Genomic DNA, 57,671 nt, shown 5'->3' with positions numbered 1-57,671 from the left:
TCCTATGCCCTGCATACATGGTTCAATCAGGAGCTGGAAAAGATCCTTGCAAAGCATGGACGAAAAATGGTGGGTTGGGATGAGATCTATCATCCTTCCTTGCCTCGTTCGGTCGTTATCCAATCATGGCAAGGGCAGGATTCTCTGGGCAAAACCGCCTCTGATGGTTATCAGGGAATTTTGTCCACGGGTTTTTATCTCGACCAGCCTCAAAGTACCGCCTACCACTATCGTAATGAGGTACTGCCGCAAGCACTCGATATTGATGACAACCTGAAAGCAAATGAAACAGCCCAAAGCTGGTCATTTACGATGCCACGTTTAAAAGGCAGTCCTGTCACTGGCAGTTTTACCTTAATTGAGGATGAGAAAGGCAAATGGCGCGGTTTTATTGATTTTGCCGGAAAATCACGTCGTGCCGTTAATAAGATTATCTGGCAAGGAGATACGGTTAAATTTACTGTGGATAGCTGGATGGGAGAAACGACACCCGTTGTGAATCTCAATCAGAAACAAAAAACCGCGGACGGTTATATTTTATTAGGCAATGTGCGTTATCCGATCACCGGCGAAAAGCTCGCGACAATGCCTGACGGCAAGCAACCTGTCGTGCCTGCCAGTCAGCATCAGCAAAATATTTTAGGTGCTGAAGCAGCATTATGGTCAGAAAACGTCACGGCGGAAGTGCTGGATATTAAGCTCTGGCCACGAACTTTTGCCATCGCTGAACGGCTCTGGTCTGCCAAAGATGTGACGAATGAAAAACACATGTACCAGCGTTTACAAGCAATGGACACATGGACAACCGTGTCTGTCGGTTTGCAACAGCAGGCCAATGCACAGCGGTTAATGACCCGGCTGGCAAACAGTACGAATATTGAGCCATTGCAAATCCTGGCGGAAGCCGTGGAACCCGCCCAATATTACTCCCGCCATCATGCCAAGTTTCAAGCAGGTAATTACCATCAATTAGAACCGCTTTATCGTTTTGCCGATGCGCTGGAGCCGGAAAGCCAAGTTGTCAGAGAAATGGATGCGTTGGTTGATCGGCTACTCAAAAATAAGCGGGATTGGCAAGCGGAACAGGCATTACGTGATCGTCTGATACGCTGGCGCGATAATCATGATTCCGTGATGAAGATCGTCAAAGCAAATTATATGATGCGTAACCTTATTCCCGTTGCCAATGATGTGGGTGAAATTGCTGAACTCGGCTTGGTGATGCTGGATCACCTGAAAGCCGGGAAAACCTTTTCTCCGCAACAATGGCAGGATGCGCAAAAGCTACTGTCACAAGGGGCACAAATGCGGGATGAAGTTGTTATTCGGGCGGTATATCCACTGGAACGGATGCTTGATTATCTGAATAAATAAAGTGGGTTATTAAGAATAATCAGTAGGTAATGGCTTATTACATAAAAATAAGGCTGGGTATATGTTTCCAGCCTTTTATTATCAGAAAAAGAAAATAATGATTATTTCAGCTTATTATATTGTTCTGCCAAATTTTTCAGGAAGTCCAGTTGACCATTTATCAGGTTCGTCAAATCTTTCTGATCAACTTTATTACCGGACAAACTGTGTAATTGGGTCGCAAATTCGTTCCACGCTTTCTCTAGTTTAACTGCTTCTGAAAGAAGAACGGTGCGTTCTGCATCGATTTGTACCACATCTTTTAAGCCGGAAATCCGCTGTTCTGTTTCCTGTAATGTGGTTTTCAGGGCGTCAGTTTCTTTCATTACCTGATCGATTTGATCAGTGAGTTTCATTCTGGCATCCGCCAATTCTGAGTATTTCAATCCTTCAGAAATTTTGCCCAGTATTTTCCTGGCAATCTCAACACCTTGTTTAATCGCCTGTTTAATGGCTTCTTTTTTAGGTTGGGTAAAGTCTAAGCCATCAATATCACTGGCGCTGGGAATAAAATCTTTAAACATATCTGCGATATTATTCGCGCGAATAACATCCTGACTTTCGATGATTTTAGCCCGATCTTCATCCAGTTTTTTTCTTTTTTCTGCTTTATTCTCGATCTCACTCTGTAATTCTGCTTTTTTGGATTCTGTTTGCGCCACAAGATCGCCCAAGCGCTCTGCAATCACCATGTTGCTAATATCACTAATTTTTCCGGTCAGTTGGCTGGTTCTGCTGCTGAAATTGATAATCACATTATCGATATCTTTTGATAATTTCTCGATCAATTGATTACGTTCTTCCAGTAAGGCATTGCGATCATCGTCACTCAAATCAGGGGTTGCCAAAGCCTCATCAATTTGGCTAATCGTTTGGAAAGTCTCTCCCTCAGCAAACTGACTGAGTACTGGCGTTAATTGTGCCAGAGAATCACGAATCGATTCATTGAGATCACGGCTATAGAGCCTGACTCGCTCAACTTTTTCCCCAATAATTTCAATACCAGATGTTTGCCGCCCGGCCAAAAGCCAAATCGTATTTGCCGCTTGATTCAGAGCCTTGATATTGATTTCTGGATACAGGGTTTCTTTTTGTGAGGTATTCTTTTCAGACATTTTAATATTCCTTTTTATTTTATAAATTCTTTATTCAAGAAGAAATCAGCTATAGAGCTTTCTATATTCTGCCAATGCCTCATCGAAAATTTTAACCAATTGAGCAGCAGAACCTTGAACCTCTTTCCAAGGACTAATAACTTGCTTAAACGTCACTATAAAAGAAGTAAGTTTCAGCGCATCATTAATTTCGGCAAATTTTTCTTTTGAAGTCGTAATTTGTGTTAGCATGGTACTCCACATAAACTCCAAATTGTTTAGGGCCACTTCTGCATCCACCATACGAATACCAATATCACTAAAATTGAGGGATAAATCCTGAATCGCAGTCTGCAATGCACTTTTACCTTTAACTTGCTCTTGCAAACCTTTAACTTCCTCAATCAATTCATTTTTACGTTTACGGGCTTTTTCTGCTTTGTCACCAAAAATACCGCCAGTAATCGCCAAACCAATAATGCCTCCTACCATTCCCGAAAATGCCAGACCAACGTATTTATCGTAGTCTTTTTTGAGTTGTTCAATTTCACTGTTTTTACTGTCGATTTTCTTTTGCAGCTCTTTGATGGTGGTAGAAAGGTTATTCTTATCCATCAGATCTTTTTTGTGCTTGACCTGTGGCTCTAACCCTTCCGCTTGATTACCATTTGATAATTCCCCACCAATCAAGGTGATTTTAAAATCGGTTACCGCATTTTTAACTCGCTGAGTATTTTCCTGCTGTTTTTTAATATCCTTCTTCATGCTTTCAAGGATATTTCCTAATTCAACCGCAATTTCTTTATCATCATTGGTATAAGTGATTTCAGCGAGTTGTTTATCAGTTAAATCACCCAGTTTTGTCTTTACACGTTCAATAATCGGCATCTGATCAATAACGCTGATGATATCCCCGCCCGTTTCAGTAATTTGTCTGCCAGCATTTTCCAAATCGATACTTTGCTGTTGAACATTGCTTTCTACACCACTCCAGCTCAGCGTGTGGTCGTGAATGCCTTTAAACAAAGTCGTCATATTTGCGGGTTTTAAACCATCAATATCAATGTCGTTGTAACCGATATATTGCTTAACTCCTTCCAAAGTATAAGGAAGTGCCAAGCCCTGTTTAACATATAATTTAATACTAATGAGATCTTCTTTAGTAAAGATACCTCCCAGACGAGCAACACCTTCTACCTGACTGGTCAATATTTTTAAGGTAACTGCGGGAACTTCTGATACAGGGATCTTATTTTCTGCCAAATTGTTATTTAATGACATATCGTTCTCCATTACTGTCGCTGGTTTAATTTAACGTTAATTAAACTTCGCATTTATCCATCTGAAAACATTTTTATTTCAGTATCTTTTCAATATGTGCAATTAAATTATCCTTAATGTGAAAGGACAATATTTTCATCTAATAATATATTTTTTATCCATTGTTTTATTTTGTTGATTTTTATTATTTGAGCATATTGACAAAACCAAAACTCAATTTATTTATCTTTTAAAAAATCCAAATTTACAGTTATTTCATCCATTATTAATATTTATTATTGATATATTACATAATGTGCTTTTTATCTTTTACACCCCCTATTCAGAAGATATTGTCACAATAAAACAAAATAGCAGAACAATAACTTTAACCAGCGTAAACATAAAAATGTGAATATCGGGCAATGAAGTAAAAACAATATTTATTGACTATTTTTAATACACAGAACTTCATTCAACTGAATGAAAACAAATAAAAAGTATAATGCCGATATAAAGGGTGTTATGGCTGATTTATAACCTATTTTAATCGGTTCTTACTCTTCATATTTCAAATTGCATTGAAGGTAACAAGGGGATTTATTTTGGGTATATCATCAACAGGAGAGACGACAGAAAGCTGAACTGCCCAATTAGCTATTTGGGCAGTTCATGTTTATCACGCTAAATCATCATTGGATCGCATGAATGAGGTTTATTGAGCAGCAACAGATTCCATTCCCACCAGCCCAACTTTGAGGTAGCCCGCCTTGCGCAGGGAATCCATCACACTCATCAATGTTTCATAATCCACAGATTTATCTGCCTGAAAGAAAATCGTGGTTTCTTTGTTGGATTGCGTAGTTTGATCCAATACCGAGGATAAGTTATCGTGATCAACCTGTTGCTCACCCACATAGAGCTGATGATCCGCTTTCACAGTCAAGAATACCGGTTTTTCTGGTCGGGGTTGTGGTTTAGCGGATGAAGCCGGCAAATTGACTTTGATATCTACCGTTGCCAGTGGCGCAGCTACCATGAAAATAATCAGCAGCACCAGCATCACGTCAATAAATGGCGTGACGTTAATTTCATGCAGTTCACCGCTATCGTCCAAATCTTCATTAAGACGTATTGCCATAGTTTATTACCTTGCTTCTGCTTTTTCTGCTTTGCTTTCAGCCAGATCAAGATCGCGGCCCAACAACAGGACTGCCTGAGCCGCCGTATCTCCCACTTGCCCACGGTATGAGGAAATAACACGGGCAAAAACGTTATAAATGACTACCGCAGGGATCGCCGCCACCAGACCTAAAGCTGTCGCCAGCAATGCTTCCGCAATACCCGGTGCAACAACCGCCAGGTTAGTGGTTTGTGAATGGGCAATCCCGATAAAGCTGTTCATGATCCCCCAAACAGTTCCGAACAACCCGACAAACGGCGAAATTGCGCCAATGGTCGCCAGATAGCCGTTACCACGCCCCATATGGCGACTGATTGCTGCAACGGCACGTTCCATACGGAATGCAGTTCGCTCTTTGGTTCCGGCCTTGTCAGCGCTTTCAGCAGACAGGGCACGCTCTGACTGTGCTTCGCTCAATAACAAACGGCTGATACTTTGCTTGCCAAAATCCGCTGCAATTTTCGCCGCCGCATCCAGATTGACGACGTCAGCCAAAGCCTGCTGTTCTTTGCGTAAACGACGGCGCGCCATTAATAGTTCCGTACCCTTGGAGAAAAACAGTGCCCATGTGATGATGGAGGCGATAACCAACCCCACCATGACCGTTTTTACGACCACATCCGCATTATTATACATGCCCCAAACAGACAGATCGGTTGCGAACCCACCGGATTGGCTGGCCGATTCTTCTGTAACTGGTTCAACAACAGCGTCGGTAGCCACAGTTTCGGTGACTCCAGTTTCTGCTGTATTCGGGGCTGTGGATTTCGTTTCTGTGGCTGATGGTGTTTCTGTGGTTGATGGTGTTTCTGTGGCTGATAATGCTTCAGTTTTCGGTTCAGTCACCTGTGGCACTGCGGAAGATGCTGGTGTTGCCGGAGCGGCTACCTGAGCAGCAGCCTGATTTTCTGGCGCGGCTGGCACTGTATCAGCCCATGCTGAGCTTGTTAATCCGAGTGCCAATAGAATAGAAGCTGTCAAATTACGCATCAGTTAGCCTTACTCTCTTTTTTATAGATTCTGTTACTTAGCAGTGAATCACGTTTACTCATCTTGCTAATCCTAATATGACCGGGGTCATGTTTTTTACTTTCTCACCTCAATAAACTCAAGAGGGAAAAAGTCCGCCGCAAATGATATCAGACATTGTACGATTTGATAGTAATTATCATTACTATTTAATAAAAAATTGCTAAAAAACGGTACACTTTTGTCCATTCCTCCTTATAACCTCTCAACAGATCACCTTGAATTTTCGTCAAGTTGCCTGAATCTCTTTGGCAAATCGATACCAAATCTTTTAACTTTCTAATCATTATTTGCACAGTTCTGTTTGAGCCGTTCTGTTTAGGCATGGGAAAGTAGGCCAAAAAAGCAGGCCAAAAATTAACTTGGGGGGGATGAGATCCATGACAGAAAAAAAACTAGAAACTTTATTGGTCAATGTAGGAAGGGAAAAAAAATATACGCAAGGTGCCGTTAATCCTCTTATTCAGCGTACATCATCTGTCATTTTCGATACTGTTGAACACATGCAACATGCTTTGAAGCACCACACTAAAGGCGAATTAATCTACGGACGCCGTGGCACGATGACGCATTTTGCCTTTCGGGATGCAATGTCTGAACTGGAAGGCGGTGCAGGCTGTGCTCTCTACCCTTCCGGTACGGCCGCTGTCACTAATTCGATTCTGGCTTTTGTAAAAACCGGCGATCATGTCCTGATGACGGGAAATGCTTATGAACCATCACAAGCTTTTTGCGATAAGGTTCTGAAGAAAATGGGTATCACTACTGATTATTTTGATCCGATGATTGGCAAGGACATTGCTTCTCTGATTAAGCCCAATACCACGGTGCTCTTTCTTGAGTCTCCCGGCTCTCTGACGATGGAAGTACAGGATGTCCCCGCTATCGTGCGTGCCGCCCGCAAGGTTAATCCTGAAATTGTGATTATTATCGACAATACATGGTCGGCCGGCATTCTGTTTAAGGCTCTGGAGTTTGGTGTCGATATTTCCGTTCAATCCGCCACAAAATATATCATCGGCCATTCCGATGGCATGCTAGGAACCGCAGTCGCCAATGCACGATGTTGGGAACAGCTCAGAGAGCGATCTTACCTACTGGGTCAGATTGCCGATCCCGATACCGTTTATATGGCAACACGTGGGCTGCATACGCTGGCTGTTCGCCTAAAACAACAGGAAAAAAACAGTATCAAAATTGCCAAGTGGCTCGCAAAACGGCCGGAAGTGGCTGAAGTTTATCATCCCGCTCTGCCTTCTTGCCCCGGGCACCGTTATTTTAAACGTGACTTCACCGGTTCTTGCGGGCTGTTTTCTTTTCTCCTGAACACTGAGCTTACACCTGAACAAGTCGCTGATTATCTTGATAATATGAAGCATTTTAAAATGGCGTTTTCATGGGGAGGATTTGAGTCATTGATTTTGGATAAGCAACCTGAATTGCTCCAAATGGTACGCCATTACAATCCACCGAAAAAAACCGGCACGTTATTCCGCCTTCACATCGGGCTGGAAGATCCACAAGATTTGATGGACGATCTGGAAGCGGGTTTTGCTCGCCTTGCAACTCGTTAATTGCCTGACAAAACGATGATCCAATCTCATGGCTGCCTTTCCATTGCAGGCAGCCGTGATGTGTTTTATTCCTTTCAATTCCGTATGCTGAATCAAATCAACCCCCATCCCTCTATTTTGCGGTACACTGGGATAGATCTGTTTATTAATCAGTTTACTTGCAAAAATCACAGGATAAACAATGGAAAAGTTAAGCGAGATCGTGTATGCACTCTGGCATCATGATTTTAACCAACTCGCCAATCCCGATGTCATCTGGATTATTTATGGTGTCCTCTTTATCACCCTTGTACTGGAAAACGGGCTATTACCCGCAGCCTTTTTACCCGGCGATACCTTATTGATACTTTCTGGCGCCTTAATTGCCAAAGGTGTCATGAGCTTCATCCCCACGGTGCTTCTGCTGACCATTGCCGCCAGTCTGGGATGTTGGTTAGGGTATTTGCAAGGACGTTGGCTAGGTCATACTCGTGTTGTCAAAGATTGGCTGGCTCAGCTTCCCCTACAGTATCGCCAACGCGCTAATGTCTTATTTACCAAACATGGTCTGTCGGCCCTGCTCATCGGGCGCTTTTTGGCGTTTGTTCGCACTCTCCTGCCAACATTTGCCGGTATTTCTGGTCTAAATAATAAACGCTTTCAATTTTTTAACTGGTTAAGTGGCTTTTTATGGGTCATTATTATCGTGGGTTTTGGCTATATCTTAAACCAGATCCCTTTTGTCAAAGCACATCAGGATCTGGTCATGAATATTCTGGTGATTTTGCCTGTCGTTCTGTTGATTAGTGGGCTGTCTGCTTCTCTGTTGATGTACTGGCGTCACAAGAGAGCATCATCAAAAAAAAATAAGTAAACACACTTACCGTTTTAACATTCTTGCGAAAAAACGCTATCTGACTGAAAACGAATATTTTTCTATTCATTAGCTTATCAACAAAAAAATTAAACACTTTCTGATTATCAGCTTGATGGAAGTTCTATTCCAGCCATGATCAAAAAAACTAGAACAACAAGGTTTGGTTGCCCTTGGAGAACATCAAGCTATTACGCTTGATGTCAGTAAGCGCATTTATAAGGCGTCCATCTGAAACACCAAATCTGAAGGAGGTTAGAATGGGTCAGCAAACAATTATTAAACTCGTCGATGAGAATCACATGCCACAACTGGGGCTTGGGGTTTGGAAAGCGAGTAATGAGCAGGTTGTTGGAGCTATCCACACCGCATTAGAAGTGGGCTATCGTTCTATTGATACAGCAGCAATTTATCATAATGAAGAAGGTGTCGGAAAAGCCTTGAAAGAAAGTGCCATTCCACGTGAAGAAGTTTTTATCACCACCAAACTTTGGAATGATCGTCATTTGGATGCCAGCACTGCATTACAGGAAAGTTTGGATAGATTACAGCTAGACTATGTTGATCTCTATCTCATTCATTGGCCTGTTCCCGAACAAAATCATTATGTGGATGCGTGGAGACAGCTTATTGAACTGAAAGAAGCCGGATTGACTCGCAGTATTGGTGTTTGTAATTTTCACATTGAACACTTACAGAAAATAATGTTGGAAACAGGTGTGGTGCCCACGATCAACCAAATTGAACTTCATCCCCTGATGCAACAGCGGCAACTCCATTCATGGAATGCCACCCACCATATTACCACTGAGTCCTGGAGCCCATTATCACGCGGTGGAAAAGATGTTTTTAACTCCCCATTGGTTGAACGATTAGCAATGAAGTACAGCAAAACACCAGCGCAAATCGTGATTCGCTGGCATCTCGAATGTGGCATGATTGTCATTCCTAAATCTGTGACACCTTCCCGTATCAAAGAAAATTTTGATGTATTTGATTTCAGATTGGAAAAAGAAGATCTGACAGCCATGGCCGAATTGGATATTGGTAAGCGAATAGGCCCAAATCCTGATGATTACAATCAACTTTAATGTATATCCACCGACCTAATCCAATCCCTTCCAATAGACCTGAATTCTGTTTTCCCACAGGGTTCAGGTCAGGGGCATGATCTGAACCGTCTCTCTTAAAACACCATAACTCATTAACAAAACCAATATTGCTAATAATAACTATGTTTACTATTTATGTATGATTGATGTCCTAGACTTACTTTGCAAAGTTAAATAATCGATCTATTAAATAGATAATTAACATTCACTGAATTTGTGACAGTTATTGATATATCTATTTTCATTAACCCCCTTAAATAATACTTAAGGAAATGATGATGATTTACATAGTTATTTCTTTATTCATGCTTATCCCTTTTTTCTTTGCCTTGAGGTGGTTCCTGTTATCACACCTGATCCATCACAATGCGGCAGGCATGATGCTGGCAATAGCAGCTATCGCTTTTCACATGTACATCTTCCGCTTCGACAAGTTACCGATTGTACATGTTGCCATGTCCCATAGACCGATCGTGTTCTATGGCGCAGTTCTCATTGCATTACTGCATGGTGTGATCTATTCCATTTGCTTTAAGCGGTACTATGGGAAGGAGACTTATTAACGGGAAGAGCCGTTCTCATCGTTTTCTTCATCCGTTGATTTGGTATTCGCAGTCAAAAGATAAGGAGACTGTTGCCAACGGCTGGGTGCAAGTTGTAGTAAATTATGGGCCAGAATAAAGCCGATCGCCAAAGCCAGCAGGAGCATGATCCGAAGTAAGTTAGTGGTGTTATCGACCTGCTTGGCTTCTGTTGCCAATCTATGGGTATCCAGTGTCAGGCGAAGAAAACCCTGTGGAGAATCTTTCCCCTGTATAGGGACAACGATTTGCTGGTTGAAATAGCTACTGGATTTTTTACCTTCCAACGCCAATCGTTCACGGACAGAAACTGGCTCACCACTGCGTGCGATCTGTGTTCCATTTTCCAGATAAACACTGGCATCCAGAATGCGGCTGTTGCTGGTCAAATAATCCAGATTAGCGACAATCTTTTTATTATTAAGATCTTTGCTACCATTCTCCATATAATCAGCCAAGCTGAATGCGACCTGTTTTGCCAATGTTTTCGCCAAATCCTCAAACTGGTCCATATGAGCCTGCTGTTGAGAGCGGCTGAAATAGGAAACACCCTGCATCAGCAGAACCAACAGTGCTATACATATTAAAATAATCGCCGTCTTGTGCAGCCGAAATTTTAGCTTTGCTTTAATCATCGTTATCCCATCCTATGATCGGAAAGCACATGTTGCCAGATGCTGTACTGATAGGATAGTTTGAAAAGCATTTTTCGCTTGCCAAAATTGCATGGAATTACAGGAGTCGAAGTTCATGTCTAATAATCTGGCCTATCGTTACTTACCGGATGAGATCCATAAATGGCCGGGATTACCGCTATCCCTTAGTGGTGATGAGGTTATGCCTCTGGATTACCGAGCAGGAGACAGCGGCTGGTTGCTGTATGGCCGAGGTTTGGATAAACAACGCATCAGCGATTTTCAGCACCGACTTGGGGTCGCTATTGTGGTGGTATCTTCATGGCGTATTGATGATTATCAAGTTGTTCGTATTGCCGGCAGTCTTTCACCTCGCATTAAACGATTGGCGGATGAGTGCCGCCTGGATGTTGTTCCGCTAGGGCAAATTCCTCGCCTGCGTTCACCCGGCTTATTGGTGATGGATATGGATTCGACCGCAATCCAAATCGAATGTATAGATGAAATTGCCCGTCTGGCGGGCGTTGGCGATAAAGTGGCGGCAATTACAGAACGGGCCATGCAGGGTGAGCTGGATTTTTCAGAAAGCCTGCGCGAGCGAGTCGCCCAACTGGCAGGAGCTGATGCGGCAATCTTACAGCAAGTGATGGACACACTTCCTCTTATGCCGGGGCTGACCAGCCTTGTCCGCAAGTTACAATCATTGGATTGGCATGTCGCTATTGCTTCCGGTGGTTTTACTTTCTTTGCCGATAACCTTCGCCAGCAACTTCGCCTGTTTGCCGCTGTCGCCAATCAACTTGAGATCAGAGATGGCAAACTGACCGGTAAAGTCAAAGGGCCGATTGTCGATGCAAAATACAAGGCAACTACTTTGATAAGGCTGGCAAAAGAGCTGGATATTCCCCTCAGTCAAACTGTCGCGATTGGGGATGGTGCCAATGATCTGAAAATGATCCGCAAAGCAGGATTAGGCATTGCCTATCATGCCAAACCTAAAGTGTATGCACAGGCTAAAGTTGCGATCCGCCATGCAGATTTGATGGGTGTTTTGTGTGTATTGAGTGGCGGCCTGAAGCACGAAGAACGCTAATATTAGCCGTCAGCAATCACCCCATTAACAATCATACTATTAATAATCACCCTATTAACAATCACCATATTAAGGGAGCATAGAGTGGCAAAAGCAGCAAAACGGGCATTTGTCTGTAACGAATGTGGCGCGGATTATCCCCGCTGGCAGGGACAATGTACCGCATGCCACGCATGGAATACGATTACGGAAGTGCGGTTAGCCGCAGCTTCCTCTTCCCGCACTGAACGTTTCAGTGGCTATGCCGGAGATGCGGGCATCAGTAAAGTTCAAAAACTTTCAGATATCAGTCTGGAAGAACTTCCCCGTTTCTCAACCGGATTTAAAGAATTTGATCGTGTTCTCGGCGGTGGCGTGGTCCCCGGCAGTGCTATTTTGATTGGTGGTAATCCCGGAGCGGGGAAAAGTACCCTGCTCTTACAAACCATGTGTCAATTATCAACACAGATGAAAACGTTGTATGTAACAGGGGAAGAATCATTACAACAGGTAGCAATGCGGGCACATCGTCTGGGATTGCCGACTGATAAACTGAACATGCTGTCAGAAACCAGCATTGAGCAGATTTGCCTGATCGCAGAACAAGAACAGCCCAAGCTCATGGTAATAGACTCAATTCAGGTTATGCACATGGCAGATATTCAATCTTCACCGGGTAGCGTAGCCCAAGTGAGGGAAACTGCGGCTTACCTGACCCGATTCGCTAAAACCCGTGGCGTTGCCATTATCATGGTTGGACATGTAACAAAAGATGGTTCTTTGGCTGGCCCCAAAGTACTTGAACACTGTATAGACTGTTCCGTTATGCTTGATGGCGAAGCAGATTCTCGTTTTCGTACCCTGCGAAGCCATAAAAACCGTTTTGGAGCCGTCAATGAACTGGGTGTGTTCGCGATGACCGAACAAGGGTTGCGGGAAGTGAACAACCCTTCCGCCATTTTCCTGAGTCGGGGCGATGAGATCACTTCAGGCAGTTCCGTCATGATTGTGTGGGAAGGTACCCGCCCTTTGCTGGTTGAAATTCAGGCGCTGGTAGACCACTCCATGATGTCAAACCCACGTCGAGTCGCAGTAGGGCTTGAGCAAAACAGGCTGGCTATTCTGCTGGCTGTCCTGCATCGGCACGGTGGTTTGCAAATGGCTGATCAGGATGTTTTTGTTAACGTCGTGGGCGGTGTGAAAGTGACGGAAACGAGTGCTGACCTTGCTTTACTGCTCTCTTTAGTGTCCAGTTTCCGTGATCGTCCTTTACCCCGTGATCTCGTGGTATTTGGCGAGGTTGGTCTGGCTGGTGAAATTCGTCCCGTTCCCAGTGGTCAGGAGCGGATTTCAGAGGCAGCCAAGCATGGATTTAAACGTGCAATTGTTCCCCACGCTAATATGCCGAAAAAGTCATTACCAGATATGAAAGTATTCGGTGTCAAAAAACTAGCCGATGCGTTATCAGTTTTAGATGATCTGGATAATTAAACAATCTCTCGTTCATTTTAGATCTAGGTATTTTTCCTAATTATCTATAATATATATTGCCTGCCGTCACATATTAAATAAAGCAGGCAATAAAATTAGCATTCTTTCCTCATCCATTTAAGTTTTTCGTATTTTAATACGAAACCCCAAAATTCAGATTATTCCTAATTAACATAAGCGAAATAACCAAATTTCAGAAGAAATTTTTATTCACTCTATTTAGATAAAAAATCAATTTATTGAAGACTATAGTATTTAACCCCTATACTTTTACTGAATATTGTGGTTTATTGTCCGTAAAAGCATGATGAAATTTGACTGACATACGGTTATATAAATTAATTTATAACGATTAGGAAAGTGACGAGTCCTATTCAATAAAAGTTCCACAATCCGTATTGCCACTGATTTTACGAATTAACTAATAAGTTAGTATTTGATTTTTTAATTTTATACCTATATTTGATTATCCAATTTTAAATACTTACAGTTGTTGAAATAGCAGCGTTTCATCCCAAAGCCTCGATAAACGACTCATTTTGTTTTTACCTTTCACGACGAGCATGCTATTTTGTTTAGTATACTAAACACAAAGGGAGGTTATATGAGACAATTTGACTACTTGAAAGAGGCTATTAAACAAGCTGGTTACACGTTACAGCAAGTTGCTGATGCCAGCGGTATGACAAAAGGCTACCTTAGCCAACTCATTAACGACAAAATAAAGAGTCCCAGCGCACAGAAACTGGCTTCTCTTCATCAATATCTAGGATTGGCGTACCCCATGGAAAAGAAAACGATCGGCGTCGTGTTTGGTAAATTTTACCCGTTACATACGGGACACATTTATCTGATTCAAAGAGCATCCAGTCAGGTTGATGAATTACACGTTGTGCTTTGCTATGACGAAGTGCGTGATCGTGAGCTATTCATCAACAGTTCGATGTCCCAGCAACCAACGGTCAGTGACCGTTTGAGATGGTTACTGCAAACATTCAAATACCAAAAGAATATTCATATTCACGCGTTTGATGAACAGGGCATGGAACCCTATCCAAATGGCTGGGAAACCTGGAGTAAGGGCGTGAAAGCATTCATGTCAGCAAAAGGGATCACGCCTGAATACATCTACTCCAGTGAAGCACAGGATGTTTCCCGTTATAAAGAACATTTCGGCATTGAAACCGTGCTGATCGACCCACAGCGCTCTTTTATGAATATCAGCGGCAGCCAAATTCGTCAGGCCCCTTTCCGCTATTGGGAGTACATTCCTACCGAAGTGAAGCCTTTCTTTGTACGTAAAGTTGCTATTCTTGGCGGTGAATCGAGCGGAAAGTCTACGTTGGTGAACAAACTTGCCAATATGTTTAACACCACCAGCGCATGGGAATATGGGCGAGAATATGTCTTTTCCCATCTGGGAGGCGACGAAATGGCCTTGCAATACTCAGATTACGACAAAATCGCTCTGGGCCATGCTCAATATATTGATTTTTCAGTTAAATATGCTAACAAGGCGGCTTTTATTGACACGGATTTCGTGACAACACAGGCATTTTGCAAACGTTATGAAGGAAAAGAACATCCTTTTGTTCAGGCAATGATTGATGAGTATCGTTTTGATTTAGTTATTCTTTTAGAGAACAACACGCCATGGGTAGCTGATGGCTTAAGAAGTTTAGGCAGTGAGCGGGATCGCAAGGAGTTTCAAGATCTACTTGAAAGTTTATTGAAGAAAAATAATATTGATTATGTTTGTGTCAATTCACCAGACTATGATCAACGTTTTCTACACTGTGTTGAGCTCGTTCAACAAATGTTAATGGAGTAACTAACCTTTATATATAAAATAGATTACACTTATATTATTATCACGATTAATTGATAGCCATTTATTATCCATTGTAACTTTTATTGTCTTATGTTTATTCTGTTTAAGCATTTAATTAAATGTTTACTGTAGTTATTTTTACAATGGTAATAAAATAAATTGTGATAATAATATTTTTTGATACTTTAATTTTACTGTTTTGACTTGAATTACAGAGAAATAAGTCATTTAATGAACAGACCTATTGATTTATTTATATAAAATTTATTAGGCAGCAATAATCCCACAAATATTCTGGGTGTTTTAAACAATAATGGAGGTAATACCAAGATAACATTAAAATATTAATGAAATATAAAATGACTTTTTTCCTTATTATCAAAATGGAATAAAGACAGAAGAATTTATGCTATTTTTATTTAGTTTGGTTTTTGTTTTTAGGCATAATTAATTAACATTCTTGATTTTTTATTCTAAGACTAAGAAATATCTCATTTATTAGATAGTCATTGTAAATAATAATTGACATAAGATGAGCATATCCGTAATGAAGATGTTTCACATATAGACTATTTTTATTCGTACAATACCAGATGGACATAGTGTTATTGCGAAGAAACTTAGACAGCATATGTTAAGGAAAAAGCTTTAATCTTTTAACCTAATTGTGTTGAGAATATGAACTTAAATCAATTTAAATCGATTGAGGTTATCAATATTTCATATGGTTTAACTGATACTACAGTTAATCATGAAATGATTTCAGATATCACATTTTCTATTATACCAGGTGAAATTACTTTGATAACAGGGCCGAGAGCATCGACTAACCGTACGATATTGTCGATTACTTCGGGTATGTTACAACCAGATCAAGGAGATGTATTAATTAATAATAACAAGTTGAAACTAATGGATGATATAGAATTAGGCAAATTTCATGCTGAAAATAGTGGTTTCATTTTCCAAGATTTCAATTTATTCAGTGAACTCACGCTGTTAGATAACTTGTTATTATCAACTTCTTATGGATTATCGCTTCCTCGTGAGCAAGCAGAAAACATCGCACAAAAATCGTTGGATATTGTGAAATTAGGCGATAAAAGCCGTTATTACCCAGGGGAACTGTCTGAAAACGAGAAACAACTGGCTGCAATGGCAAAAGCCATAGCCAGAAGACCGGAATATTTATTTGCCGATGATCCGACACGTAATCTAGATCATCAAGCATTTCAGACGTTCATTAACATCTTTAAGTTTATTGCACATGAACAGAAAGGCACGGTTGTAATCGCTTCACAGGATAGCCGCCTGATACGACATGCAGATAGCATTATCACGTTAGCCAGTGGAAAAGCGATTAAAACGTATGAGTCTATGCTGGATCAGCGTGTTCTAGTGCAGTAGTGAAATAGTTATACCCAATGGTTTTCAAAAGCGGCAACTTGAAAGACGACGGGTATATCAAAACGAGTCATGATTAGTAAAAAACGGCCTGATATCAGGCCGTTTTTTCTATCCAGCTTATTTGCTGATTTTCTTGTACTTAATGCGGTGAGGTTCCAGCGCTTCAGATCCCAGAGTCCGCTTCTTGTAATCTTCGTATTCGCTGAAGTTTCCTTCAAAGAAAGACACCTTACCTTCATCCTGATAGTCAATGATGTGCGTCGCGATACGGTCAAGGAACCAACGGTCATGGGAAATAACCATTGCGCAGCCCGGGAATTCCAACAAGGCGTTTTCCAATGCACGCAGGGTTTCAATATCCAAATCGTTGGTTGGTTCGTCCAGCAGTAACATGTTGCCGCCAACTTGTAGCAACTTGGATAAATGCAGACGACCACGCTCACCACCAGACAACTCACCGACGCGCTTGCCCTGATCTACCCCTTTGAAGTTAAAGCGCCCAACATACGCACGGCTTGGAATTTCAAAGTTGCCGATACGCATGATGTCCTGACCGCCAGAAACTTCTTCCCAAACGGTTTTGCTGTCATCCATGTTGTCACGGAACTGATCAACAGAAGCCAATTTAACGGTTTCACCCAGTGTAATTGAGCCAGAATCCGGCTGCTCCTGATTGGACAACATACGGAACAACGTTGATTTACCCGCGCCGTTCGGCCCGATAATTCCAACAATCGCCCCTTTTGGCAGGGAGAAACTTAAGTTATCGATCAGAACGCGATCACCATAAGATTTCGTTAGATTGGTGACTTCCAGTACCTTGTCACCCAAACGTGGGCCAGGTGGAATAAACAACTCACTGGTTTCATTACGTTTCTGGTATTCAACGTTATTAAGCTCTTCAAAGCGAGCCAGACGTGCCTTGCCTTTTGCCTGACGTCCTTTCGGATTTTGGCGAACCCACTCAAGTTCTTTCTCAATGGATTTGCGGCGAGCCGCTTCTGAAGCAGCTTCCTGTGCCAGACGCGCATCTTTTTGCTCCAGCCACGAAGAGTAGTTACCTTCCCATGGAATACCTTCACCACGGTCAAGTTCCAAGATCCAGCCCGCAACGTTATCAAGGAAGTAACGGTCATGGGTAATCGCAACCACTGTGCCTTCATAATCATGCAGGAAGCGCTCCAGCCACGCGACAGATTCAGCATCAAGGTGGTTAGTAGGTTCGTCGAGCAGCAGCATGTCTGGTTTTTCCAGCAGCAGGCGGCAGATAGCTACACGACGGCGTTCACCCCCGGACAGATGTTCAATCTTGGCATCCCATGCAGGCAAGCGCAGAGCATCAGCCGCTCGCTCAAGTTGGTTATCCAAGTTGTGTCCGTCATGAGATTGGATAATAGCTTCCAGCTCACCTTGCTCTTTTGCCAGCTTATCGAAATCCGCATCAGGATCAGCATAAGCCGCATAAACTTCATCAAGGCGTGTCAGTGCATTTTTAACTTCGCTAACGGCTTCTTCCACTGCTTCACGCACAGTATGCTCAGGATTGAGCTTAGGTTCCTGCGGCAAATACCCAATTTTAATACCAGGTTGTGGGCGAGCTTCGCCCTCAATATCTTTATCAATACCTGCCATGATGCGCAGCAAGGTTGACTTACCCGCACCATTAAGGCCAAGAACACCAATTTTTGCTCCGGGGAAAAAACTTAGAGAGATATTTTTCAGAATATGCCTTTTCGGGGGAACAATCTTACCAACCCTGTGCATACTATAAACATATTGAGCCAATGTATTTTACCTTTTAATTAACCAGGAAATTTTAAGATTCATTTGCGCTTATGCGGCTTGGAGAGCGTATTTTACCCTAAATTTTACGTATCGTGTTGTTACCTAATTAGGGTTAACCCAACATTCCCTTTCGCATTCATCAGTTGTAATAAATCACACCAATAATATGATTATAATTACACTATATTTTGGCAATGCGTTTAGGCATTGTGCATTTGAGCACTGATAGTAGTCTTCCAGAGGGGTATGTGGCAATGAGTAAGTGGCAGCATTTTACAATCGCTGTAAGTATGGTTTCTGTTGTTGCAGGAGCAGCACATGCTGACTCTCTGGATGCTCAGCGCCAACGCTATCAAGAAATAAAACAGGCATGGGATGACAAAAATATGGCTGAGGTTGCACGCCTGATGCCCACGCTGAAAGATTATCCACTATATCCCTATCTTGAATATCGCCAGTTAACTCAGGATTTGGCAATTGCGACTCCCCAGCAAGTTCAGCACTTTATTAATACCCATCCGACGCTGCCACCTGCACATTCACTGGCATCCAAATTTATTGATGTGCTGGCTAACAATGGTGATTGGGCCGGCATTTTAGCCTTCAGCCCCAATCCTCCAAGTTCGATTGCAGGACGCTGCGATTATTACTTCGCCCAATGGGCTACAGGCCACCAGCAAGTTGCATGGAATGGCGCCCAAAAGATTTGGCTGAATGGCAATTCATTGCCTGACAATTGCAATAAGCTGTTCGATGTTTGGGAGCGCGATGGATATCTCTCTGCAAATCTCATCTTGCAGCGTATTGAATTGGCAATGAAAGCAAATAACACCGCTCTCGTTATCTATCTTGCCAAACGCTTGCCATTAGACTATCAGGAATTAGGTTCCCGTTTGATCAAACTGCAACAAGATCCTGCATTGATTGAACAATTTGTCACAACCGTGGCACCGACAGATTTCACCCGTTCGGTTGTCATGACTGTCTTTTCGCGTTTCGCCCGCAAAGATGCTGAGCTTGCCAGAGTTAATATTCCTGCATTTGTTCGTGCACAGAAAATGAATGATACCGAGCGGCAGCAGTTAAAAGATATCGTAGCCTGGCAATTGATGGGAGATATCACGCCAGAACAGGCAAAATGGCGGGATGAGGTTATTCAGAATTCACAATCTGCTAAATTGCTTGAACGACGTGCCCGTTTGGCATTGCGAGATAATAATTATGCTGAGCTTGAGAAATGGCTTTTGTTGTTGCCAAAAACAAGTTTGCAGCAAGATGAGTGGCAATATTGGAGTGCCATGACCCTGCTCAGCCAAGGGATGAATAAGGAAGGAAATGCGATATTGCACAAACTGACTGAGCACCGTGGTTTTTATCCTATGGTAGCTGCCCAGAAATTACATATCTCCTATCCCTTGATGATCAATAAAGCAGAAAGACCTGATGCTTCCATTGCCAATATGCCTGCAATTAAGCGTATCCATGAATTACTGTATTGGAACATGGATGATTTGGCTCGCTCAGAATGGGTTCGCTTGGTTTCATCCCAAAATCGCTTGAAGCAGGAGCAATTAGCACGTTATGCGTTTGAACGGCATTGGCCAGGATTGAGTGTACAAGCCACCATTACGGGGAAAATGTGGGATCATCTTGAAGAACGTTTCCCGCTGGCATGGCAAAACGAATTTGCGAACTTTACGTCAGACAAAAATATTTCACAAAGTTATGCGATGGCGATTGCCCGTCAGGAAAGTGCCTGGAATCCACAAGCGCGTTCTTCTAAAGGAGCCAGTGGATTAATGCAAATCATGCCAAAAACCGCCGAACATACGGTGAAGAGTCAAAAAATTCAAGGCTATGCCAACAGCCGTCAATTAATGAATCCAGCCATGAATATTAAAATTGGCACCGCTTATTTGGACTCGGTTTACCAGCGTTTTGGCAATAACCGTATTCTTGCCAGTGCCGCCTATAATGCTGGCCCGACGAATGTTGATCGTTGGCTGGCGAATACTTCCGGACGCATTGATCCTATAGCCTTTATTGAGAGCATCCCTTTCTCTGAAACACGCGCTTATGTCAAAAATGTGCTTGCCTACGATCTGTTTTATCATAATTTTATGGGAAAAATGTCGAACGTGCTGACTGATGCTGAATGGCAAAAACGTTATTAATTTATGAAGTAATTTAAATATGATATGCTGCCGTACTAGTTAGATAGTATGGCAGTTAATTATGGCACAAAATCATTTGATTGATCCGGCTATTTCCCCGGAAGATGGCGATGACTGGCTCACTTTTGTGGGGTTGTTACAAACAGCATTTGAACAAAATTTGCAACATTCTATTTTACAACTATTATTGACCCCCGATGAGCGTACAGCTTTATCAACCCGGGTTCGGATTATTCAGGAATTGATGCGTGGGCAAATGAGTCAGCGTGAACTAAAAGACGAGCTCAGTGTTGGCATTGCCACCATTACGCGTGGTTCCAACAGCTTAAAAGCAGCGCCAGCCCATGTTAAAGAGTGGCTGGAAACGCAGTTGTTAAAATAACCACTATTAATTTATCAAAATAGCCAGTGTAAGATAACAGGACAAACGTTATTCGGGGTCATCCAGCCATGACCCCAAACAGCTTATTTCTTGGAAAGGCTATGTTTTTGAAAAAGCGATTTCTTAAAAAACCCTGTTCTTGAAAAAGCTACGTTCCTGAAAAAGCGATATTATTGGAAACAGTACTGTTAAATATAACGTACTGTTAAGATTAGTTATTTAACTCTTTGTAAGTTTCATGATGAATAGGTACAAGAGCCAGTATCAGAGCCTGGTGATACACACTGGTGCGAGTCAGAATACCGTTGGTGAAAAAGCCAATTGCACCACCTTTCTGCTTGATATTATCAATGCCTGCTACGTCAGCCATTTCGTGGCCAAGTTCGCGTCCCTCACGAATGCCTTCCAATACTTTTTCAGGCAGCATCAGACTGGCAGAACGCGATTCTCCCCGAATTTGTTTGTGCTCAACCACCATCCAGGCAAACGTCATGTCATCTTCAATTCCAGCTTCAACCCCAACCCAAAAATCAGCTTCAGGCCGAACCTGACGGGCGGCCATAACTCGATGACGGGCACCTGTGCGGGTTTCAGTATTGCCAATAGGTTGTTGAGGTACACTGCTGTCTACATTGACATCTTCTATACGGTAAGTACCTGGGCCAAAAACATCATCGAATGCAAGGCTAATCGCTTTTATTTTCGCAGGGTTAGTTGTTGCTGCAATAACGTGGTACATAATAAATAAATTATCCTTTGAATTATTTCATGATGCAGTATAACGGAAAATAACTATGTTACAGGTCTATCTTGTTCGTCATGGCGAAACCGAATGGAACGTGGCTCGTCGTATTCAGGGGCAATCCGACAGTCCTTTGACTGAAATGGGTCGGCGTCAGGCTCATCTGGTCGCACAGAGAGTCAAATCAGAAAACATTACTCATGTTATCACCAGTGACCTTGGTCGAACACGACAAACCGCAGAAATCATCGCTAAAGCCTGTGGGTGCGACATTATATTGGAACCGCGTTTGCGCGAGTTACATATGGGCGTTCTGGAAAACCGCGAACTGAGTTCCCTCACACCGGAAGAGGAATTCTGGCGTAAAAGTCTTGTCGATGGTACACCAAACGGGCGAATCCCAGAAGGTGAATCGATGAATGAATTATCTGTACGTATGCGGGCTGCATTGGAAAGTTGCCTCAATCTGCCCGCAGGCAGTCGCCCTTTACTGGTGAGTCATGGCATAGCACTGGTTAGTTTAGTCTGTTCAATTTTGGGACTTCCGGCCAATTCAGAACGTCGTCTGAGGCTAAGAAACTGCTCTATCTCACGGGTAGATTATCAGGATAGCCCATGGCTTGCTTCAGGCTGGATTGTTGAAACGGCGGGCGATATTACACATCTGGATATGCCCGCCTTGGATGAATTACAGGGTTAACGCTCAATTGGGATGAGGTACTCAAATTCCACAACATGGTTTTGAGACTCATTCCCAAGATTTTTCCATTCAAGGTTAGTGAGGTAATATCGCTCGACATCGTATCCCTTTCTGCGAGTGATGTTTAATACAGGCAGACAAATGCCATAAACCGTAAAGAGAAACTCTTGTAATTGATCTTTATCACCAAAATAACTGAACGAAATATAATCTCCGCCGGGCAGGATAACCGGGCTACTGCCCTTGGTATCAAAGGTAGCGTATTCAGGCTCTATTGCAGTGGTATAGAAAACTGTCTGTTCTTCCTCATGCTCCGCACTAGGCGTAGTATGGTATAGCCCATAAAGTCTGGGCGGTAATACTTCAGCGTCCTGTAAATAGTTAATCCAAAAATTATCACGCATATTTTTGCAAGCTTCAGACCACTGTTCAAGCATATAGCTACACGTATGCTCAGTACCAATAAGCAGCTTATCTTCCAATGTAACGAATTTGTGTGCCGGCAACGGTTTATTATCCAACAAAATAGGTGGGCATATCCCCTTGGCATACCACTCATCGCTTCGGCGGTAAGATGCTGGCGTTCGATCGAACTGTTTTTTGAAAGCTCTGGTAAAAGTTTGCTGAGAATCAAAGCGATATTGCAAAGCGATATCCAAAATAGGGCGGCTGGTTAAACGTAATGCAACAGCAGCTCTGGACAATCGTCTTGCGCGGATATAGGAGCCAATTGCCTGACCAGTCACATCCTTGAACATACGCTGTAAATGCCACTTGGAGTAACCCGCTTTTGCTGCAACATTATCAAGGGACAATGGACGATCTAGGTTATTATCTACCCAATGCAGCAAATCCCGAATGATGTTGGTTTGATCCATACATATCCCTAAGTCATTAAGACAAAAAGAAAATCATATAAATGTAAAACAACTTACTTATTAGCCTGAAAACCAAAATATTTTTCCGAATGTATATATTCCGTAGTCTTATTTATAAGCAATATTTATATTTCCCCAATGATAACAACATGTTTTTAGGATACTACTTACCTACCGTTCAGGCAGGGTGGTAGCAGTCGTTCTATCTTAGTAAATCAGTTACGAAATTTATTATTACTCAATAGAACAAATCGCAATCAAAATAATAAGAAACTAAACTATATTCTGTTCGGCACGATCGTTGTTACACTTATGTTTCAAATAAATCACCAACAAAATTAAACAAGTTTAGACTTGGAATAAATTAATGGCAGGCTTGATAATATGTCAAGCACTGTCTTAATGGATTAGGTAACACTATGAACTTAAATAAAAAATAAATCGACAATCAATTGACTGGATGTCCTGTTAGCCTCAGCAACTATGGGGAATTTCTAAAAATTATCTCTATTTTAAGAGTATTTCAGAAAGACACGCAGCCAACAGAAGTGGACTAAAAAACCACAATCTGCTCGTTTTGAGTGCATATTCAGCTATAATGCCATGATTTTTTATTACAAGTGCATTCATGGTGAAAATGATTACATTAGAACTATTGATTTACATTATATGTTAATGGTAGATATTTTCACTGCATTTATTTAATTCAAATGGACTAAATATGGTAACAATGAAGAAAATAGTGATAGCGGCTACCTTACTCTTTTCTCCTGTAGTTCTGCATGCTGAAGAGATCGGCTCTGTCGATACCGTATTCAAACTTTTTGGCCCTGATAACAAAATAGTGATAGAGGCCTTTGATGACCCTGATGTTAAAAATGTTACCTGTTATCTGAGCCGAGCTAAAACAGGGGGGATTAAGGGAGGGCTGGGATTGGCCGAAGATACATCTGATGCAGCTATATCCTGTCAACAGGTTGGCCCGATTGAATTGGCAGATAAGATAAAAAAATCGCCCAAGAAAGGACAAGTTGTCTTCCAGAAACGTACTTCTTTAGTATTTAAAAAACTTCAGGTTGTGCGTTTCTATGATCCTACACGTAATTCTCTGATTTATTTAACTTACTCTGACAAAGTGATCGATGGTTCTCCCAAAAATGCAATCAGCGCCGTGCCGATCATGCCGTGGAAAGAATAAGTACTCCACAAATCAAGCAACAGTCAAAAAGAAAAGCCCTGATGCCATAAGACATCGGGGCTTTTTGACAAATACAGCACAATACCTTGGCGGTATTGATTAGTCTTCTAAATCACCGCAGAAACGGTAACCTTCACCGTGGATGGTCGCAATAATTTCCGGGGTATCCGGGATCGATTCGAAATGTTTACGAATACGACGGATAGTAACATCAACAGTCCGATCGTGAGGTTTCAGTTCACGGCCCGTCATTTTTTTCAGCAATTCTGCACGGGTCTGAATTTTTCCTGGATTTTCACAGAAATGAAGCATCGCACGGAATTCACTGCGGGGCAGCTTGTACTGATCTCCCATTGGGCTAACCAGAGAACGACTATTGATATCCAGCGTCCACCCGTTGAACTTGTAACTTTCAATTTGACGACGCACATCATCTGAATAATGACTCAGATTCATTGTTCGAGAAAGCAAGTTCCGGGCACGAATGGTTAATTCACGTGGGTTAAATGGCTTGGTGATATAATCATCAGCACCGATCTCAAGACCAAGAATTTTATCCACTTCATTGTCACGGCCTGTTAAAAACATCAGCGCGACATTTGCCTGCTCACGTAATTCACGAGCAAGAAGTAACCCATTCTTACCTGGCAGATTGATATCCATAATCACTAAATTGATATCGTTATCTGACAGAATGTTGTGCATTTCTGAGCCGTCAGTGGCTTCATAAACGACATACCCTTCAGCTTCAAAAATGCTTTTGAGGGTATTGCGTGTGACAATTTCGTCTTCAACAATCAAAATGTGCGGGGTTTGCATGGTTGCTACCTAAAATCGCTAAAAAACAGAATCTGTATGACATAAGCTGTTATTATTAAAAGAAAATATGCTGATCTTGTTCTGATTCACAGAAAACCAGCTCATGCCCAAAATAAATGTTTTGATATGTTTTACGCTAAAAGCCAGCGTCGCTTTTTTTGGAGGGTACATACCCGAAAAACCCGATTTAAACAAGGCACTATATTAGTCTATTAACAGCAATATAACAGCTAGTAATGCATTTGCCTTCTAAAAAAACTAACTTTTGTTGATACATATCAAAATCAATTGTAGCACGTTAACATTAATTGTAATTGTTAATTTTAATTTAGATCATTTGTTATTAATTTGAATAAAATATGTTAACAATCATCATGAAAACCTGAATGCCAAAAGGGGTTAGTTCGGCTCCTAAGCGTCTAAACACGCATGTTTTTATCATAAAGATAAAACAATTACAAAATATGTTTTTTGTAAAATTAAATGCTAGAAAATAACCAAACCCGCCAGATAATGGTGTGTCCCTTTTGTCATATTTTGAATAATTACAATACGGAAAATGACGTTTTTTTCTGCTTTCGCCATAAAAAATATTTGACATTGACCACAGTTTAATTTAACCAATAGGGGGTCAGACAAATTAAAAGACAGACAGGAAACTATGCGCCATAACAGCCCGAAAAAAATGGTTACGACAAAAACAACCACTACGATTACCACCGGAACCATGAGTTGCGGTGCGGGCTGACGCATATACATAAAACAATAATAAGCCCGTATCCCACAAGATACGGGCTTTTTTTTGGACAAAAATCAGGAGAGGAATGTTAATGCGAGTACTGAAATTTGGGGGCACCTCAGTTGCAAATCACCAGCGTGTACTGAGCGTTGCAAATATCGCCGAGAATGAGTTACTCCTTGGGCAAGTCGCCCTGGTGCTCTCTGCACCGGCAAAGATTACCAACCACCTCGTGGCGATGATCGAAAAAACGGTCGCAGGGCAAGATATTGTTTCCAATATTAGCGATGCAACCCAAATTTTTGCTGATTTGCTGTCGGGATTGAAAGAACAACAAGCAGGATTTGCTTATGAACGTCTGAAAGGTGTCGTGGAACGTGAACTCGCCTATCTGAAACAAGCCCTGCATGGCATTTCCCTGTTGAGGCAGTGCCCTGATAGCATTAACGCATCTCTGATCTGCTGTGGCGAAAAACTATCGATTGCCATCATGGAAGCGGTATTACAGGCCCGTGGTCATAAAGTGACTGTGATTGATCCCGTCAAAAACCTTCTGGCACATGGGCATTATCTTGAATCTACCGTTGATATTCTTGAGTCTTCCAAGAGGATTGCGGAACTTAACATTCCTTCCGACCATATTATCCTGATGGCAGGTTTCACCGCTGGCAATGAAAACGGTGAATTGGTGGTATTGGGGCGCAACGGCTCTGACTATTCAGCCGCAGTGCTGGCGGCATGTTTACGGGCAGACTGCTGCGAAATTTGGACTGACGTAGATGGCGTTTATACTTGCGACCCAAGAGCGGTTGCTGATGCCCGCTTGCTGAAAAGCATGTCATACCAAGAAGCGATGGAACTCTCTTATTTTGGTGCAAAAGTCCTTCATCCCCGTACCATTGCGCCTATCGCCCAATTTCAAATTCCTTGCCTGATCAAAAATACAGCCAATCCTGATGCGAAGGGTACTTTCATTGGCAATAACATTGGCAATGAACACATCAATGGTGATCAAAAAGACGAAAACATGCCGATTAAGGGCATCACCAATCTTGACCACATGGCAATGTTCAACGTTTCCGGCCCCGGTATGAAGGGCATGGTTGGGATGGCGGCAAGGGTCTTTTCCGTTATGTCTCGAAAAGGTATTTCCGTCGTGTTGATCACGCAATCTTCGTCGGAGTACAGCATCAGTTTTTGTGTACCGCAAAAAGAGCTGGAGAAGGCGCAAAAAGCATTAACGGAAGAGTTTTATCTGGAATTGAAAGATGGTGTGCTTGATCCGATTGACGTGATGGATAATCTTGCCATTATCTCTGTGGTTGGAGATGGCATGCGCACTCAGCGGGGCATTTCTGCCCGTTTCTTCTCTGCATTGACACGCGCTAATATCAACATTATTGCTATTGCACAGGGATCTTCTGAGCGTTCTATTTCTGCTGTTATTGAGAATGATGCGGCAACGACTGCTGTCCGGCTCTGTCACCAAATGCTGTTCAACACCGCACAAGTGGTTGAAGTCTTCGTTGTCGGCGTGGGTGGTGTAGGAAATGCGTTGATAGAACAAATCCGCCGCCAGCAAACATGGCTCAAACAAAAACACATTGAACTACGGGTCTGTGGTATCGCTAATTCCCGTGCCTTGTTAACTGACATGCAAGGAATTTGTCTGGATAATTGGCAACAGGCACTATCAGAGGCAACTGAACCTTTCAGTCTGAGCCGATTGATCCGCCTTGAAAAAGAGTACCATTTGCTGAATCCGGTCATTGTGGACTGTACATCCAATCAAGCTATTGCAGAGCAATATGCCAGCTTCCTCAGCGACGGCTTTAACGTTGTCACACCGAATAAAAAAGCCAATACCCTGTCGATGGACTATTACCGCCAAATCCGTCAGGCCGCAGAAAAATCGAAGCGTAAATTCCTGTATGACACCAACGTAGGTGCTGGATTACCTGTTATTGAAAACTTACAGAATCTGCTCAATGCAGGCGATGAATTAGTCCAATTCAACGGCATTCTGTCCGGTTCTCTTTCCTACATCTTCGGTATGCTGGATGAAGGCATGACACTTTCACAAGCTACCCTGTTGGCGAAAGAGAAAGGCTTTACAGAACCAGATCCACGAGACGATCTCTCCGGCATGGATGTTGCCCGCAAGCTGCTGATTCTGGCCCGGGAGGCAGGTTATGAAATGGAGCTGGAAGATATCCATGTTGAACCTGTATTGCCAGCTTCATTCGATTCCAGTGGCAATGTCGATGAGTTCCTGCAACATTTATCGCAGTTGGATCAGGAATTCAGCCAACGTGCGGCAGACGCAGCAGAACAAGGAAAAGTTTTGCGTTATGTTGGCATCATCGAACAAGACCATTGTAAGGTGAAAATTGTCGCCGTTGACGGCAATGATCCACTCTATAAAGTCAAAAATGGTGAAAACGCACTGGCTTTCTATACCCGTTATTATCAACCCATACCGCTGGTGCTGCGCGGTTATGGTGCAGGGAATGATGTAACGGCAGCAGGGGTTTTTGCTGATATATTACGCACTCTGTCATGGAAATTGGGGGTTTAATGGTTGTCAGGGTTTATGCGCCTGCCTCTATCGGGAACGTTGGCGTCGGATTTGATGTGCTCGGCGCAGCGGTTTCTCCCGTTGATGGCTCGTTGCTTGGAGATTGTGTCTCCGTAAGTAAAGCTGAAAGTTTCAGTCTGAATAATAAGGGACGATTTGTCGGCAAACTACCTGCCGATCCAAAACATAATATTGTCTACCAATGCTGGCAGCTTTTTTGTCAACGGTTGGGAAAAGAACTCCCCGTTGCTATGACATTAGAAAAAAACATGCCGATTGGTTCAGGATTAGGTTCCAGTGCCTGTTCTGTGGTCGCCAGTCTGGTGGCCTTGAATGAATATGAAGGCCATCCATTTAGCCGCAACCAATTGCTGGACATGATGGGAGAATTAGAAGGACGCATTTCTGGTGGCGTTCACTACGATAATGTCGCTCCCTGCTATTTGGGGGGATTACAGTTGATATTGTCTCAGGATGAGCCCCTTTGCCAGACAGTGCCTGCGTTTGATAATTGGTTATGGGTAATGGCTTATCCCGGCATCAAAGTTTCCACGTCAGAAGCCAGGGCGATCCTGCCGCAGCATTACTCCCGCAAGGACATCATTGATCACGGCCGTTATTTTGCCGGTTTCATTCATGCCTGCCATACCCAACAATCAGATCTGGCCGCCAGATTGATGAAAGATGTTGTTGCAGAGCCGTATCGCACTCAACTCTTGCCCGGTTTTGCCAACGCACGTGAAGCAGTCCAAAAATTGGGCGCACTGGCATGCAGTATTTCCGGTTCAGGCCCTACACTCTTTGCGATTTGTCATGAAATGGCAGTAGCAGAAGAAGTCGCACAGTGGCTGCAACAACATTACGTACAGAATGATGAAGGTTTTGTCCATATTTGCCGTCTGGATCTCACAGGCGCACGACAGGTAGAGTAACCATGAAATTATATAACTTAAAAGACAGCAGCGAGCAGGTTAGTTTTTCACAGGCGGTAAAACAGGGATTGGGCAAACAACAAGGACTCTTTTTTCCACAGGACTTACCAGAATTCAGCCGTGATGAGATCAACGAATTATTAAAACTAGATTTTATCAGCCGTAGCCAACGAATTCTGGCCGCATTTATTGGTGATGAGATCCCCGCAGAGCAATTGGCCGCCCGGGTTAAAAATTCATTTGCCTTCCTTGCCCCGGTAACAAATGTTGAAGATGATATCGCTTCACTGGAGCTATATCACGGGCCAACACTGGCCTTCAAAGATTTTGGCGGTCGTTTCATGGCACAAATTCTTGCACAAATTGCAGGAGAACAGCCTGTTACTATTTTAACTGCCACATCCGGTGATACCGGTGCTGCCGTTGCCCATGCTTTCTATGGCTTGAATAATGTACAGGTCGTGATCCTTTATCCTGAAGGCAAGATTAGCCCATTACAGGAAAAACTTTTCTGTACACTAGGCAACAATATTCACACGGTTGCCATAAAAAGCGATTTCGACGCTTGTCAGGCATTAGTCAAACAAGCTTTTGATGATGAAGAACTGAAACAGGCCCTGCATCTCAATTCAGCTAACTCCATTAATATCAGCCGATTGTTGGCACAAATCTGTTATTACTTTGAAGCAGTTGCCCAAATCCCTGCGGAGAAGCGTGAACAATTAGTCATTTCCGTGCCAAGCGGCAATTTCGGTAATTTAACCGCAGGGCTGCTGGCAAAATCGTTGGGGCTTCCGGTAAAACGTTTTATCGCGGCAACCAACGTTAATGACACCGTTCCCCGTTATTTAGCGGAAGGGACATGGCAGCCACATCAAACCATTGCAACGCTTTCCAATGCAATGGATGTCAGCCAGCCTAATAACTGGCCACGTATTGAAGAACTGTTCAAGCGTAAAGGCTGGGCACTGAGTGACTTGGCTAACGGTGTGGTAGATGACAAAACCACCCAGAGCACCATGCGCGAACTCGCGGCAAAAGGCTATATTTCCGAGCCGCATGCTGCGGTTGCTTATCGTGTCCTGCGTGATCAGTTGCAGGAAGGAGAATACGGCTTATTCCTGGGTACTGCACATCCGGCGAAATTCAAAGAAAGCGTTGAAGCGACCCTCGGCCAGACATTACCATTGCCACAAGAATTGGCTGAACGTGCGGATATGGATTTGTTATCCCACTTGATGCCTGCTGATTTTTCAATGTTACGTGAATTTTTGATGGAAAGAGCACCGAAATAACACCATTTTTGTCACTCCGACATTAATTGTTGGAGTGACATTAATAAATTCTATAATTTCTTACGGTGCAAATAGGCATCAAGCAGGATTGGAACAAGAGCAATCATCGCAAGTAGTGCGCCAAGAAAAATACCAACAGCAAAAGCCGAAATCAGCATTCCCGCAGATGGTAAAGAAATTTGCCAATCCTCGGCAATCTTCGGTAACACACCCGAGATTAAAAATTCCGAACTTCCCATCGCGAACAAACTTAAACCCAGAAGATAAACCGCAATGGGGATCTTTGACTGCATGACATTTGAAACAGACATAGAAAACTCCAAAGTTGTTAATTGGAGTCAGGTTACAGAACAATATTAAATTAATAAATTGAATATTGTTGTGATGGCATGTTTATTGAAAGCAAAGGAAAATAAATAACAGCTCAGATACAAATTCAACTAATAAGTTTGATACAACCTGTTTTTGATTAAACAGATTAATTAACTGAATGATACGCTTTTAATATCAATAGAAAATGCAAAATATTAAACAAGGTCAAATTGGATAGTTGAAAATGCTGTTGTGAATCTGGCAACTAAAACCTGAACGTTACATCAATTGTTCAAATAAATTCCAAAAAACAACAGCATAATATAGGAATAATTAATAGGAGTAATTAGTTCTGCTCTGGACGCTTAAATACCAACTCATTCCCTTTAGAAAGGGATTCATCAAACGCGTATCCTTCCAGATTGAACTCCACCAGCCGAGCCGGATCAGTCAATTGATTCTGAATAATAAAGCGGCTCATCAATCCACGGGCTTTTTTGGCATAGAAACTAATAACTTTGTACTTGCCATTTTTTTCATCCAGAAAAACGGGCTTGATAATCCTGGCTGCCAGCTTTTTAGTATTGACCGATTTGAAGTATTCATCTGATGCCAGATTGACCAAAATTTCATCACCTTGCTGTTCCAATGCTGCATTCAAATTGTCAGTAATACGATCACCCCAAAACTGATACAGATCTTTACCACGCGGATTTTCCAATTTAATGCCCATTTCCAAGCGATAAGGCTGCATCAAGTCGAGAGGACGCAAAACACCATACAAACCGGACAAAATTCTCAAATGCGTTTGGGCAAATTCAAAATCATTCGCTGAGAAAGTTTCGGCCTGCATACCGGTATAGACATCACCTTTAAACGCTAAAATTGCCTGACGGGCATTTTCTGGTGTGAAATTTGGCTGCCACTCACCAAAACGGGCAGCATTCAGGCCCGCCAATTTATCACTAATGCTCATCAAACTGCCGATTTGCGCAGGGGTTAAAATGCGGCAAACCTCAATCAATTGCCGAGATTCTCCCAATAATTCCGGCTGACTGTATTTTTCTGTTGTAAGCGGGCTTGCATAATCGAGTGTTTTTGCAGGTGAAATGGTAATAAGCATCATTTTTTTCCTAATAATCCAGACCTTCTCCACTTTAGCAAAAAAGAACGGAAAGAGGAGAATCTCAGCGATAGGATTTTCCTACCTTACAGCCACGCTTGACCATGTTATTATCACGGGATGGCGAGGCAATGTTGCCAACGATTTTACGTATAACGATGAGATATTAAACATGACCGATAAACTGACTTCCCTGCGTGAGCTGACCACAGTAGTAGCAGATACCGGGGATATCGCGGCTATGAAACTGTATCAGCCGCAAGATGCGACCACCAACCCTTCCCTGATTTTGAATGCAGCTCAAATCCCAGAATATCGCCAACTGATTGATGAAGCCGTTGAATGGGCGCGTGGTCAAAGCGATTCCCGTGAACAGCAAATTATCGATGCCGGCGACAAATTGGCAGTTAACATTGGTCTGGAAATTCTGAAACTGATCCCAGGTCGTATTTCTACTGAAGTTGACGCTCGTCTATCTTATGATACCGAAGCAAGCGTAGCGAAAGCAAAACGCCTGATCAAACTGTACAACGAAGCAGGCATCAGTAATGACCGCATCCTGATCAAACTGGCTTCCACATGGCAGGGCATCCGTGCTGCGGAACAATTGGAAAAAGAAGGTATCAACTGTAACCTGACCTTACTGTTCTCCTTTGCCCAAGCGCGTGCTTGTGCAGAAGCCGGTGTCTACCTGATTTCTCCATTCGTTGGCCGTATCCTTGACTGGTACAAAGCAAATGGAGACAAGAAAGAATTCGCACCACACGAAGATCCGGGTGTGATTTCTGTTTCTGAAATTTACCAATACTATAAAGAGCACGGTTATAACACAGTTGTAATGGGTGCAAGTTTCCGTAACTCTGGTGAAATTCTGGAACTGGCTGGCTGCGACCGTCTGACCATCTCCCCTGCATTACTGAAAGAACTGTCTGAAGCAGAAGGTGAAGTTGAGCGCAAGCTAGGTTATGAAGGCGAAATTAAAGCACGCCCGGAACCATTGACTGAAGCTGAGTTCTACTGGAACCACCATCAAGATGCAATGGCAACTGAAAAACTGGCGGAAGGTATCCGTAAGTTTGCCGTAGACCAAGGCAAACTTGAGAGCATGATCGCTGATCTGCTGTAATCTCAAACGAGACGCTATTTTTTCTTATACCAAGGCGACATAATGAGTCGCCTTTTGTTTTTCATTTCATCAACAACATCTTCTCTATTTTTATCGTTAATTGAGGTTCGTATGAACGTATTACGCATTGGTCTCGTGTCCGTTTCCGATCGGGCTTCCAATGGTATTTATCAGGACAAAGGACTGCCCGCACTGGAAACATGGCTGGCAAAGGCGATTACCACACCTTTTAGCGTAGAAACCCGCCTTATTCCTGATGAGCAAATCCTGATTGAGCAAACATTGTGTGAATTGGTCGATGAGCTGGGATGCCATCTGGTACTGACCACCGGGGGAACAGGGCCAGCACGCCGCGATGTCACACCAGATGCAACACTCGCAATTGCTGATCGTGAAATGCCCGGATTTGGTGAACAGATGCGTCAAATCAGTCTTCAATTCGTTCCAACAGCCATTCTGTCCCGTCAGGTAGGCGTAATCCGTAATCAGGCGTTAATTCTTAATCTCCCCGGACAACCCAAAGCCATCGCAGAAACGCTGGAAGGATTGAAAGACGAAAATGGTAAGGTATTAGTAGCAGGAATTTTTGCCAGCGTTCCCTATTGTATCCAACTGCTGGACGGTCCTTATGTGGAAACGGATGAAACCGTTGTGACTGCTTTCAGACCAAAAAGTGCACGCCGTTGATATTTTATTACAAGAGTTTCATCACAAAAATGGAGTATACCTATCCGGTAGATTTCAAATTGTAATGTAATCAGGCCAGTCATCGGCCTGATTACACTGATTTTAAGGTTTAACTTCAATATTCATTCCAGCATCTTTCCAGCCAGAGAATCCTTTATTAAAGCGACGGGCGCGAATACCTTTAGCACGCAATAATTCAAGAGCATTAGCAGAAAGAACACAGTAAGGGCCCCGGCAATATGCAACAAGATCTTGATTGGAAGAAATCTCGTCTAAGCGGTTTTCCAGCTCCTCTACAGGGATATTGATGGCATCCGGCAAATGACCTTGTTCAAATTCCTCTTTTGGCCTGACATCCAGTAATATCGTGCTGTTTTCCTTAATTCTGTCCAGCAACTCATCCCATGAAATTATTTCCTGGTTGTTTGAATCATCAATCAATCTGCGCATTTCTTTGCGGTTAAATTCGGCATATTGCTGGAGTACCGAAATAACTTCCATAATGGGCCCTTCGCTCTGGCGATAAAGCACATGCTTTCCTGATTTACGAGACTGAAGTAATCCTGCACGTTTGAGCTGCTGGAGATGCTGCGAAGTATTAGCAATTGACAAACCGGAAAGCTCTGATAGCTTTTCCACAGGGTGTTCAGTGTTAACCAAACATTCAAGCAGTGTCAACCGATGAAGATTTCCTAGCACCTTGGCAATTTCTGCAATCTCGACAATAAGTTGTTTATCAAACATTGACTTTACACTTCCACCATTATTACACTCAAGGCATTAATTGAATGTAATGGTATCAGAGTTTCTGTGCCATTTCGAGTACCTGCTGATTGATTGACTATTATGGATAACCACAATTCGGAGGAGCGCAACAGATGAATGAAGGACTGGAGTTTATTGTTTATTCTGTATTGATTGGTATTGGTTCAACGGTTGTCATGGATCTTTGGGCTGTTTTCATAAGACGTTGTTTCGGCATTCCCTCATTGAATTATAGCCTGGTAGGACGCTGGATTGGACACATGCCCAAAGGGCAATTTACCCATACAAGCATTCTACAGGCCGAACCTGTGAAAGGGGAAAGCGGGATTGGTTGGTTTGCTCATTATCTTATTGGCATCATTTTTGCGGGCATTCTGTTGCTTATTTTGGGACTGGATTGGGCAAAAAATCCAACGTTCCTTCCTGCATTAATCATGGGAATCGTTACTGTCATTGCACCTTTTTTTATTATGCAGCCGGGTCTGGGAATGGGGATGGCTGCATCCAAGACTCCCGCACCTAATACACTAAGATTGAGAAGCTTAATGGCGCATACTTCTTACGGTGTTGGCCTCTATTTAGCTGCTCTGTTTTTTAGTTATTTGTTGTAACGGTATCGAATCGGGCAAAACTTAATCCGTCGGGGGAGTTGCTGGGAAAATAGCCTAATGGAACGTTTTTGAGGTATCCGAACGTTACTTTGAATTTTTTTAATAAATAGCGCTGGTGTTCACAAATCCAGTGCTATTATCTTGTAAGATGTTTATTTTTGCCTCTCTATTAATTCATTTAAGATGACTTCATTGAAATCCTAACACTAAGTGGTGTGAGTGAAAGCAAGGCAAAGATAGCCAGAATCAGGCCGATCCATAATGGTGATATAAGCCCATATCCTGCACCAATACTTAATCCCCCTGCCCATGCGATAAATGCCAGCCCACTGTTAATAATGGAGACATGGACACTATTAACCAGAGGACCTGCATTTGCCACGCGCATAACACGTGTAATCATCGCTGGACTCATAGGAACCCCCACAAGACCAATCACTAAAAAGGCAATGACACTTATGTAGCGGCTTTCTGGAAAAAGCGCAAATATCAGTAACGATATAGCCAGAATGCTAATCCCGATGGTCAGCACTGCGAAAGTATACTTATCAGCAAAACGGCCGGTAATCGTGTTGCCAATTACATTCGCTGCACCATAAAGACCGAGTATAATAGGCACGACGGCTGGCAATAATCCTGTAATTTCAGTCAAAATTGCTGAGATGTAGCTGAAAGCTGCGTAAGATGCTCCGATGATAAGGGCACTTGACGCATAAGCTGCCCAAAGTTTCCCATTTCGAAACGATGTAAGTTGATCGCCAATACGAATATCCGAAGTATTACGTGAAGCAGGTACCAGCGCCCATATAATCAAAGCACAAATGACAGTGAATATAACAACCAACCAAAAACTCAAACGCCAGCCCATGTTCTGATCAATAACGGTTGCTGCGGGTACGCCTAAAACAGTCGCCAGCATCATGCCACTGAGTACAATTGATGAGGCTCTTCCCCGCATTTCTGTTCTGACGACTTCACCACAGATCGCCAAAGAGATACCGATACAGGCAGAGCCGGCAATGCCAGTGATAACGCGGGCAATAGCCATCGACTGATAACTCCCTGCCGTTGCAGCTATAATGCCGCCAACACTGTAGAGAGCCAGTAGCCAAAGTAATGCCTGCTTGTTGGGAACCCGTAACGTGACAAATAATGCTGTCAGTATCGGTCCACCGATAACCATGCCGATAGCGTAGAGTGAAATCAGGTAGCCAATATCTGCGACAGTGACTCCAAACACGCCGGTTAACGATGGCATCATACCGACAACCATAAACTCAGAGGTAGTGAGTACGAATATAGTCAATCCGAGCAAATAAATGGAGACAGGTATATCACGCTGCTTTTGCATTGGTGGTACTATTCCCGATGAGGCTTTCGGGCTTTTTTCCTCTGATTGAATGTTATTCATGGTGAGGTTTCCCTAATGCAACATGATTACGGTTTGTGAGTAAAATCGCCAGTTGTTGCGGAACATTCATTGTGGAAAGTACCGCAGAGCCTGAAAAAGCCAGTGAAATACCTATTGCGACAAGAACCAGACTAGGCAGTAATCCCACGACGTAAGTTGTGTTTTTGTCAATACCGACCAACAACCCAAGCCCGATAGCAGCGATAAGCAACCCCAGGCTTGTCACCCGTGCCGCCCCCATGCGACCAACTAAAGGTGTTGTTATTTGTCCGGTCACGATGAGCGCGACTGCAAACGGCAGGAATGCGCCGGCTGTCATGAGTGGTGTCCATCCCAGTTCTTGTTGTAAGTAGAGGGATAAAACGAAGTTGACAACTCCTGAGCCTACGGCCGCCAGAAACATGCCAAATAGTCCTGTGATCCGGTTCCGCTCGAAAATAAACCCGGGAGGAAGGAGTGGGTCACGGACGAAACGTTCGAGCACGGCAAAGGCAACTAATGAGCCAAGACCGATCAGTAGTGGGAGCAATACCACTGACGATGTCCACGGATGATCGCCAGTTAATATCAAGCCATAACTACTTAAGGAAATACCGAACGTAGCGAATATTGCACCAATCAGGTCTAATTTCGACCGATGCTGGTGAGATTCATCAATTCCGGCTGGAAGTAGACTGCGGGTGCTGAGCAAACCTATGACTGACACAAGGACAGGTACGGCGAACATCCGTCGTCCCTGAAACCTATCGGCCAGCCTCCCTCCAAACAATAGTAAGCCACTGAATGGGAGTCCGTAAGCAGCAAGAACAAGAAGCAGATCAGCAGATGTGAGGTTGAACTCTATCGCGATTTTTGGAAGTGGAACTGTAACGATTGCAATCGTGAAAATAAGAATACACTGTACGATTGCTAGAACCATAAACGCCAGACGCTGATTTGAATGGGGTTTTATCTGTGATGTATCGTTGCTTGTAGAGGATATGTTGTTAGGCGACATTATAAAAACTCCTGTTCTATAAAAGCGGCATGAGGCACAATGCTTTCATTAAATCATTCAATATAATTATTGATTGATAGATTAGTCTGGCTTGAAATTTTAGTCAACGATAAACAATCTATGCCGCTTTATTCCTTATCCAGTGTGTAATGCCTTATCCTTCAAGGGAGATATAAGGGAAAATGCCAATCCATATGAACAACCATATAATGATAAAAGCCAGTATTTACATACTGGCAGAAATGCGCAGATTAATTGATAAAGAGAGGTACTAATTATTTCATTTGAAAACTGACCATCCAGTCATCTCTGAATGGCCTTAATGAATTAATAATATTATAAGTTATTAAATTGTAGCCATTTTCCTACATCAAGTGCCGCCATGCAGCCTGAACCTGCTGATGTTATTGCCTGACGATATTTGTTATCAGCAACATCCCCTGCCGCAAATACCCCGGGGATTGATGTCATTGTTTCAAAATGGTGAGATCTGCCATTAACAATAATATATCCATCATTCAGCTTTAATTTATTTTGTAAAAAACCTGTATTCGGATCATGGCCTATCGCCATAAAACAGCCACTGATAGGAAGATCAAATAAGATATCATCAAGTGTATTTATTAAAGAGAGTCCTTTAAATTCATTCTGATATTCTATATACCCTTTCACTTCTGTATTCCAGAGTATATCGATCTTACCTTCACTGACTTTAGCCATCAGCCTGTCCTGTAGGATTTTTTCCGCTCTTAGTTCAGCTCGCCTATGAATCAGAAAAACTCGCCTTGCTATATTAGCAAGATATAATGCTTCTTCAACGGCAGTGTTGCCACCCCCGATTACTGCAACATCCTGACCTTTAAAAAAAAAGCCATCACAAGTCGCACAGGAGGAGAGTCCCTTACCATGTAATTTATTTTCATTAGGCAGATTCAAATAACGTGCAGTTGACCCTGTTGCAATAATGATACTTTCTGCTTGGTATTCATTTTTCTCCCCTGAAACCAAGAAGGGTTTAGCATCAAAATTAATAGAAACTATGTGGTCATTAATTATTTCCGGAATAAATTCTTTCGCATGCTTATCCATTCTTAACATAAGTTCAGGGCCTGTTGTCCCTCCCGGCTCTCCCGGCCAATTCTCAACATCAGTGGTATTCATTAATTGCCCGCCCAGTTCCAAACCGGAGACAACAATAGGAGAAAAACCTGCCCTAGCCGCATATATCGCCGCAGTATACCCAGCAGGGCCAGTTCCTATAATTAATACTTTCGTATAAACAGACATTAAATGCTCCTTGTTTTACCAATTAAAAGCAAATGATGATATTGGTTTGGACTGTTAGGTAAGGCAGGCTCCTCAAACCCTCAAATTTAACTCAACCTGAACTACAAATTTTGAGAAACCATATTCTTAAATTGTGTTAATGAAGCGATGCCAACAAGAGAATCTACAGGTTGCCCATCTTTATATACTAATGTCGTTGGTATGCTGCGAATACCATATTTCATAGTGATATTATAGGCTTCATCAATATTGATTTCCCCGAAAGTAGCACTATCTTTCATATCGATTGATAACTGATTAAACGTTGGCGCTACCGCACGACACGGGCCACACCATGGTGCCCAGAATCTGACAACACAGATCCCTTTAGTACCGACTACACTATCAAAATTATCTTCGGTTAATTCAATTAATGTACTCATATTGAATCCTCAACAAAATTTTCAAGTTACTTAAACACAGCTTATAAATAAAATGTGGGGTATGCGAATGTAAATTTGTTAACTTAATATTGGAACATTCGTTTCATGAATCCATGTACAAAATAACCGCTAACTCAGAATACTCGATACCCGTAATTCAATTATTATATTGAATATTATAGTTAGATCAATAGATCTTTTCCTATCAGAAAGATAGGGACAGGCTATCAATTAATAACAATCAGTTATTAAAATCCTTAAAATAAATGATACAAAAATTATCTAAGCAATATCGGATAAATACAATTATTAAAAAAATCAACAAGATAAATTCTGATTGATAACTTTAGCCAGAGAAAAAACAATGGAGATACGATGATTTCATATATTCACTATTCAAAAGACAAAAAATCACGTAATAACAATATAATAATAAGTATTGCTCTTTATGAGTTCGAGTCACGCTCTTCTTCACGCATTTTAGTCTTCAAGGAAAACATGAGTAAGACACAAACAGTGAATAAAAAAATTCATACTTTTTCTGACTCATGCTTCATCTGATATCACATCTGCATTTGAAAAACTTTACACTACAACACTGAATAATGAAAAATCACCCCAAAAATTCAAAGAGTTAATTACTATCACAATCGCAATAGCCTCAGCTTCTGATGAATCACTCAGAAACCACATTCGTTCTGGTATATCTGGTATAGAAAGTGGATTAACACGAGAAGAGTTAATTGAGGGAATTGGCGTAGTAATATTAATGAAAGGTGAAAATGCTTTTATTCACAGTGCAAAAGCATTAACTATATATGATCTTGATAAAAACAGTTATAAGCGCTGACGATTGAGCTGGCTAAAAATCTCAAATTTGTCCACAAAAGATTAGCAAGTTCGTGAGGCGTCAGGAATTATTATGCTATTGCAAACTTAAGTTTGGTCAGTATCCGTATGTTTTATATAACAATAATCATTAATAAAATATTATTATTTGATATTACATTTAGTTATAAAAGTGTTATTTTTGTGTAAAAGCAAACCAACAAATAAAACTAAATACCTTAATAAAATTAATGAGGCATTTAAAAATGTATTGCTTTTCGTTTATTTTCACCAAAATAAATTGGTGAACTGCAAATGGATTCTTTGTTAAGAAATTCAACCATATTCCCAACACTATTTTATTTCAGAGAAAAAAAGCAACTTCAAAAAAACATAAATCAACTTACCAATCAATTACTAAGGGATAATGCATGAAAAATTTTCTCCAGGCATTACAAGAATCCGGATTAGAAGTCTCTACCTCTCCTGAATTATATAAACCAGAAAACAAAAATTTAGAAATAGAGTTACCCCAATTGAAAAAACAGGTTAATGGGATGCTGCAAAATAGATTACCATTAATAAATATTACCATCCCTATAACGCTACAAGAAGATACGATTGAGACAGTAAATTTTCCATTAACAGATATTCAATATGCCTATTTAATTGGGCGTAACCCCGGACTGGAACTAGGAGGGTTAACCAGTTGCCTATATACTGAATTAGATATTCAATCATTAGATATCAATTCATTAAATAACGCATTGAACAAAATCATTGAATATCACCCTATGTTAAGGGCAACTTTATCTTTAGATGGGCAACAGCGGATTTTACCGGCTCCATTAAATTACATCATTCCTATTCAGGATTGTAGAAAATGGCCAGCATCAGAAAAAGATAAAATGCTGGAAAATATTCGTCAGGAAATGGAAACACAATTACTCCCCCTTGATAAAGCGCCAACATTCGATATACGAGCAACAATAATTAATGACAATATTACTCGCCTGCATGTTTATTTCGATATGATGTTTGTGGATCTTCATAGTATTCGTCTGATATTACGTGACTGGTGGAAAATTTATCAAGGTCATGAGTTACCCATATTAGCTGCTAATATGAATTTTCACACTTATATAAACTCAGAGCGTTATCTGCAAGGGCAATTACAAGGGTTACGCGACAAAGCCTACTGGGAACAGCAGTTAGATACTTTACCGCAACCGCCAGAGTTACCATTGAAAACGATTCCTGAGATGATTTCCTCTCCTGCGTTCAAGCGTTACAGTAGAAAAATCGCCGCTGAAACATTGCGGGCTCTCAGGCAGAAAGCGGAAGCACACAAGCTAACTCTGGAAACAGTACTTCTCGGCATTTATACAGAAGTCCTTCGTCAGTGGTCGAAACACCAAACTTTTACGCTGACTATCACTCAATTCGGGCGGCGTCCCTATTTTGATGGCATAGAAAATGTTGTCGGTAATTTTCTTCAACCCATGTTACTGGGAATACGGGGAACAAAAGAAGAAAGCTTCCATGATCGTTTAGTGCAAATCCAGACTGATTTGATGATGAATCGCTGGCATTGTTCCTACAATGGTGTTCAGGTTTTGAGAGAGCTGACCCGCCGGGGTCATAACAACCGGGCAGCAACAGCTCCCGTAGTATTCAGCAATACCCTGACGGCCAATTTGGACGATGTGGTAACAGATATCGGCTGGACGGACGCTACCCAAATTTATAACAGCAATCAAACCCCACAAGTCTGGTTAGAGAACCAAATTGTGCGGGTTGATGGTCTTGTTCAGATTAACTGGAACGCTGTCAGTGAATTGTTCCCTGATGGCATGGTAGAAGCCATGCTGGATACCTATCTGACGCTGATTGCAACTTGTGCTGAAGATGATTCCGTATGGGATACAAGTGCATCATTGGTGAAGTTGCCCGCATCAGATCTGGCAGAGCGGGCAAAATCCAATGCAACAGATATCGCGTTCGATCTTAAACTGCTGCATGAAATGATTTTGCAGGCCGCAGCCAAATTCCCCCATGAAATCGCGCTTATTCAGGGAGAAAAACAAATTACCTATGCGGAAATGGTCAACAAAGCCATCGTAATCGCGCAACAACTTCGCACTTCAGCCCAAATTCGTCCCAATGATATTGTCGCTGTATCCTTGCCACAAGGCCCAGAATTGGTAATCGGGCTACTGGGTGTCCTTATGTCAGGAGCTGCTTACGTGGCTATCGATCCCCAACTTCCTGCCGAACGCCGGATGAATTTGCTCAATCGTTGTTCAGCCAAAGGGATTATCACTGGCAGCACGGTTTTTGAACATGATGAATTGACGGATTTGCTTCGGATAAACCTGGATGAGTGCCCTATGCACAGCGCCATGGAGACAACACGCTGGTCTTCCATGCCTTCAGTGCAGGGATTAGATGATCTGGCATATGTCATCTTTACCTCCGGTTCAACCGGAGAGCCGAAAGGTGTCATGGCTTCTCACCGTAATGCGGCAAATACGGTGTTTGATATCAACCATAAATTCCACATCACAGAAAAAGACGCTGTATTATCCGTCGCACCGGCTGGATTTGATTTGTCCGTCTATGACTATTTCGGGCTGTTGGGAGTAGGAGGAAAAGTTATTTTTTCCATGCCTGAAACGGCCAATGACCCAAAAATCTGGTTAGACATACTAATCAAACATCAAATTACTATCTGGGATAGTGTTCCGGCTCCCGTGAAAATACTGGTAGACAGAAATGGTTCTGCTCTGTCCAAGACCAAATTAAGGTTAATCCTAATGAGCGGAGACTGGATACCTGTCGATCTGCCAGAACGTATCCGGGAAAGCCTGCCAGATACTGCGATCATCAGTCTCGGAGGAGCGACTGAAGGCTCTATCTGGTCGATACACTATCCAATCAAGGAAATTGATAAAAACTGGAAAAGCATTCCTTATGGCAAGCCGTTGGCAAATCAAACTTTCCATGTTCTGAATAATTGGCTGCTACCCTGCCCCAAATGGGTAACGGGGGAACTCTATATTGGCGGAGACGGAGTGACCCAAGGTTATTTGGGCGATGCAGAAAAAACTGCACTGCGCTTTATTACTCATCCCGTCACAGGTGAGCGGCTGTACAGAACCGGAGATTTGGGACGATATATTGCCGATGGCTTGATAGAAATTTTAGGACGTGAAGATAATCAGGTAAAAATCAATGGATACCGCATTGAATTAGGTGAAATTGAAGCCTGCCTCCTGAGCCATGAAAACGCCAGCCATGTCGTTATTGATGCTCCCGTGCATCCCAAAACCGGGCAACGGCATATCGTTTCCTATGTTGTACCTGAAACTGTAGAAATTTTGGATGCCCCAAGCCATTTTCAAGACCAGTTGAGGGAGATTACCCGCAAGACACTGCCTTCTTATATGGTGCCCAGTTATTACGTTTTATTGTCCCATATGCCATTAACCAGTAATGGAAAAATTGACCGTAAAGCGCTGCCTATCCCCTGGTCTGATACCGAAGAACACTCTGATGCTCCGGTTAAACCCGCTAATGAGATAGAAGCAAAGATCCTGAAACTCTGGCAAGCACAACTTCAGCATGATGATTTTGATGTCACCGATGGCTTTTTTGATATTGGCGGTGATTCACTGCATGCCGTTGGTTTACTTAGTGCACTGCGACAGGAATTTAACATTACACCTGTTGGCGAACAGGACATCATCGAAGGATTGTTCATGAATTCCAACATTCAGTCTTTCTCTCGCATCATCGAAACAATCGTTCAATCTCAAGCGGTAAATGAACTATGACCAAAGCATACGATTATATCGTGGTAGGTGGCGGTTCAGCAGGATGCGTGGCAGCATCGCGCCTGTCTGAAAACAGCATGAAATCCGTACTGCTGATTGAAGCAGGCCACGAATCTGATGTACATGACCCCGCCAGTCCACTCAGAGATGCGTCAAGACTGGTATTGGAAGGATATAACTGGGATTACGAAGCCAATGTGCGCAATGATGATCGGTTCGCCGCTCTCATTGCCCCTCACGTTCATCAGGATGACACACAACAGGCTCGCAAGCACAAGGAACGTAAGCCGTTCAATTATCGGGTAGGAAAAGTACTCGGTGGTTCCTCCGCAGTCAACGGTGCCATTGCCCTGAGAGGATTTCCGAGCGATTTCGATAAATGGGCCCAAATGGGTTGCCCTGATTGGTCTTGGGAACAGGTTCTGCCGTGGTTTAAGCATCTGGAAAATGACACCGATCGTATTGGTGATGATAACCACGGTTCACAGGGGCCAATGTGCCTGCGCAGACCTCCGAATGGCGAGATCCATCCCCTTGATATGGCTTTTGCCCGTGCCTGCGAACAGTTTGGTGTGCCATACGTTGATGATCTCAATATCGGTGAAGATCCGGCCGTCGGCCCTGTGCCCGCCAATGTTATTAATGGCGCAGAAAGAGTGGATGTTTATCGTTCATACCTTGAACCGATTCTGAACAGAGAAAATCTGCACGTGATAACTGATGCACTGGTCACGCAGGTCATTTTTAATGGCACAGTCGCTTCGGGGGTAAAAATCATTCAGGCGGGAGAAGAGCGGGTTTATCAGGCCGGACAGATTGTTCTCTGCGCTGGTGCAATTGGCTCAGCCACGTTATTACAGCGCTCAGGTGTGGGGGATCCAGCACACCTGAGCAGATTAGGTATCCCTATTGTTGCACAAGTGCCCGCCGTTGGCAGAAACCTAACTGACCATGCTTCAGTGGTACTCTGGGCGCTACCTAAAGCAGGTGTCTGTACAACAGGCCTGCCGTGGCGGCAAATTGCTGCCCGCATTTGCAGCGGTTATGACGAAAAAGTCGATGTGCAAATTGGCTTGCTGAACAATGTTGCCAGTGACACTGTGCCAGGGTTCAGAGATCGTGTTGCTTATCCAATGTTGGTTGGCGCTTCTGTCATGTTGATGCGTCCGGAGATTCAAGGACAGGTCTTTATCAGTTCCGTCACGCCTACGGTATTGCCCCAAATTGATCTGCCATTGACCCGTACCCCATCAGATATTACTCGCCTTGTAGGGGGAGTACGTAAAATTTGGGAGGTTTTACACCATGCAGAAGTAGATGCCTTCCTTGATGGCATACAATTTTGGTCACACTCCATGATTTATAACGACGAAATCATGAACAGTGCAATCAAGAACCTTGTCAATCCTGGCTGGCATGCCTCCGGAACGCTCAGAATGGGTAGCAGTAGTGATCCTGATAGTGCCACACAGCAAGACGGTCGGGTGCATGGTATTACTGGCGTGACAGTCGCTGATGCCTCCCTGTTTCCCACCATTCCCTCCATGCCAACCAATCTGACAACCATTATGGTTGCTGAGCGCATTGTCAGTTTCTTAATAGAAAGAGAAGCAGAGAGAGAAACCACCAGCGATCGGAGAACAAATGGACACTAATTGCAGGCGGGTGATTTATGCCTTTCCACATGCCGGGGCAACAACAGCCATTTATCGCCCCTGGCTAAATGATCTTATGACAACCAAATCCGCAATTTTACAACCTGTTGCGATCCCAGGTCGTGGTCATCTGGCTAAAGAGCCTGAAATTCACGATCTCGATTCACTGGTTGAACGGCTGGCATCAGATATTTGGGCCGACTTCCAACAAAAACAGGCACAAGGCATGACAGAGTGGATTACCTTTGGCCATAGTTTTGGTGGTGTGCTGAGTCTCGCGGTGGGTCAGGCATTAATGAAAAACCATGGCATTTCTCCCCTATTTGGCGTGGTATCCAGCTCTGTCCCTCCTCATCGTCAACCAGAAGATGAACGGCATGAATGGACAGATGAGCAATTGATTCAAAAAACCAAAGAGGATCAAGGGACGCCTGAAGCCATTTTGAACGAGCCTGCGCTAATAAAACCCATCATCCGCCAACTGCGCAGTGATTACCGGATACGCAGCCAATTTCCCCAGTTTGGCAACATACAGGTGAATTACCCACTGGTGCTGATTTCTGCTACTCACGATATTCATGTCACTTTGGCGGACATGGAAGCCTGGAAAAATTACACCTCTGGCAATACCTCACTCATCCACATTGGGGGGGATCACTTTGCTATGTACCAACATTGGGATGTCATCAAAAAAATACTACTGAGTAAGGCGATTTGAGTAAAACCATGAGCTGACAAAGAATCAGGAGTGAATATGCGTGTTGAGATTGATAATTTTGATAATTACCGGAAATCCTGCCGTGAATTTCTTGAAAGTGAAATCGTCCCTGAACATCAAAGGTGGGAAGAAAATGGGCTGGTTGAACGCTCTTTTTGGGAGAAGTTAGGTCAGTCTGGTTTATTAGGCATGAGTGTTACTCCCGAATTTGGGGGACTGGGAAAAAGCGATTACCGGTTCGCAGTAATTCTGACAGAAGAACTCATCAAATCAGGTGTGACTGTACCGGGGATCGTTGCTCATAACGATGTTGTTGCCAGCTATATTTTTGCCCTTGGTAATGAGGAACAGAAAAAAAGGTGGTTGCCGGAATTGTGTAGCGGAAAACGAGTGGCGGCTATTGCCATGACGGAACCCAGTGGGGGTTCCAATACCGCCGACATCAAAACGGTGGCTACACGTCAGGGTGATTACTATCTGGTCAATGGCGGCAAAACTTATATCACCAATGGCATCAACGCGGATCTGATTGTTGTCGCCGTAAAAACAGAACAAGGGCAACAAGGTCAGGGCATCAGCTTGTTGGCAATAGAACGGGATATGCCCGGCTTCTCCAGAGGGGAGCCATTGAAGAAAATTGGCTGGAATGGCAGCGACACGGCTGAACTCTTTTTCCATGACTGCAAAGTCCCTATTACCAACCTGCTTGGCCGTGAAAACCTTGGTAACTATTACTTTATGTCAGCGATGCCCCGCGAACGCCTCAGTATTTCAACCGTGGCGGTTGCCAGTGCAGAACATATATTGCAGAGCACGCTGGAATATGTGAAAGAAAGAACGGCCTTCAATCAACCAATTGGCTCCTTTCAATACAACCGTTTTATGCTCGCGCAATTAGATACTGAAGTAAAAATTGCCCGAATCTACCTTGATAACGCCGTTGATCTCTTTAACCAAGGTCTTTTCAGCCTGGTGGATGCCGCCCGCATCAAGTGGTGGACGACTGAACTTCAAATGAAAGTGGCAGATCGTTGCCTGCAATTGCACGGAGGGCTAGGTTACCTGCGTGATTCCACTGTGGGCAAGAATTGGCTGAATAGCCGTGCCCAGACCATTTACGGTGGAACCAGCGAAGTGTTGCAAGAAATTATCAGTAAATCACTTGGACTTTAAGACCACACCATACTGGTACTCAACCCTATTCGAGAGGATATATTGATTATGAATGAAAGGAGCACTCAAACGTGTCTCATCCGTTCGGTGAATCTGAGTCAATGGAATTCTATCGTTCTCAATTGGGCAAATAATGAAAACTGGGATATTAGTTCGGGCGATACAGCTTGTTTCTTTAATGTAGACCCAGATGCTTTCTTTATCGCCCATCATAATATGCAGCCTATCGCATCAATATCGATGGTCAGTTATTCAGATCATTACTCATTCGGTGGTAACTTCCTCATACCATCAGAATTCCGCAATAGTATTTGTGCAGGGAAAATATGGAAATGGTCTATGGATTATGCAGAACATCGCACAATTGGCTGTGATGGTAACTGGGATAAAACGTCACTCTACGAAAAAAGGGGGTTTGTTAAACATTATCGTAATGTCCGGCTTTCTGGAACCATCCAGAAAAAAATCATACCCCCATCAGGTGCCATTCTGATCACGCCAGCCAATATTGATGAAGTCATCAAATATGATGCGGAATGCATCGGCGTTTATCGAGGTGCATTACTTGCCAATTGGTTCTGGGGAAAAGGGCGTTATGGATTCTGTACTTATTCCAGAACAGGAATTTCCGGGATCATAGGCATAAGGCGATCCCAAAATGGCTACCGAATAGGCCCTTTCCATGCCGACAATGCCGAAGTTGTTGAAACGTTGGCTCTTACCGCATTCGCACAAATCTCTGATGGCTTACCTATATCGGCGGATGTTCCCGAAACCGATAACAACGACTTTCTTCAACTGGCTAACGAGTATGGGCTAAAGGGACTCTTTAACACATACCGAATGTACAAAGGCAATCTCATTCCAAAGGGGCAGATAGATAAGGTCAAGGCCATTACGTCTTTGGAGTTGGGGTAACGGATATCAACAAATAGCCGTTGCCTGTATCGCAACATCATTAATAAATATATTCATATGAGAGGTTACATTATGGCAAATGAAGCACCGACCTTATTTGAATGGATGGGAGGTCGTGAGGCCCTCATGAAACTCATGACTATCTTTTATGCCAAAGTTGAAAAAGATGAGCTACTCGCTCCGCTGTTCCAAAACATGAAATCCGATCACCCTGGTCATGTAGCCATGTGGTTGGAAGAAGTACTCGGTGGCGAAAAGCGCTATACCAATGAGCGCGGTGGCTTCAAAGTCATGTTAAGCCGCCACAGAGGCAGAAGCATTCAGCCAGAACAAAGGAAAAGATGGGTAGACTTGCTGATGCAGTCTGCTGATGAAATCGGCCTGCCATCTGATCCTGAATTTCGTGCCGCCTTTGCAGGTTATATCGAATGGGGTTCACGTAGAGCTGAAGCTAATTCTCAACCTAATGCCGCTCCTTCTCGTCGCGAAACCGTGCCCAACTGGGGATGGGGAGAAGCCCCTCCGGGAACACCCTGATTTTTCTGGAAAATTAGGATGTTAGGAAAATAGGATGTTAGGAAAATAAGAAACAAAGAGGTGGGCTCATGCTGCTGGCTATCAGTGATTTACATGTATCTCATGCAACAAATAGAGCTATAGTCGAATCATTCAGGCCATCAACACCTGATGATTGGCTTCTGCTGGCAGGTGATATTGCAGAGCAGGAATCAGACTTTACATGGGCCATCAGTATGCTTTCCCAACGGCTTGCCCAAGTCGTCTGGACGCCGGGGAATCATGAACTCTGGTGTACACCAAGAGATCAATTAAAGTTACCTGGCGTACTGCGTTATGAACATCTGGTCAATATTTGCCGACAGCATAACGTGCTCACCCCTGAAGATGAGTTTCGCCATTACCGCATGGGCAATGGTAAAACCGTTACCATTGCCCCTATTTTTACTTTATATGATTATTCATTCAGAAATATTGATGACTATACGGCGGAGCAGGCCATAGAACGCGCCCGTCGTTGTGGTGTCATCAGCTCTGACGAATTTTTTCTGAAAACCTACCCCCATAAAAATATTATCGACTGGTGTCGGGAACGTCTCCAATATACTGAAAAACGTTTAAACGCTATTCCAGACGGTGAAGATATCGTGCTTATAAGCCATTTTCCCCTTCTCCGAAAACCGATTGAATCTTTACGCAATACCGAATTTTCCATTTGGTGTGGCAGTGAAAAAACTCATCAGTGGGCATCCAGAAAAGGAGTTCGCATGGTGGTATACGGACATTTACACATCCCTAATCTCGAATATATTCAAGATGTTGCTCATTTGGAAGTTTCTTTGGGATATCCGCGGGAATGGCAAGAACATGGTAGAGATTCTTACTTGGTGCAGCTAGATAGGTTGCTGAAACACACTCATGCAATCTCTAATCATCCATTTTTATAATAATAAGAGGCTAATTTACCGATGAAAAATGCTGAAATAATTCCACAGATAAAACCTCGGATCTTAATTGGTGCAACCGGGTCAGTGGATATTACCCTCCTTCCAAAATATCTTTCAGCAATTAAGGCAACAATCGACTGTACCTTGACGGTATTGATGACAAACAGTGCCACCACCTTTTTACCCGCATCAACTGTTGCGCTCTATGCAGACCGGGTCATCAGCGGAGAGTCGCCACACGATTGGCCAACAGACAAACCTTCACGCATTGTAGCGGATCATGACATTATGGCCGTTTTACCTGCCACTGCTAACACACTGGCGACCACTGCCCACGGTGGCGCGACCAACCGATTAACGACTGTCATTCTGGCCTCCACATTTCCTGTACTGTTTTTTCCGGTTATGGGTAACGTAATGTGGGAAAAGAACGCGACACGTCGCAACATTTCTCAGTTACGTGATGATGGCTATCACGTTATTGAACCCGTGTGGCACGAAAATTTTGATGCTTCACTGCAACGAATCGTTGGACATCCCTCATCACCGGATATTGAAACGGTTATGTCACTGCTGAAACAACATCTGGCAAAATAATCCCTGATATTAATATCGCTGTGGAAGAGCACTCCGCACCTTAATTGATAAAAGGTTATTCAACGTGTGGGCTGAGTATTCTTCCATTTTAAATTTTCCTGATATACAAACTGATAGACAGACGTAAGTTCTCCTTCTGCCCAAACCTAAGCGACATATCACCAGAGTCGTTTCATTTAAAAAATTGCAGAATAAACACCTTTTAATATAGGATAAGTTTTATTTTCATTCGTCACAATAAAAATCGACTCATTGAAAATAATAATAAAAAACCTCATTTTATAACTATAAATCGGTAATTTATGTCACAACATCAAAATCGTTCATTAAACAGGCGGGACTATAAAACTCTGTCTTTGGCCGCCTTGGGTGGTGCACTGGAATTTTACGACTTTATTATCTTTGTCTTCTTTGCCGTTGCGCTTGGAGAACTGTTTTTCCCTGCGGATATACCTGAATGGCTCAGGCAACTACAAACATTTGGTATTTTTGCTGCCGGCTATTTAGCTCGGCCGTTAGGTGGGATCATCATGGCTCATTTTGGTGATCTTATTGGGCGCAAAAAGATGTTTTCACTCAGTATATTCCTGATGGCCGTACCAACACTGATCATTGGAATGCTGCCCACCTATGATGCGATTGGCATTGCCGCTCCCGTACTGCTCTTGCTGATGCGAATCATGCAGGGCGCTGCGATTGGGGGAGAAGTACCCGGAGCATGGGTCTTTGTGGCAGAGCATGTCCCTCATAAGCGCATAGGCTTTGCCTGTGGCGTTTTGACAGCAGGATTGACCATGGGTATTTTGTTTGGCTCTTTAGTGGCAACCATGATTACTTCCATTTATACCAAGCAGGAAGTCTTGGATTGGGCATGGCGTCTCCCATTCTTTTTGGGTGGTGTTTTCGGTCTGTGTGCCGTGTACCTGCGCCGCTGGCTGCATGAAACCCCTATCTTCAAGGAAATGCAGGAACGTAAGGCGCTGGCGGAAGAGCTGCCACTAAAATCCGTTATCTTTAATCACAAACGCGCCATCACGATCTCTATGCTATTAACCTGGCTGCTTTCCGCTGGCATCGTGGTCATTATCCTGATGGCACCAACCTATATGCAGACGGTATTTCATCTGGAGCAATCAATTACCCTGAAAGCAAACAGCTTTGCGATCATCTCGTTGGCGGCGAGTTGTATATTTGTAGGGTATTTATGTGATAAATGTGGTGCGGGTATCGTGTTGATCGTCGGCTGTATTCTGTTAGCTGCCGCGACATGGTTTTTCTATCATAATATCAGCGATGAACCGCTCAAATTATTTAGTGTTTATGCCATTACCGGATTAGCTGTTGGTGTGATTAGCTCAGCACCATTCGTTATGGTTAAAAGTTATCCGGCAGAAGTACGTTTCAGTGGCATTTCATTTTCATATAATTTGGCCTATGCCATTTTTGGCGGGATGACTCCGATCCTCGTTACCCTGCTGTTGAAATATACTTCACTGGCACCCGCCTACTATATGATGACATTATCGGCTGTCGGCATCTTATTAGGATTCTATTTGCGAAAAAAAGTAATGTAAGAAAAAGCAGGCAAAGCGGGCTAAATGATATAAAACAGGATGAGCACAAATACTCATCCTGTCTGAAAACGGTTAAGCGTGTTTCACTTCACCAATTGGCAAAATAGTACGACCATATTGTTCATTCAGAACCTCAGCCATTGCCAGATAGAAAGCACTCGCACCACAGATAACGCCTTCAAAACCCGCAAAAGTCAAGATACTGGCATTGCCTGTGATATTACCAATCGCCAATAATGCGAACAGCAGAGTCAGGCTGCCAAACACAAATTGCAGGACACGGTTGGCCTTCAACGTACCAAAGAACATAAACAAAGTGAAAATTCCCCACAAGGCGAGGTAAACGCCGAGGAATTCATGGCTGGTTGCTTCTGCCAGTCCCATTGTTGGCAGGAAAAGCAAACCAATCAGACTCAACCAAAACATACCGTAAGAAGTAAATGCGGTCGCAGCAAAAGTATTTCCTTTTTTGTACTCAAAAATGCCTGCCAGCACCTGAGCCAACCCACCGTAAAAAATACCCATGCTCAAAATAACCGACGTCAATGGGAAAAAACCTGCATTATGCAGATTCAACAAAATGGTTGTCATACCAAAACCCATTAAGCCCAACGGGCCTGGGTTCGCCAACTTACTAGAATTCATAATTCCCCTGAAAAATACTGATAAAACAAAATATTAAAAAAGTTATCAAGGCGCTTTATTTCGCCAAGAAACTATAAAAGGCGGCGAATCATAATGTGATGGCATCAACTACACAATGGCCTTGGGGAAAAAATTTTTAATTAAACTTCAATTTTTTTTCAATCGACCCCTTGATGATGAGACGAATGGCCCCATCTAAGAATCAACTACAGTTACTACTGGTATTTCAGCACTAACTGAAAACATAACTAATGAGGAATTTCTGGCAATCAGTGCCATTGAAAAGCAAACATTCGTCCTCATATAGCTTAGTAACTTGACCGAATATATGAATTCTTTGTGGAGGCGTTTAGATGGGTAAAATCATTGGTATCGACTTGGGAACTACCAACTCTTGTGTAGCAATTATGGACGGCACAACCACTCGTGTGCTTGAAAACAGTGAGGGTGACCGTACCACACCTTCAATCATCGCGTATACTCAGGATGGTGAAACTCTGGTTGGTCAACCAGCTAAACGTCAGGCTGTTACTAACCCGCAGAATACCCTGTTCGCCATCAAGCGTTTGATCGGCCGTCGTTTTCAGGACGAAGAAGTTCAGCGTGACGTCGCTATCATGCCATACAAAATCATGGCAGCCGATAACGGTGACGCATGGCTGGAAGTGAAAGGCCAGAAAATGGCACCACCTCAGATTTCTGCTGAAGTTCTGAAAAAGATGAAGAAAACAGCAGAAGATTATCTGGGCGAACCAATTACTGAAGCGGTTATTACTGTTCCTGCATACTTCAACGATGCACAGCGTCAGGCAACCAAAGATGCCGGCCGTATCGCAGGTCTGGAAGTTAAGCGTATCATCAACGAACCTACTGCTGCTGCTCTGGCTTATGGTCTGGACAAAGAAGTGGGCAACCGCACTATCGCTGTTTATGACTTGGGTGGCGGTACTTTCGATATCTCTATCATCGAAATCGACGAAGTTGATGGCGAAAAAACGTATGAAGTTCTGGCAACCAACGGTGATACTCACTTGGGCGGTGAAGACTTTGACAGCCGTATGATCAACTATCTGGTTGACGAATTCAAAAAAGAACAAGGCATCGACCTGCGTAACGACCCGCTGGCAATGCAGCGCCTGAAAGAAGCCGCAGAAAAAGCGAAAATCGAGCTTTCTTCTGCACAGCAGACTGACGTGAACCTGCCATACATCACCGCAGATGCAACAGGTCCTAAGCACATGAACGTTAAAGTGACTCGTGCGAAACTGGAATCACTGGTTGAAGATCTGGTGAAACGTTCTATCGAGCCACTGAGAGTTGCTCTGAATGACGCGGGTCTGTCTGTCTCTGACGTTCACGACGTTATTCTGGTTGGCGGTCAGACTCGTATGCCAATGGTTCAGAAAGCCGTTGCAGACTTCTTCGGCAAAGAACCACGTAAAGACGTGAACCCGGACGAAGCAGTTGCGATGGGTGCGGCAGTTCAAGGCGGCGTATTGGCAGGTGACGTGAAAGACGTTCTGCTGTTGGACGTTACGCCACTGTCTCTGGGTATTGAAACCATGGGCGGCGTGATGACTTCCCTGATTTCTAAGAACACCACTATCCCAACCAAGCATAGCCAAGTGTTCTCTACAGCAGAAGACAACCAATCTGCGGTAACTATTCACGTACTGCAAGGTGAGCGTAAGCGTGCCAGCGATAACAAATCTCTGGGCCAGTTCAACCTGGATGGCATTCAGCCAGCAATGCGCGGCACTCCGCAGATCGAAGTGACTTTCGACATCGATGCTGACGGTATCCTGCATGTTTCTGCGAAGGACAAAAATTCAGGTCGTGAGCAAAACATCACCATCAAGGCGTCTTCTGGTCTGAACGAAGAAGAAATCCAACAGATGGTACGCGATGCAGAAGCAAACGCAGAAGCTGACCGTAAGTTTGAAGAGCTGGTTCAGGTTCGTAACCAAGCTGACCAACTGGTTCACGGCACTCGTAAACAAGTTGAAGAAGCGGGTGACAAACTGACTGCGGACGATAAAGCAGCAATCGAGAAAGCAACTTCTGAGCTGGAAACTGCGGCGAAAGGCGAAGACAAAGCTGACATCGAAGCGAAGATCCAAGCTCTGGTTGAAGCGTCTAAGAAACTGCTGGAAATCGCACAGCAACAAGCTCAGGCTGGTGCTGCTGACGCTGGCGCAAGCAACGCGAAAAAAGAAGACGACGTTGTAGACGCTGAATTCGAAGAAGTTAAAGACAAAAAATAATAGCCCTTAGCGGGCAAAAGTAACAGGGCGCCTGTTACTTGTTAACTGACACGGGCGTTGAGGTAACTCTACGCCCGTGCGTGCGTGTTAAGGGTAAACAATACGATGGCAAAAAAAGATTATTACGAAGTTTTGGGAGTTTCCAAAACCGCAGACGAAAAAGAGATCAAAAAAGCCTATAAACGTCTGGCAATGAAATATCACCCTGACCGTAATCAGGGTGATAAAGATGCAGAAAGTAAATTCAAAGAAATTAAAGAAGCGTATGAAATCCTGACGGACTCTCAGAAACGCGCTGCTTATGACCAATATGGTCATGCTGCCTTTGAACATGGTGGCATGGGTGGTGGCGCAGGTGGCGGAGCTGACTTTAGCGATATCTTTGGTGACGTTTTCGGAGATATTTTCGGTGGTAGTCGCCGTCAACAGCGCCCTAGCCGTGGCTCAGACCTGCGTTACAACATGGAATTAACCCTGGAAGAAGCTGTCCGTGGTGTGACCAAAGAGATCCGTATTCCAACATTGGAAACTTGTGATACTTGTCATGGCAGCGGAGCAAAAGCCGGCACCAGCCCGGAAACGTGTTCAACCTGTCACGGTGCAGGCCAAGTACAAATGCGCCAAGGGTTCTTCGCAGTTCAGCAGCCTTGTCCTCAGTGTCATGGCCGTGGAAAAATCATCAAGCATCCTTGCGGTAAATGTCATGGACATGGGCGCGTTGAAAAATACAAGACCCTGTCTGTTAAGATCCCTGCCGGCGTCGATACTGGTGACCGCATTCGCTTAAGTGGTGAAGGTGAAGCAGGTGAACACGGCGCACCATCCGGTGATTTGTACGTTCAGGTTCAAGTCAAAGCTCACCATATCTTTGAACGTGATGGCAGCAACCTCTATTGTGAGGTTCCGATCAACTTCGCAACCGCAGCACTGGGTGGCGAAATAGAAGTCCCTACCCTTGATGGCCGTGTCAGCCTGAAAATTCCAGCGGAAACTCAAACGGGTAAATTGTTCCGCATGAAGAGTAAAGGGGTTAAATCTGTCCGTGGTGGCGTTCAAGGTGATTTGCTCTGCCGTGTGGTAGTAGAAACACCGGTTAAATTGAATGAAGAACAAAAAGAGCTGATGCGCAAACTGGGAGAATCTTTTGGCGGAAAAAGTGGTGAAACCAATAGCCCTCGCTCCAAGAGCTTCCTTGATGGCGTGAAAAAATTTTTTGATGATTTGACAAAGTAATTTAATACTTTGCAAAATATCTAATAATAATTCCTCCTGATTATTTTTGTAATTTCTTGATATTCAGGGGGATTTTTTTATTTAACTATTTTTTTGTTTTCAATCAATTAAATTGCTTCATTTATTAATTTTTTTTAAATATATTGTTATGTTATTAACATTGCATTTTATTTAAAAAGAGTAGAAAGTATCATTTTAAAATACTCATACACAAATAATATGATTTAAATATAATACAATAATAATGAGGATATCAAAATGATTCATTTTATATTAAAACAAGCCATCAAATATTCTCACAGTGTTTTTCTAGGTAAAACTACAAATATCTCTTATTTTAATGTTGAGTTCCAATCAGAAGATCGGAAAAACAGATATTCTAGAACAAATAGTCTTAAAAGAGAGCACAAGCTCATGGAATTACAAGGAAAATTACGTCTGCTTGGGAAGCCAGAAGAAAAATATGATTGTATAATGGAAGAAAAAAAACGTGATGATTCACTGGTTGGAAATTGTAATGAATTATCTATTACTGCATTTATGTATTTAGCAAGAAACAGGGCGAAGGATATATATAACTTATATAAAAATTCTTTTACTACAGAGACATCAGGAGAAATACAACCTATTTACATTGAGATTATTTCTCCCTCCCCTCTATCACGCTATGATCACTGTTTTATCATGTTTTATTATCCTCCGCATACCTATGATCATAAATTTCAAGATAAAGAAATAGCCCCAAGGAACAAAAAGTACAAGCCTATCCCGAACGGAGCATGGATATGCGATCCATGGGCGAATATAGTTTGTTTATCTGAACATTATCATGCCAATTGGCAAAATAAAATGATTAACTGGGCAATCGATGGCAAATATTTGGCTTTAAATAATGCCCCTCCCCCCTCAGTATATAAATCACAATATCCGTTACAGGAAGATTTTGGTCATCCTTTATATAACGATACATGGAATATGATGAAAGATAGTGAAAAGCAGGTGAACTATCAGGCTATTATTAAACCTGATGGTTCGGTTGTAATCAATGATTCAATATTTGAATAAGTCAACCAGTGAAAAGACTCAAAACGAATTGGATTCTCCAAGTTCCTATTTATTACTTGGAGATCCATTACCCTAATTTAAGTGCTCAAGAAAAATTAATTGCAAATTGATCACCATAACCTTCCAATAACGTATTTAGCTCATACTCCATGGTATCTTGAGTCCAGGTGATAAAACGTCGCCAGTGATATTTGGCTTGTTTCC

The 57,671-nt window shown here is 42.9% G+C and carries 49 protein-coding genes, 1 pseudogene and 1 other annotated feature (1 of these 51 cut by a window edge); of the genes and pseudogenes, 33 read left to right on the top strand and 17 right to left on the bottom strand.

The features are described from left to right. On the top strand, nucleotides 1-1,374 hold the 3' portion of the coding sequence (locus tag Xenpb_RS01160) for a family 20 glycosylhydrolase (RefSeq protein WP_187652712.1). 1,023 nt of this gene lie to the left of the window's left edge; only the last 1,374 of its 2,397 coding nucleotides appear in the window; the start codon falls outside the window, past its left edge; its stop codon occupies nucleotides 1,372-1,374. A 101-nt stretch (nucleotides 1,375-1,475) separates the two neighbouring features. On the opposite strand, the gene Xenpb_RS01155 is transcribed toward Xenpb_RS01160, so the two are convergent. The 4 genes from Xenpb_RS01155 to exbB form a co-directional block, all read right to left on the bottom strand. Next, complete coding sequence (locus Xenpb_RS01155; RefSeq protein WP_187652711.1) at nucleotides 1,476-2,528, bottom strand: alpha-xenorhabdolysin family binary toxin subunit B; 1,053 nt, start codon at nucleotides 2,526-2,528, stop codon at nucleotides 1,476-1,478. 45 nt (nucleotides 2,529-2,573) lie between these two features. Then, nucleotides 2,574-3,788 carry an alpha-xenorhabdolysin family binary toxin subunit A gene (locus Xenpb_RS01150; RefSeq protein ID WP_304952531.1) on the bottom strand — a complete coding sequence of 405 codons (1,215 nt, stop codon included), beginning with the start codon at nucleotides 3,786-3,788 and terminating at the stop codon, nucleotides 2,574-2,576. Nucleotides 3,789-4,482: 694 nt separating this feature from the next. Next, on the bottom strand, nucleotides 4,483-4,908 hold the full coding sequence (gene exbD, locus Xenpb_RS01145; protein ID WP_187652709.1) for a TonB system transport protein ExbD: 426 nt from the start codon (nucleotides 4,906-4,908) through the stop codon (nucleotides 4,483-4,485). A gap of 6 nt (nucleotides 4,909-4,914) precedes the next feature. Next, a complete protein-coding gene (exbB, locus tag Xenpb_RS01140) occupies nucleotides 4,915-5,940 on the bottom strand; it encodes a tonB-system energizer ExbB (protein ID WP_187652708.1) in 1,026 nt (341 codons plus the stop codon). A gap of 419 nt (nucleotides 5,941-6,359) precedes the next feature. Between exbB and metC the strand changes: the two genes are divergently transcribed. The 5 genes and pseudogenes from metC to Xenpb_RS01120 all read left to right on the top strand — a co-directional run bounded on the left by metC (nucleotide 6,360) and on the right by Xenpb_RS01120 (nucleotide 10,081). Further along, nucleotides 6,360-7,553: a cystathionine beta-lyase gene (gene metC / locus Xenpb_RS01135; protein WP_187652707.1), complete on the top strand. Its 1,194-nt coding sequence runs from the start codon at nucleotides 6,360-6,362 to the stop codon at nucleotides 7,551-7,553. 181 nt (nucleotides 7,554-7,734) lie between these two features. Then, entirely contained in the window at nucleotides 7,735-8,406 is a 672-nt protein-coding gene (locus Xenpb_RS01130) for a DedA family protein (protein WP_187652706.1), read from the top strand. A gap of 96 nt (nucleotides 8,407-8,502) precedes the next feature. Then, nucleotides 8,503-8,641 (top strand): annotated as a pseudogene (locus tag Xenpb_RS19820) (NADH-dependent alcohol dehydrogenase); the annotation flags it as partial. 25 nt (nucleotides 8,642-8,666) lie between these two features. Next, nucleotides 8,667-9,497: a 2,5-didehydrogluconate reductase DkgA gene (gene dkgA / locus Xenpb_RS01125; protein ID WP_187652705.1), complete on the top strand. Its 831-nt coding sequence runs from the start codon at nucleotides 8,667-8,669 to the stop codon at nucleotides 9,495-9,497. Between the two features lie 299 nt (nucleotides 9,498-9,796). Further along, the gene (locus Xenpb_RS01120; protein WP_187652843.1) at nucleotides 9,797-10,081 is read left to right on the top strand and encodes a hypothetical protein; all 285 of its coding nucleotides are present in this window, start codon (nucleotides 9,797-9,799) and stop codon (nucleotides 10,079-10,081) included. Here the strand turns inward: Xenpb_RS01120 and Xenpb_RS01115 are convergent. Then, nucleotides 10,078-10,734, bottom strand: a complete 657-nt coding sequence (locus Xenpb_RS01115; protein ID WP_187652704.1) for a YtjB family periplasmic protein — start codon at nucleotides 10,732-10,734, stop codon at nucleotides 10,078-10,080. The two genes, Xenpb_RS01120 and Xenpb_RS01115, sit on opposite strands and share 4 nt — an antisense overlap. A gap of 115 nt (nucleotides 10,735-10,849) precedes the next feature. Between Xenpb_RS01115 and serB the strand changes: the two genes are divergently transcribed. From serB to Xenpb_RS01095, 4 genes are all read left to right on the top strand, one after another. Further along, nucleotides 10,850-11,827, top strand: a complete 978-nt coding sequence (serB, locus tag Xenpb_RS01110; protein WP_099115130.1) for a phosphoserine phosphatase — start codon at nucleotides 10,850-10,852, stop codon at nucleotides 11,825-11,827. 84 nt (nucleotides 11,828-11,911) lie between these two features. Next, on the top strand, nucleotides 11,912-13,297 hold the full coding sequence (radA, locus tag Xenpb_RS01105) for a DNA repair protein RadA (protein WP_187652703.1): 1,386 nt from the start codon (nucleotides 11,912-11,914) through the stop codon (nucleotides 13,295-13,297). Nucleotides 13,298-13,901: 604 nt separating this feature from the next. Next, nucleotides 13,902-15,128 carry a multifunctional transcriptional regulator/nicotinamide-nucleotide adenylyltransferase/ribosylnicotinamide kinase NadR gene (nadR, locus tag Xenpb_RS01100; RefSeq protein WP_187652702.1) on the top strand — a complete coding sequence of 409 codons (1,227 nt, stop codon included), beginning with the start codon at nucleotides 13,902-13,904 and terminating at the stop codon, nucleotides 15,126-15,128. A 678-nt stretch (nucleotides 15,129-15,806) separates the two neighbouring features. Next, nucleotides 15,807-16,535, top strand: coding sequence for an ATP-binding cassette domain-containing protein (locus Xenpb_RS01095; RefSeq protein ID WP_187652701.1), 729 nt, complete (start codon nucleotides 15,807-15,809; stop codon nucleotides 16,533-16,535). A 117-nt stretch (nucleotides 16,536-16,652) separates the two neighbouring features. On the opposite strand, the gene ettA is transcribed toward Xenpb_RS01095, so the two are convergent. Next, nucleotides 16,653-18,320, bottom strand: a complete 1,668-nt coding sequence (ettA, locus tag Xenpb_RS01090; protein ID WP_187652700.1) for an energy-dependent translational throttle protein EttA — start codon at nucleotides 18,318-18,320, stop codon at nucleotides 16,653-16,655. 254 nt (nucleotides 18,321-18,574) lie between these two features. On the opposite strand from ettA, the gene sltY reads away from it, so the two are divergent. Next, a complete protein-coding gene (sltY, locus tag Xenpb_RS01085; RefSeq protein ID WP_187652699.1) occupies nucleotides 18,575-20,494 on the top strand; it encodes a murein transglycosylase in 1,920 nt (639 codons plus the stop codon). A gap of 61 nt (nucleotides 20,495-20,555) precedes the next feature. After that, complete coding sequence (gene trpR, locus Xenpb_RS01080) at nucleotides 20,556-20,876, top strand: trp operon repressor (protein ID WP_187652698.1); 321 nt, start codon at nucleotides 20,556-20,558, stop codon at nucleotides 20,874-20,876. A gap of 211 nt (nucleotides 20,877-21,087) precedes the next feature. Here trpR and yjjX read toward each other — a convergent pair whose 3' ends face one another. Continuing rightward, on the bottom strand, nucleotides 21,088-21,615 hold the full coding sequence (gene yjjX / locus Xenpb_RS01075; RefSeq protein WP_187652697.1) for an inosine/xanthosine triphosphatase: 528 nt from the start codon (nucleotides 21,613-21,615) through the stop codon (nucleotides 21,088-21,090). Nucleotides 21,616-21,670: 55 nt separating this feature from the next. Between yjjX and gpmB the strand changes: the two genes are divergently transcribed. Next, nucleotides 21,671-22,318, top strand: a complete 648-nt coding sequence (gene gpmB, locus Xenpb_RS01070; RefSeq protein WP_187652696.1) for a 2,3-diphosphoglycerate-dependent phosphoglycerate mutase GpmB — start codon at nucleotides 21,671-21,673, stop codon at nucleotides 22,316-22,318. Here the strand turns inward: gpmB and robA are convergent. After that, entirely contained in the window at nucleotides 22,315-23,196 is an 882-nt protein-coding gene (gene robA / locus Xenpb_RS01065) for an MDR efflux pump AcrAB transcriptional activator RobA (protein ID WP_187652695.1), read from the bottom strand. The two genes, gpmB and robA, sit on opposite strands and share 4 nt — an antisense overlap. Before the next feature lie 721 nt (nucleotides 23,197-23,917). Here robA and creA point away from each other — a divergent pair. After that, a complete protein-coding gene (gene creA, locus Xenpb_RS01060; protein ID WP_187652694.1) occupies nucleotides 23,918-24,394 on the top strand; it encodes a protein CreA in 477 nt (158 codons plus the stop codon). Between the two features lie 99 nt (nucleotides 24,395-24,493). On the opposite strand, the gene arcA is transcribed toward creA, so the two are convergent. Then, nucleotides 24,494-25,213 carry a two-component system response regulator ArcA gene (arcA, locus tag Xenpb_RS01055; protein ID WP_099115120.1) on the bottom strand — a complete coding sequence of 240 codons (720 nt, stop codon included), beginning with the start codon at nucleotides 25,211-25,213 and terminating at the stop codon, nucleotides 24,494-24,496. Nucleotides 25,214-25,898: 685 nt separating this feature from the next. Next, nucleotides 25,899-26,018, top strand: a sequence feature (Thr leader region). 25 nt (nucleotides 26,019-26,043) lie between these two features. On the opposite strand from arcA, the gene thrA reads away from it, so the two are divergent. Genes thrA through thrC form a run of 3 tightly spaced genes read left to right on the top strand, consistent with a single transcriptional unit; the run spans nucleotide 26,044 to nucleotide 30,757 of the window. Next, on the top strand, nucleotides 26,044-28,530 hold the full coding sequence (gene thrA / locus Xenpb_RS01050; protein ID WP_187652693.1) for a bifunctional aspartate kinase/homoserine dehydrogenase I: 2,487 nt from the start codon (nucleotides 26,044-26,046) through the stop codon (nucleotides 28,528-28,530). Continuing rightward, nucleotides 28,512-29,462, top strand: coding sequence for a homoserine kinase (gene thrB, locus Xenpb_RS01045; protein ID WP_187652692.1), 951 nt, complete (start codon nucleotides 28,512-28,514; stop codon nucleotides 29,460-29,462). The genes thrA and thrB overlap by 19 nt, the downstream gene beginning before the upstream one ends. Nucleotides 29,463-29,464: 2 nt before the next feature. Beyond that, complete coding sequence (thrC, locus tag Xenpb_RS01040) at nucleotides 29,465-30,757, top strand: threonine synthase (RefSeq protein ID WP_187652691.1); 1,293 nt, start codon at nucleotides 29,465-29,467, stop codon at nucleotides 30,755-30,757. 50 nt (nucleotides 30,758-30,807) lie between these two features. On the opposite strand, the gene Xenpb_RS01035 is transcribed toward thrC, so the two are convergent. Then, nucleotides 30,808-31,068, bottom strand: a complete 261-nt coding sequence (locus Xenpb_RS01035; RefSeq protein WP_187652690.1) for an MFS transporter — start codon at nucleotides 31,066-31,068, stop codon at nucleotides 30,808-30,810. 347 nt (nucleotides 31,069-31,415) lie between these two features. Next, on the bottom strand, nucleotides 31,416-32,192 hold the full coding sequence (yaaA, locus tag Xenpb_RS01030) for a peroxide stress protein YaaA (protein ID WP_187652842.1): 777 nt from the start codon (nucleotides 32,190-32,192) through the stop codon (nucleotides 31,416-31,418). Nucleotides 32,193-32,364: 172 nt separating this feature from the next. Here yaaA and tal point away from each other — a divergent pair, with 172 nt between their 5' ends. Both tal and mog read left to right on the top strand, forming a co-directional pair. Continuing rightward, nucleotides 32,365-33,318, top strand: a complete 954-nt coding sequence (gene tal / locus Xenpb_RS01025) for a transaldolase (RefSeq protein ID WP_187652841.1) — start codon at nucleotides 32,365-32,367, stop codon at nucleotides 33,316-33,318. 111 nt (nucleotides 33,319-33,429) lie between these two features. Beyond that, the gene (gene mog, locus Xenpb_RS01020; RefSeq protein WP_099115111.1) at nucleotides 33,430-34,005 is read left to right on the top strand and encodes a molybdopterin adenylyltransferase; all 576 of its coding nucleotides are present in this window, start codon (nucleotides 33,430-33,432) and stop codon (nucleotides 34,003-34,005) included. Between the two features lie 102 nt (nucleotides 34,006-34,107). Here the strand turns inward: mog and Xenpb_RS01015 are convergent, their stop codons facing one another. Next, nucleotides 34,108-34,749 (bottom strand): metalloregulator ArsR/SmtB family transcription factor, encoded by a 642-nt coding sequence (locus Xenpb_RS01015; protein ID WP_187652689.1) that lies wholly within the window; start codon nucleotides 34,747-34,749, stop codon nucleotides 34,108-34,110. A gap of 134 nt (nucleotides 34,750-34,883) precedes the next feature. Between Xenpb_RS01015 and Xenpb_RS01010 the strand changes: the two genes are divergently transcribed. Continuing rightward, nucleotides 34,884-35,381: a DUF2938 domain-containing protein gene (locus Xenpb_RS01010; protein ID WP_187652688.1), complete on the top strand. Its 498-nt coding sequence runs from the start codon at nucleotides 34,884-34,886 to the stop codon at nucleotides 35,379-35,381. A gap of 178 nt (nucleotides 35,382-35,559) precedes the next feature. Here the strand turns inward: Xenpb_RS01010 and Xenpb_RS01005 are convergent, their stop codons facing one another. The 4 genes from Xenpb_RS01005 to trxA all read right to left on the bottom strand — a co-directional run bounded on the left by Xenpb_RS01005 (nucleotide 35,560) and on the right by trxA (nucleotide 39,498). Continuing rightward, nucleotides 35,560-36,792: an MFS transporter gene (locus tag Xenpb_RS01005; RefSeq protein ID WP_255522984.1), complete on the bottom strand. Its 1,233-nt coding sequence runs from the start codon at nucleotides 36,790-36,792 to the stop codon at nucleotides 35,560-35,562. Continuing rightward, entirely contained in the window at nucleotides 36,785-37,789 is a 1,005-nt protein-coding gene (locus Xenpb_RS01000) for a hypothetical protein (protein WP_187652687.1), read from the bottom strand. Before Xenpb_RS01000 ends, Xenpb_RS01005 begins: the two co-directional genes overlap by 8 nt. 336 nt (nucleotides 37,790-38,125) lie before the next feature. Next, nucleotides 38,126-39,076, bottom strand: coding sequence for a thioredoxin-disulfide reductase (trxB, locus tag Xenpb_RS00995; RefSeq protein WP_187652686.1), 951 nt, complete (start codon nucleotides 39,074-39,076; stop codon nucleotides 38,126-38,128). Between the two features lie 101 nt (nucleotides 39,077-39,177). Next, nucleotides 39,178-39,498, bottom strand: coding sequence for a thioredoxin (gene trxA / locus Xenpb_RS00990; RefSeq protein ID WP_187652685.1), 321 nt, complete (start codon nucleotides 39,496-39,498; stop codon nucleotides 39,178-39,180). A gap of 520 nt (nucleotides 39,499-40,018) precedes the next feature. Between trxA and Xenpb_RS20375 the strand changes: the two genes are divergently transcribed. From Xenpb_RS20375 to Xenpb_RS00940, 10 genes are all read left to right on the top strand, one after another. Continuing rightward, nucleotides 40,019-40,348 (top strand): carboxymuconolactone decarboxylase family protein, encoded by a 330-nt coding sequence (locus Xenpb_RS20375; RefSeq protein ID WP_187652839.1) that lies wholly within the window; start codon nucleotides 40,019-40,021, stop codon nucleotides 40,346-40,348. 409 nt (nucleotides 40,349-40,757) lie between these two features. Further along, entirely contained in the window at nucleotides 40,758-44,162 is a 3,405-nt protein-coding gene (locus Xenpb_RS00980) for a non-ribosomal peptide synthetase (protein ID WP_187652684.1), read from the top strand. Beyond that, nucleotides 44,159-45,817: a GMC family oxidoreductase gene (locus tag Xenpb_RS00975; protein WP_187652683.1), complete on the top strand. Its 1,659-nt coding sequence runs from the start codon at nucleotides 44,159-44,161 to the stop codon at nucleotides 45,815-45,817. The genes Xenpb_RS00980 and Xenpb_RS00975 overlap by 4 nt, the downstream gene beginning before the upstream one ends. Next, nucleotides 45,807-46,535 carry a thioesterase II family protein gene (locus tag Xenpb_RS00970; RefSeq protein ID WP_187652682.1) on the top strand — a complete coding sequence of 243 codons (729 nt, stop codon included), beginning with the start codon at nucleotides 45,807-45,809 and terminating at the stop codon, nucleotides 46,533-46,535. Before Xenpb_RS00975 ends, Xenpb_RS00970 begins: the two co-directional genes overlap by 11 nt. 36 nt (nucleotides 46,536-46,571) lie before the next feature. Next, nucleotides 46,572-47,708 carry an acyl-CoA dehydrogenase family protein gene (locus Xenpb_RS00965; RefSeq protein WP_187652681.1) on the top strand — a complete coding sequence of 379 codons (1,137 nt, stop codon included), beginning with the start codon at nucleotides 46,572-46,574 and terminating at the stop codon, nucleotides 47,706-47,708. A 48-nt stretch (nucleotides 47,709-47,756) separates the two neighbouring features. After that, nucleotides 47,757-48,626: a hypothetical protein gene (locus Xenpb_RS00960; protein ID WP_187652680.1), complete on the top strand. Its 870-nt coding sequence runs from the start codon at nucleotides 47,757-47,759 to the stop codon at nucleotides 48,624-48,626. A 72-nt stretch (nucleotides 48,627-48,698) separates the two neighbouring features. Next, a complete protein-coding gene (locus tag Xenpb_RS00955; RefSeq protein ID WP_099115098.1) occupies nucleotides 48,699-49,163 on the top strand; it encodes a group II truncated hemoglobin in 465 nt (154 codons plus the stop codon). 68 nt (nucleotides 49,164-49,231) lie between these two features. After that, complete coding sequence (locus Xenpb_RS00950; RefSeq protein ID WP_187652679.1) at nucleotides 49,232-50,089, top strand: metallophosphoesterase; 858 nt, start codon at nucleotides 49,232-49,234, stop codon at nucleotides 50,087-50,089. Nucleotides 50,090-50,110: 21 nt separating this feature from the next. Continuing rightward, a complete protein-coding gene (locus tag Xenpb_RS00945; protein WP_187652678.1) occupies nucleotides 50,111-50,686 on the top strand; it encodes a flavoprotein in 576 nt (191 codons plus the stop codon). Between the two features lie 302 nt (nucleotides 50,687-50,988). After that, nucleotides 50,989-52,260 carry an MFS transporter gene (locus tag Xenpb_RS00940; protein ID WP_187652677.1) on the top strand — a complete coding sequence of 424 codons (1,272 nt, stop codon included), beginning with the start codon at nucleotides 50,989-50,991 and terminating at the stop codon, nucleotides 52,258-52,260. 72 nt (nucleotides 52,261-52,332) lie between these two features. Here the strand turns inward: Xenpb_RS00940 and satP are convergent, their stop codons facing one another. Beyond that, on the bottom strand, nucleotides 52,333-52,905 hold the full coding sequence (gene satP / locus Xenpb_RS00935) for an acetate uptake transporter (protein WP_099115094.1): 573 nt from the start codon (nucleotides 52,903-52,905) through the stop codon (nucleotides 52,333-52,335). A 353-nt stretch (nucleotides 52,906-53,258) separates the two neighbouring features. On the opposite strand from satP, the gene dnaK reads away from it, so the two are divergent. From dnaK to Xenpb_RS00920, 3 genes are all read left to right on the top strand, one after another. Continuing rightward, nucleotides 53,259-55,169, top strand: coding sequence for a molecular chaperone DnaK (gene dnaK / locus Xenpb_RS00930; RefSeq protein ID WP_187652676.1), 1,911 nt, complete (start codon nucleotides 53,259-53,261; stop codon nucleotides 55,167-55,169). Nucleotides 55,170-55,274: 105 nt separating this feature from the next. Next, nucleotides 55,275-56,402, top strand: a complete 1,128-nt coding sequence (gene dnaJ / locus Xenpb_RS00925; protein ID WP_187652675.1) for a molecular chaperone DnaJ — start codon at nucleotides 55,275-55,277, stop codon at nucleotides 56,400-56,402. Nucleotides 56,403-56,660: 258 nt separating this feature from the next. After that, the gene (locus Xenpb_RS00920) at nucleotides 56,661-57,467 is read left to right on the top strand and encodes a hypothetical protein (RefSeq protein ID WP_187652674.1); all 807 of its coding nucleotides are present in this window, start codon (nucleotides 56,661-56,663) and stop codon (nucleotides 57,465-57,467) included. The last annotated feature ends 204 nt before the right edge of the window (nucleotides 57,468-57,671 follow it).

This window comes from Xenorhabdus sp. PB62.4 (genome assembly GCF_014467285.1).
Lineage (GTDB): Bacteria > Pseudomonadota > Gammaproteobacteria > Enterobacterales > Enterobacteriaceae > Xenorhabdus.
The sequence above is the reverse complement of the archived record's forward strand: the minus strand, read 5'-3'. Positions and strand labels throughout refer to the sequence as shown.

Excerpts from the sequence above, each read along its gene's own strand:
- Xenpb_RS01130 (WP_187652706.1), top strand. The coding sequence starts at position 7,735 with ATGGAAAAGTTAAGCGAGATCGTGTATGCACTCTGGCATCATGATTTT.
- yaaA (WP_187652842.1), bottom strand. The coding sequence starts at position 32,192 with ATGCTTATTACCATTTCACCTGCAAAAACACTCGATTATGCAAGCCCG.
- exbD (WP_187652709.1), bottom strand. The coding sequence starts at position 4,908 with ATGGCAATACGTCTTAATGAAGATTTGGACGATAGCGGTGAACTGCAT.
- Xenpb_RS01150 (WP_304952531.1), bottom strand. The coding sequence starts at position 3,788 with ATGTCATTAAATAACAATTTGGCAGAAAATAAGATCCCTGTATCAGAA.
- Xenpb_RS00980 (WP_187652684.1), top strand. The coding sequence starts at position 40,758 with ATGAAAAATTTTCTCCAGGCATTACAAGAATCCGGATTAGAAGTCTCT.
- Xenpb_RS01120 (WP_187652843.1), top strand. The coding sequence starts at position 9,797 with ATGATTTACATAGTTATTTCTTTATTCATGCTTATCCCTTTTTTCTTT.
- Xenpb_RS00950 (WP_187652679.1), top strand. The coding sequence starts at position 49,232 with ATGCTGCTGGCTATCAGTGATTTACATGTATCTCATGCAACAAATAGA.
- mog (WP_099115111.1), top strand. The coding sequence starts at position 33,430 with ATGAACGTATTACGCATTGGTCTCGTGTCCGTTTCCGATCGGGCTTCC.
- Xenpb_RS00920 (WP_187652674.1), top strand. The coding sequence starts at position 56,661 with ATGATTCATTTTATATTAAAACAAGCCATCAAATATTCTCACAGTGTT.
- trxA (WP_187652685.1), bottom strand. The coding sequence starts at position 39,498 with ATGAGTACATTAATTGAATTAACCGAAGATAATTTTGATAGTGTAGTC.
- gpmB (WP_187652696.1), top strand. The coding sequence starts at position 21,671 with ATGTTACAGGTCTATCTTGTTCGTCATGGCGAAACCGAATGGAACGTG.
- thrA (WP_187652693.1), top strand. The coding sequence starts at position 26,044 with ATGCGAGTACTGAAATTTGGGGGCACCTCAGTTGCAAATCACCAGCGT.
- nadR (WP_187652702.1), top strand. The coding sequence starts at position 13,902 with ATGAGACAATTTGACTACTTGAAAGAGGCTATTAAACAAGCTGGTTAC.
- Xenpb_RS00940 (WP_187652677.1), top strand. The coding sequence starts at position 50,989 with ATGTCACAACATCAAAATCGTTCATTAAACAGGCGGGACTATAAAACT.
- serB (WP_099115130.1), top strand. The coding sequence starts at position 10,850 with ATGTCTAATAATCTGGCCTATCGTTACTTACCGGATGAGATCCATAAA.
- Xenpb_RS01155 (WP_187652711.1), bottom strand. The coding sequence starts at position 2,528 with ATGTCTGAAAAGAATACCTCACAAAAAGAAACCCTGTATCCAGAAATC.
- metC (WP_187652707.1), top strand. The coding sequence starts at position 6,360 with ATGACAGAAAAAAAACTAGAAACTTTATTGGTCAATGTAGGAAGGGAA.
- trxB (WP_187652686.1), bottom strand. The coding sequence starts at position 39,076 with ATGTCTGTTTATACGAAAGTATTAATTATAGGAACTGGCCCTGCTGGG.
- yjjX (WP_187652697.1), bottom strand. The coding sequence starts at position 21,615 with ATGTACCACGTTATTGCAGCAACAACTAACCCTGCGAAAATAAAAGCG.
- thrC (WP_187652691.1), top strand. The coding sequence starts at position 29,465 with ATGAAATTATATAACTTAAAAGACAGCAGCGAGCAGGTTAGTTTTTCA.
- Xenpb_RS00970 (WP_187652682.1), top strand. The coding sequence starts at position 45,807 with ATGGACACTAATTGCAGGCGGGTGATTTATGCCTTTCCACATGCCGGG.
- Xenpb_RS00975 (WP_187652683.1), top strand. The coding sequence starts at position 44,159 with ATGACCAAAGCATACGATTATATCGTGGTAGGTGGCGGTTCAGCAGGA.
- dnaK (WP_187652676.1), top strand. The coding sequence starts at position 53,259 with ATGGGTAAAATCATTGGTATCGACTTGGGAACTACCAACTCTTGTGTA.
- tal (WP_187652841.1), top strand. The coding sequence starts at position 32,365 with ATGACCGATAAACTGACTTCCCTGCGTGAGCTGACCACAGTAGTAGCA.
- sltY (WP_187652699.1), top strand. The coding sequence starts at position 18,575 with ATGAGTAAGTGGCAGCATTTTACAATCGCTGTAAGTATGGTTTCTGTT.
- Xenpb_RS00965 (WP_187652681.1), top strand. The coding sequence starts at position 46,572 with ATGCGTGTTGAGATTGATAATTTTGATAATTACCGGAAATCCTGCCGT.
- creA (WP_187652694.1), top strand. The coding sequence starts at position 23,918 with ATGGTAACAATGAAGAAAATAGTGATAGCGGCTACCTTACTCTTTTCT.
- dkgA (WP_187652705.1), top strand. The coding sequence starts at position 8,667 with ATGGGTCAGCAAACAATTATTAAACTCGTCGATGAGAATCACATGCCA.
- trpR (WP_187652698.1), top strand. The coding sequence starts at position 20,556 with ATGGCACAAAATCATTTGATTGATCCGGCTATTTCCCCGGAAGATGGC.
- exbB (WP_187652708.1), bottom strand. The coding sequence starts at position 5,940 with ATGCGTAATTTGACAGCTTCTATTCTATTGGCACTCGGATTAACAAGC.
- Xenpb_RS01095 (WP_187652701.1), top strand. The coding sequence starts at position 15,807 with ATGAACTTAAATCAATTTAAATCGATTGAGGTTATCAATATTTCATAT.
- satP (WP_099115094.1), bottom strand. The coding sequence starts at position 52,905 with ATGAATTCTAGTAAGTTGGCGAACCCAGGCCCGTTGGGCTTAATGGGT.
- Xenpb_RS01015 (WP_187652689.1), bottom strand. The coding sequence starts at position 34,749 with ATGTTTGATAAACAACTTATTGTCGAGATTGCAGAAATTGCCAAGGTG.
- arcA (WP_099115120.1), bottom strand. The coding sequence starts at position 25,213 with ATGCAAACCCCGCACATTTTGATTGTTGAAGACGAAATTGTCACACGC.
- Xenpb_RS00955 (WP_099115098.1), top strand. The coding sequence starts at position 48,699 with ATGGCAAATGAAGCACCGACCTTATTTGAATGGATGGGAGGTCGTGAG.
- Xenpb_RS00960 (WP_187652680.1), top strand. The coding sequence starts at position 47,757 with ATGAATGAAAGGAGCACTCAAACGTGTCTCATCCGTTCGGTGAATCTG.
- Xenpb_RS01035 (WP_187652690.1), bottom strand. The coding sequence starts at position 31,068 with ATGTCTGTTTCAAATGTCATGCAGTCAAAGATCCCCATTGCGGTTTAT.
- dnaJ (WP_187652675.1), top strand. The coding sequence starts at position 55,275 with ATGGCAAAAAAAGATTATTACGAAGTTTTGGGAGTTTCCAAAACCGCA.
- Xenpb_RS01010 (WP_187652688.1), top strand. The coding sequence starts at position 34,884 with ATGAATGAAGGACTGGAGTTTATTGTTTATTCTGTATTGATTGGTATT.
- Xenpb_RS01000 (WP_187652687.1), bottom strand. The coding sequence starts at position 37,789 with ATGTCGCCTAACAACATATCCTCTACAAGCAACGATACATCACAGATA.
- robA (WP_187652695.1), bottom strand. The coding sequence starts at position 23,196 with ATGGATCAAACCAACATCATTCGGGATTTGCTGCATTGGGTAGATAAT.
- Xenpb_RS01005 (WP_255522984.1), bottom strand. The coding sequence starts at position 36,792 with ATGAATAACATTCAATCAGAGGAAAAAAGCCCGAAAGCCTCATCGGGA.
- thrB (WP_187652692.1), top strand. The coding sequence starts at position 28,512 with ATGGAAATTGGGGGTTTAATGGTTGTCAGGGTTTATGCGCCTGCCTCT.
- Xenpb_RS01115 (WP_187652704.1), bottom strand. The coding sequence starts at position 10,734 with ATGATTAAAGCAAAGCTAAAATTTCGGCTGCACAAGACGGCGATTATT.
- Xenpb_RS00945 (WP_187652678.1), top strand. The coding sequence starts at position 50,111 with ATGAAAAATGCTGAAATAATTCCACAGATAAAACCTCGGATCTTAATT.